The following is a 57,671-nucleotide window of genomic DNA, read 5'->3' as shown; positions in this document are numbered from 1 at the left end:
CCGCGGCGACGCGCTTCAGCTTCCTGCCCAAGCCGCTCGACGGCCTCGGCGCGAAGGTCAGCTATAATTATGCCGATTCCAATTTCGAAACGCATGATATTCGCCTTGGTGACCAATATGATCCGGAAACCGAAGACGTCAGCGAAGGGATCATCCCGCCGGCCGGCCTGTCGGGCTATTCGAAGCATGTGCTGTCCGCGCAGGCCTATTACGACATCGGCCCGGTATCGCTGCAGGCGATCTACAATTACCGCTCGAGCTATTTCCAGGACTTCGTGGGTGGCAACAGCCAGCTCCGCTACGTCGGGCCGAGCGAGACGGTCGACTTCCGCGCGTCGATGAACCTGATGCCCGGCGTGTCGCTGCGCTTCGAGGCGCTCAACCTCTTCAACGAGCCGAAGGCGACCTACATGCCGGTCTATGGCAGCAGCCGCCAGTATCACTATTATGGCGCGAAATATTTCGTCGGCATCCGGGCGCGAATTTGAAACTAAGTTCGGTCATGGGCTTCAAACTTGTCCTACCGGATTGTATGGACTTCCTGACGCTTGTGCGGGGAGAAGATTGACCATGGCCGAACGCCGCCTTTTCGAAGATGTCGCCGACACGATTCGGCGCCTGATTCTCGACGGAACCTTTCCGCCGGGGACGCGGCTGCCCGGCGAGCGCGAGCTTTCCGAGCGCTTCGAGGTGAGCAGGGTGACGATCCGCGAGGCCGAGATCGCGCTGCAGGCGACGGGGTGGATTCACATTCGCACCGGTGCGGGCGCTTATGTCGAGGCGATCCTGCCCGGCGACAACGCGATCCTGCCCAAGGTCAGCGCCTTCGAGCTGACCGAGGCGCGCTCGCTGTTCGAGGCTGAAGCCGCGGCGCTTGCGGCGCCGACGATATCGGCCGAAACGCTAGCGAAACTCGACGAATTGCTCGACGCGATGGCCGACGACAGCAAGAGCGAAGAAGAGATCAGCGCGATCGACCGTGAGTTTCACATGACGATCGCCGCGGCGTCGAGCAATAAGGCAATCATCCATGTGATCGAGAGCCTGTGGCGCATGCGGATGGAATTGCCCGAGGTGCGCAGCAGCCATTCCCTGGTGTGCCGCAAGGATGGCAGCGCGCGCCAGGCCGAGCATGCCGATGTCGTCGCGGCGCTGCGCAATCGCGATGCGACCGGCGCCCGGCTCGCGATGCGGCGTCACTTCAACCGCCTGATCGAATCGATGCTCGACGAGACCGAGGAACGCGCGATCGTCGAGCTGCGCCGCCAATCCGCCGAAAGCCGCGAACGCTACCTGCTGAGCGCAAAACTGGCCTGATGCCGGACCATTCGCCTTCACCGGCCGCGCCGGATCCGGTTGCGGCGCTGCTCGGCGCACGCCTGTCGGGACGGGCGCTGCCCGCCTTTCCTGCGCCGGTGCCGGCCACGCTCGCCGAAGCCTATGCGGTGCAACAGCGCCTGATCGCCGCGCTGGGCGCGCCGGTGCTCGGCTGGAAGGTCGGGCGCATTCCGGTGGCATTGATCGAGACCTTGGGCGCCGAGCGTGTCGCCGGGCCAGTGCTGCGGATCGCCGAACTCGACGGGGACGTTCCGGGCGCGGCGGCGATTTTCGCCGGCGGCGCCGGTGCGATCGAGGCCGAGGTGATGCTGCACCTTCGCGCGGCGCCCGACCGGCTGACCGGCGGCGACGATGGTGCCACATGGGTCGATGAGATCCGCGCCGGGTTCGAAGTCGCAAGCTCGCCCGCACCCGACGTCCACGACCATGCCCCCTATGGCATCATCGCCGATATCGGAATCAACAATGGCCTGTTGCTGGGGCCGAGGCTCGACATCGACGATTTCGCGACGCTGGCGGTCGAGACGCAAATCGACGGCGTGACGGTCGGAACCGGGCGCGCGATCGACGTGCTCGACGGTCCGTGGGGATCGCTCAATTTCCTGGTCGACCTCCATCGGCGCGGCGTCATCGCATTGAAGCCCGGCCAATGGGTTTCGGCCGGTGCGATCACCGGGGTTCATCCGATCGGCATTGGCGGGGCGGCGACGGCCCGTTTCGGCTCGACCGTCCATATTGCCTGTACCGCCATTGCGGAAACCGGATTCAAGCCATGATCGCCCCCCAAGGACCCATCGCCTGCTTCGGCGAAATCGTCATGCGCGTCTCCGTTCCGCACGGCGAATTGCCGCTGCAGTCGGCGCGGTTCGACGCGCATGTCGGCGGCGCCGAGGCGAACGTCGCCGTCGCGCTCGCCGCGCTTGGCCATGACACCGCGATGATCAGCGCCGTCCCCGAAGGTTCGATCGGCGACGGCGTACTTGGGGAACTGCGCCGCCACGGCGTCGATGTTGCGCCCGTGCTCCGCCCCGCTGGTCGCATGGGCCTCTATTATTACCTCCCCGGCGGTCCGATGCGGCCGGCAGAGGTCGTCTATGACCGCGCCGGCTCGGCTTTTGCCGAGACCAGAGCGGGTGACTGGAACTGGGATCATTCGTTCGACGGCGTCGGCTGGCTGCACGTGTCGGGGGTTACGCCCGCGCTCGGGCCGAACAGCGCCGAAGCCGTGCTCGAAGCCGTTACGCGTGCGCGCGCGGCCGGGATCGGCGTGTCGTTCGACGGCAATTGGCGCGGACGCCTTTGGGAGCGCTGGCAGTCCGATCCCGCGGCGGTATTGAAGTCGATCGTTGCGCAGGCGACGCTGCTGTTCGGCAATCATCGCGACGCGGCATTGCTCCTCGGCCGCGAATTTTCGGGTGAAGCCGAAGACCGGCGACGCGAGGCGGCGCTTGCACTGCTCGATCATTTTCCGTCGCTCGAATATGTTGCATCGACTGCGCGCGAGATCGTCGGCCCGGATATGCACCGGATCACGGCGCGTATCGACACACGCGACGAAGGGGGCGCAAGCGATCCCACCGTCGTCGCGCCGGTAATCGACCGGGTCGGAACCGGCGATGCGTTCGCGGCCGGCGTTCTCGACGGATTGTGGCAGGGGAGGGCGCTGGCCGATGCAGCGAAGCGCGGCCTCGGGCTGTCCGTGCTCAAACATGGCATCCACGGCGATTTTGCGCCATTTTCGCGCGCAATGCTCGATCGCGTTTCCGATGTAGCGCAGGACATTGCGCGCTAGAGCCCGCCGGGTGAAATCCGGCTGAATGGCCAATGTCCATTTATCGCTCGGCAAACGGCGGCAGTCCGCTTTCGTCATCGCCATCAAAGTTTCGAGATAAAGGGAGCAACAACCCCCGCTAAGTTTATGGTTTCAGCCAATATGCTGAAAATAAGCCATAAACTGTTTATGATGGTGCGGCCGCGTGGGGCCTCCAAGCGGCTGGACTGCCAGACCGGGAATGCCAGTTGCTGGCGAGCGCTACCCTCAGCCATCAGTAATAGGATGAATTTTGTCACCGGCAGCTTCAGGGCTGGACAGGCTTCGCCAATTCTATGATACGATATTATATATCATGATTCGGGTTGTCGGGCAGACCATGTGTCCGGTGCTCAAGGCAGTTCCTAGAGGGGGTTTAATGTTTCGGACTATTCTTGCCGGCGGTGCCGCGGTTGCGGCTCCGACGGCGGCCGTTGCGCAGGTTGAGGCAGTCGACGAGATCGTCGTTCTCGGAACGCGCGAGCAGGGGTATCGGGCCACGGTCGCACCGCAGACCAACAAGTCGGACACACCGATCAAGGAAACACCCTATTCTGTGCAGGTCGTGACGCGCGAACTCATTCGCGACCGCGGCATTACGACGATCGGCGAGGCGCTGCGCTATGTGCCGGGCTTCAGCCCGCAGGTCGGCTTCGGCGCGACCAACGACCGTTTCTATATTCGCGGCTTCATCACCCCCTATAATCTGAAGAACGGCCTTCGCCGTTCGGCCTATGCGCCCGACGAGCAGTTGCAGAATGTCGAGCAGGTCGAGGTGCTGAAGGGATCCGCCTCGGCGCTTTATGGCCGCTTCGAACCCGGCGGTGTCGTCAACTTCGTGACGAAGAAGCCGCTCGATGAACCCTTCGCCGAGATGAGCGCGCTCTACGGCTCGTTCGATCAGTTGCGGTTGACAGGCGATGTCTCGGTGCCGCTTTCCGGAACTGTCGGCCTCCGCGTCAATGTTTCGCACGACGACCGCGAGGGCTTTCGCGATTTCACTTTTTCGCGCGACACCTTCATCGCACCCGTCGTCCGGTGGAAGCCGTCGGACGCCACGAGCGTGACGCTCGAAGGCGAATATGCCCGCAAGCGTGGCTATTTCGACCGCGGTTTCGCCAATGACCCGCTGTTCCTCGAAGCCCCGCGCGAGCGACAGTTCGGCGAGGCCGACGCGCGCTACACGAACAGGGGCGGGGTCGCGAGCCTGTTCGTCGATCATCGTTTCTCGGATGATCTCTCGGGGCGCGTTGCCTTCGGCTATTCGGACTTCACCAAGGACAGCTATTATTATGCTTTCGGCTTTCCGCCGGTCAGCCGCGCCGATCCTGCCGGTCCCAAGGTCAATCGCCGCACCAGCCAGGCATACGATCGCCAGACCGATCTGACCGCACAGGCCGAGCTCTATGCGCGCTTCACGACCGGCGCGGTCGAGCACAAGGCGCTTGTCGGTGTGGAATATGGCTATGATCACTGGCGGTTCGACGTCCGTAACCCGCCCTTCGGCGTGAATATCCCGATCGACTTCGACAATCCGGTCTATGGGCAGCGCGCCGACCCGACGGTCCTTGTCTCCGATGGCGCATGGAACAGCGACTCCACCGCCGTCTATGCGCAGGACGAGATGGAACTCGGCAACTGGCGCCTCCTCGTCGGCGGTCGCTATGACTGGAACGAGCTCCGGAATCGCGATTATCTGGCCAGCACAGGGGAAGAGGCAACGAAGCGCGGGGCCTTTTCGCCGCGTGCCGGTCTCACCTGGACCCCGGTGTCGGCGCTTTCGCTCTACGGAAGCTGGGCGCGCTCGTTCCGCGCGCAGGTCGACGTCGGCCGCCTTCGCGATGGTTCGCTGCCCAAGCCGCTCATCGGCGAAAGCTGGGAGATCGGCGCCAAGGCCGAGCTTTTCGGCGGCAGATTGACACCGACGCTCGCGCTTTTCGACATCACTCGGCGCAATGCCGCGGTATCGGACCCGGTCGACTTCGATCTCGTGATCCAGATCGGCAAGTCGCGTTCGCGCGGGATAGAGGTCGAGGTCCCGGCCGCGCTGACGCCGCAGTGGCGGCTCATCGCCAACTACACCTATCTCGATGCGAAAATCCTCGAGGACAGCTTTGCGGCGCCGGGCGCGCGCCTCGTCAATGCGCCGCGACACTCGGCAAGCCTCTGGACGACATATGATTTCGCCGGATTGCTCAAGGGCACGAGTGCCGGCTTCGGGGTCCAGCATATCGGAAGCCGCGCGGGCAATACCGACAATTCCATCCTGCTGCCGGCCTACACGCGCGTCGATGCCAATCTCGCTTACGCGTTCGACGCCGGCTTCGGGCCGCTCCGCGCGCAGCTCAATATACTCAACCTCTTCGACAAATTCTATTACGACAGCGGCGGCGCCTTCATCCCGCTCTACCCGGGCGCGCCGCGCACGGTCACGGCGAGCCTTTCTTACCGCTTCGGGGGAAGCCGGTGAGGCTGCTGCTCGCCTTCGGGTCGCTCGCCGCGTTCGCGGCCTGCGCGCCGATCCCGATGCGCGAGCCGCCCGCGCGCAGCACGGTCACGATAGGCGCGCGCCCCGCCGCCAACCTCACCGCGGGCTGCGTCGCCGACTATCGCGAGGACACCGACTATTTTCCCGACAAGGCGGCCTTCCGCCATTCGGCGCAGCTCAAGGTCGAATATCACCGGAACTGGAAGCGCGTGACTTTCACGCCTTCGGTCGACACGCGCGAGGTGCTGCGCCTCGTCCTTGTCCAGTGCGGCACGCCGCCGCCGAAACTTGGTCCGCGCGACACGCTCGTCGAAGTTCCCGTGCGCGACTTCGCGACCGCCAATGTGTCGCTGCTTGGTGCCGCACATCTCCTCGGTATCGACGATCGGCTAAAGGGCGTGCCGACGCGCAACGTCTCGATCCCGGCGATTGCCGGACAGATCGAGCGGGGCGAGACGATTCCCATCCATGCCGCGCAGCACGGCAATGGCGAGCAGGCGGCCGCGCTCGGCGCCGAACTCTTCTTCACTTTCTACTCCGCCTATCCCGACGCCAATATTCATCCGCTCCTGAAACGTCTCGGCGTCGTCTCGGCGCCGCAGTCGGACCATACCGAACCGACCCCGCTCGGGCGCGCCGAGTGGATCAAATATGTCGCGCTGTTCTTCAATCTGGAAGCGCGCGCCAACCAGCTCTTCGACGCGCGCGCGGCACGCTACGCCAAGCTGCGCGCGCTCGCGTCCAATGTCGACGCGCGGCCGCTCGTCCAACTCGGCTATCCCGAGAGCCGTGACGAGTGGAGCCAGGCCGGCGGACGCAACCAGCTCTACCGCATGATCGAGGATGCCGGCGGGCGCCACGCCTGGCATGACAATTCAATAGCGGGGAGCCTCACTTACGCACCGATGGAGACGCTTTTCGACCGGGCTGCGAGCGCGGACGTCTGGCTCGGCAATTTCATGCCGGGGGCGGCCGACATGGCGACGCTGCGCCGCGACCAGCCGCGGCTCGCATGGCTACGTGCGGTAAGAGATGGCCGGGTCTACTGGTTCGACGCCGGCAAGGTCGGGCCGTTCGCGAACAGCTGGTCGGACCAGGGCATGACCGAACCGCAGGATGCGCTCGCCGAGCTGATCGCCATTCTCCATCCCGAACTGCTCCAGCCGCCCGCGCGTCCGCGCTTCATCCGCAAGATCCCGGGAGGCCCGGCATGATCAAGCCCATATCCTTCACCTTCGTCATCGGTGGGGTCATCGCGGCGTTCTTCCTCGCCGAGCTGGCGCTCGGCGTCGTCGATATTCCCCTCAAGGCGATCGCAGCGAGCCTGACCGGCGGTACGATCGCGCAGGAGGGCTGGGGCCATATCGTCCGCGAATACCGGCTTCCGCGTGCGCTTGCCGCGCTGTTCGGCGGCGCCAGCCTCGGCGCGTGCGGCCTGATGCTTCAGACCTTGTTCCGCAACCCGCTCGCCGACCCTTTCGTGCTCGGCATTGCGCACGGCGCCCGCTTCGGGGTCGCGCTGCTCGTCGTCGCGACGGGACTGGCAGGACCCGCCTTCGCCGAAAGTTTCGGGCTCGTCGGCGACGTCGGGCTCGCAGTCGCGGCTTCGGGCGGGACGATTGTCGTCATGGGATTGCTGACGCTGCTCGCGCGGCGGGTCGACAATGTCACCCTGCTGTTGTCGGGCCTCATGCTGGGCTATATCGCGGCGGGGCTTATCAGTCTCTCGCTCCATCTCATCGACGAGACGCAGGCGTCGGCCTTCAAAGGATGGGACGATGCGAGCTTCGCAGGGGTGACCTGGGCGCAGCACATCATCCTGCTTCCAGCCTGCGCGCTCGGCCTGCTCCTTCTGATGGCACTCGCAAAACCGCTCAACATTCTGATGCTGGGCGACACCTATGCGCAGAGCCTCGGCGTGCCACTAAAGGCATTGCGCTACGCCTGCTTCGGCGTGGTCGCGCTTCTTGTCGGCACCGTCACTGCCTTCTGCGGCGCAATCAACTTTCTGGGACTGATCGCCGGTCATGCAGCGCGGGGCCTGCTCCAGACCGAGGATCACCGTATCCTGCTCCCGGCAGCGGCGCTAGCGGGAGGCGCGCTTGCGCTTGCGACCGACCTCATCACCCATCTCCCGTGGGCGCGCCACCTCCTTCACCTCAATGCGGTGAACGGGCTGATCGGCGGCCCGATCGTTCTCTGGGTGCTACTGCGCCGGCATGCCCGGTTCGGAGCCGCGGCATGAGTGGGATCCTTTCGACCGATGATCTTGCGATCGGTTATTCTGGCCGCCTCGTCGCCGAGCATCTCTCGCTCGCTCTTCATCCCGGTGACGTCGTTGCGCTCGTCGGTCCGAACGGGACGGGCAAGACGACACTGCTGCGTACGCTCGCGGGCCTCCTGCCGCCGCTAGCCGGATCGATCGCGCTCGAAGGCGAACCTCTCGCATCCCTGTCGGCGCGCGCGAAGGCACAAAGGCTGGGCGTGGTTCTCACCGAACGGCCGCAGACGGGTTATCTTACAGGATTCGAGCTCGCCGCCGCGGGGCGATATCCGCACACGGGCTGGCAAGGAAGGCTCGCGCCCGCAGATATTGCGATCGTCGACGAAGCACTGGCGCTCGTGGGCGCCGCGGCGTTTCGTGATCGCCCGGTGGCGAGCCTTTCCGACGGCGAAAGGCAACGCGTCATGGTCGCACGGGCGCTCGCCCAGCAGCCACGCCTGCTGCTCCTCGACGAGGTCACCTCCTTTCTCGACGTGCCGCGGCGCGTCGCCTTCTTCGCGCTGCTCGGCGAGCTCGCGGGGCAAAGGGGCTATGCGATCGTCATCTCGACGCACGAACTCGAGCTCGCCTTGCGCTGTGCGAACCGCCTGTGGCTCTACGACGGCACGAGGCTTCTCGATGGCGCGCCGGAGGACCTGATCCTCTCGGGCGATTTCGCCCGGATTTTTGCGGCCGACGGCGTTAGCTTCGACGAGGAGGCGGGCCATTTCGAACTGCGACGTCCGGCGAGTCGGCGCATAGCATTGGAGGGGAAGGGCGTTCGCGCCGCATGGACGCGCCGAGCGCTCGAGCGCGCGGGATTCGCGATCGACCCGGACGCTTCGATCCGCGTGTCGGTGGACGCTACGGGATGGAGGATCGGACCGGAGCGCGCCGACAGCATCGCCGCGATGCTTGGACGGCTTCATAGCTTGTAACGCCAGGCGGCGTCCTTGATGCTGGGGATGTCTGCATCCTGCGATGGCGGGCCGAGAGCCGCCTGTCCGCTATCGGCCATTGCAAACTAAAGGGCCGCTGTGCTCACGAATGCCGACTAGAAAGTCGTTTCACTTCAAGGCCATGGTTAGCAGAAGTGTGAGGCCGGCGGGCCATTATTCGCCGCAGCCTGTTACGAAGGGGGGTAAAAGGTGGTCCAGAACCTTTCAGGAATCACCTAAGTATTTGAACCTAAATAATAAATCAAAAATGATGGTGCGGTCGAGAAGACTCGAACTTCCACGGCCTTTCGGCCACAACGACCTCAACGTTGCGCGTCTACCAGTTCCGCCACGACCGCACATCATGATGGTCCGGACGGGTCCGGCACCAGGTAGGAGCGGGCGCCTAGCAAAGCTTTCCGGGTGATGCAAGCGAGCTTCGCCGCATTTATTTTCGCAGGTGCGAACAAGCGGCTCCTAGTGCCGCCGTTCTTGTCATCGAACCGACTCAAAAGAGTCACTCAACTGTCACGGCTCTGGCGTCAGACCGTCATCGAATCACCCTAGTGGCGGCGTCACCGGGGGCGAGTCAGCACATCTCTTCTCGTTCGCCGGTGATTTTTCATCAGGGGCGCCGTTCGACCAATCGGGGGGCGCGCACCGGGAACGGAGATTTTCATGGCGGCTTTCGCACGCATTCGTTTGGTCATGCTCAGCGGCGTGGCCTGTTCCATCCTTGCGGCGTGCGGTGCCGACGGCGTCGCGTCGCCGGGTGAAGGTGTGATCGTCATTCCGACCCCGACGCCCACGCCGACGCCGACCCCCACACCGACCCCGACCCCGGGGACCGTGACCCCCGCCGCGAACTGCCCGGCCATCGCCGGCCCCGACCAGCTTACGAACCTCGGCACGATTTCGGGTCCCGGCGGCGAATGGCGCAACTGCGGCTTCCCGACGCGCTTCACCGCGACGACCGCGATTCCGAAGGCTCCGGGCGTCATCTATTCGCTTCCCGGTCGCGTCGACGTCGGCACCGATCAGGGTGCGACGAGCACCAATAATGTCGTCACGCTGACGGTCGATCCGGGCGTCACCATCTTTGGTGCAACGGGCGTTTCCTTCCTTGCCGTCAACCGCGGCAACCGCATCGACGCGGTCGGCACGCCGACGCAGCCGATCATCTTCACCGGCCGCGGCAACGTCGTCGGCTCGGCCGGCGACCAGACCTCGCAGCTGTGGGGCGGTGTCGTCCTGCTCGGCCGCGCGCCGATCACCGACTGCCTTGCACCGGGCGCGACGCCGGGCACCGCGGCTTGCGAACGCGACACCGAAGGCACGTCGAACGCGCTCTATGGCGGCGCGCAGCCGGCCGATAACTCGGGCCGCCTGTCCTATGTCCAGATTCGCTATTCGGGCTTCATCCTGTCGGCGGCAAGCGAACTTCAGGGCCTGACCCCGTCGGGCACCGGCTCGGGCACCCAGATCGACCATGTCCAGATCCACAACAGCTCGGACGACGGCATCGAGGTCTTCGGTGGCCGCGTGAACATGAAGCATCTGGTAATCACCGGCGCCGAAGACGACGGTCTCGACACCGACGTCGGCTACAAGGGCAACATCCAGTATGTCATCGGCGTGCAGCGCGAAGGCGGCGCGGTCGGCGACTCGATGATGGAAATCGACTCGAACGGCAACGAGGATGCGGTTCCGCGCCAGAATGTCGCGATCTCGAACTTCACCTATATCCACCGCAACAATGCGGCGGGTAACGGCGTGTCGATCCTGGTGCGCGGCGGCGCGGACTATACCTTCGCCAACGGCCTGATCGTGGCGCCGGGCTTCCGCTGCCTCGGCCTCAACAGCGCGACGACGATCAACCCGGTCAACCCCGCGCTCGACGAAGCCGGCCCGCCGAAGTTCTTCTCGGTCTCGCTGCAGTGCAACGCCACCCCGTTCCGCGGCACGAGCGGCGTCACCGACGCGCAGGTGCAGACGATCTTCGAAGCCGGCACGAACAACCGTTCGAACTATGTGCCGTCGCTGACCAGCCTGTTCATCAACGGGGCCACCGAAACCGGCTTCACGCCGTTCGATGCGAAGACGCTGAACGCCTTCTTCGACACCACCGCCTATGTCGGCGCCGTCCGCGACGCCAACGATACCTGGTATCAGGGCTGGACCTGCAACTCGTCGACCGCGAACTTCGGCACGACGAGCCGCGCCTGCAGCGCCATTCCGACGACCTGATCGCTCGCGATCCAATTGGGGAGCGGGCACGCCTGACGGGCTGGCCCGCTCCCTTCCTGCATATTCTTGGGGACTTTTCATCATGACCAAGCGGCCGATCTTTGCCAGCCTGCTTCTCCTCAGCTCCGCTCTCGTCGCGCCCGCCGCTCTGGCGCAGGATACGGGCGCGCCCGCGCCTGACGCGCCGCCGGTCACGACCGAAGCGCCCGCGACCGACGATGCTGCGGCTCAGGACGACGAACAGGGCGATGTTTCGATCCCCGGCGGCGCCGATCAGGAAATCGTCGTCACCGGCCGCTTTACCCCCAATATCGTTCGCGCGACCCCCGAAGTTGTCTCGGTCCTCTCGTCGGCCGACATTGCGCGTACCGGCGAAGGCGACATCTCGGGCTCGCTGCAGCGCGTCACCGGCCTGTCGGTCGTCGGCGGCGGCTTCGTCTATGTGCGCGGTCTCGGCGACCGTTACTCGCTCGCGCTGCTCAACGGCTCGCCGCTGCCGAGCCCCGAGCCGCTGAAGCGCGTCGTTCCGCTCGACATCTTCCCGTCGAACGTCATCGATTCGACGCTCGTCCAGAAAAGCTATTCGGCGAACTTCCCCGGGGAGTTCGGCGGCGGCGTGATCAACCTCACGACCAAGGCGATCCCGCGCGAACCTTTCATCACCTTCAGTGGCGGCATCGGCTGGGACAGCGAGACGACGAACCAGCTTGGCTATACCTATTATGGCAGCGACACCGACGGCACCGGCTTCGATGACGGCAGCCGCGATGTCCCGTCGCTCCTGAAAGCCGCCTTCGCGAGCGGCAAGCCGATCCTCGAAGGCGCCGATTTCTCCCAGGAAGATCTGGAATTTATCCAGATGGAGCTGGTCAACAGCGATACGACGTTGCTGCAACAGAATGACCATATCCCGATCAACTGGTCCGCGGGCATCACCGGCGGCACGACGATCCCCCTCGCGAACGGCGAACTCGGCATCATCGCGACCGCAGGGATCAGCAACAAGTGGCGCACGCGCGACACGTTGCAGCAGACGTCGCTCAACCAGGATCTGTCGGGCGATCCGCAGACGAGCTACAACCGCGTCATCACCGACAACCGCATCGTCGTGAACGCGCTGCTCGGCTTCGGCCTCGAAATCGGCGAGCACAAGCTGCGTTGGACCAACCTATTTATCCGCGACACGTTGAAACAGGCGCGCCTCGGCCTGGGCACCGACGCGAACCAGGTCGGCCGCGACATTATGAAGCAGGACACCGCCTGGTACGAGCGCCAGCTGATCAACACGCAATTCGTCGGCGAATTCCATTTCGACCAGCTGAAGGTCGACCTGCGCGGCGCCTATGCCAATTCGCAGCGCGAGGCCCCCTATGAGCGCGGCTTCACCTATGTCCGCACCAACCTGCCGACGACGCAGGACCCGACGGGCGACAAGTTCGTCAACGACCTTGGCGGCAACCGCGGTGACGCGACGATCGCCTTTTCCGACCTGAACGAAGACCTGTGGTCGGGCGGCGTCGACCTGTCGTACGAGCTCGCCCCGCAGATTACCGCGACCGTGGGGTACGCCTATTCGGACACGAGCCGTACCGCCGTGCGCCGCGCCTTCCAGTTCCGCGCCTCGGGCCTGCCGGTGCCGGTGACTCAGCTGCGTCCCGACTATCTGCTCTCCGATGCGTCGATCCAGCTCTATGACATCACGCTGGTCGAAACCTCGGCGCAGGACGGCACCGCGGCGTTCGACGCCGGGCTCACCACCCACGCCGGATATGCCCAGCTTCAGGCCGAGATCGTGTCGGGCATGAACGTCAACGTCGGTGTGCGCTATGAGGATGGCAAGCAGACCGTCGTGCCGATTGACCTGTTCGGCACGGGCGGAAGTGCGATTGCCGCAACCAATATCAAGAACGACTATTGGCTGCCGGCCGTGACGCTGACCTGGGAAGTCGCTCCCGATATGCAGCTGCGCCTCAACGCCGCGAACACGATCGCCCGCCCCCAGTTCCGCGAACTGATTGCGCAGATCTATCAGGATCCTGAATCGAACCGCCAGTTCCGTGGCAACCCGTCGCTAGCCGATAGCGAGCTGTGGAACAGCGAGCTGCGTTACGAATGGTATTTCGCCAAGGACCAACGTTTCACCGCGGCAGGTTTCTTCAAGAAGATCGAGAACCCGATCGAGGCTTACACCTCGCTCAGCACCGATTCGATCGCCAACACCAGCTTCGCCAACGCGCCCAAGGCGTTGCTCTACGGTGGCGAGGTCGAGGTGCAGAAATATTTCGCGCTCGACAAATTGTCGGACTCGGCCTTCTGGGCAAGCCGCCGCTTGGTGCTGATTGGCAACTACACCTACACCAAGTCGGAAATTCAGGTCGGCGCTGGCGACACCACGGTGATCAACGGCGTCGTGCAGGACGCGAGCAACTTCTTCTTCGACGGCGCGCCGCTCACCGGCCAGTCGGACCATCTGGTCAACGTCCAGATCGGGCTCGAAGATCAGGACAATCTGTCGCAGCAGACGCTGCTCCTGACCTATGCCAGCCCGCGCGTCACCAGCCGCGGTCCGTCGGGTCAGCCCGATATCCGCGAAAAGCCGGGCATCTCGCTCGACTTCGTCGCTCGTCAGGGCATCTCGCTGCTGGACAAGGAAATCGAGCTGAAGTTCGAGGCGCGCAACCTGACCGGGCGTAACTATGAGGAAGTGCAACAAGCGGGCGACAACCGCATCTTCCTCAACCGTTACAAGCTGGGCCGTACCTTCTCGCTCAGCGCGTCGCTCAAGTTCTAAGGTCAAATCCTCCCTGTCGCATAGCGACGGGGAGGGCCGCCCGCGAAGCGGTATCGGATGGAAGGGTTGCTGGTCGATCCCGACCCTTCCGTCAGCCCCTCCGGGGCGCTCATTTCCTGCCCCCGCGGCAAAGGCAAGATACCTTCGAGCCGTCTCAGCGGACTCGCCCGAATGTCAAAAAACTGTAATCTCCCGGTCAACTGATTGTCACCGTTCGCCCCTAGGCGATTCGCGAGACAGGTTTTTTCAGTCTGGGGGGACAGAGACATTTCATGGCAACGCTGATGTCCGGATCGGCCGTTCGGCTGCCGCGCGCGCTGCCCGCCTGGTTGCGCGCCGGGAGGCGCTCGCCGCGCGAGATCTGGCCGATGTTGCTGGCCGGCCTGCTCGGCGCGCTGCTGGTCTGGCAATGCGTCCGCCTGCTCTGGACATTGCTCACGCCGCTGTCACCGCTCGGCGCGTGGCAGCCGCAGGCCGCGGTGATCGCATCGCCCGCGGAGAGGCGCGCGCTCTTCTCCAGCCTCGATCCCTTTTTCCGCGGCAATGCGCAGGGTCCGGCCTCGGCCACCGTCACTTCGGCGGGCCTGACGCTCTTCGGCATCAATCTCAACGAAGCGACCGGCGGTGGCTCGGCGATCATCGCGGGTGAGGATGGCATCCAGACCAGCTATGCAGTCGGCGACGAGATCGCGCCGGGGTTGAAGCTGGCCGGCATCGCCTTCGACCATGTCCTTCTCGACCGCGGCGGCGCGCGCGAAAGCCTGTTCCTCGACCAGAGCGGCGAAGCGCCGGCCGCAAATCCCGCGACGCCGCTGCCCACGCCGACACCCGAGATCGGGGCTGCTCCCGGCGGCGCGTCGGCGAGCGGCGAAATGACCCCCGCGGCGATCAAGGCTGGTGTCGGCTTCGCCCCGCGCACCGAAGACGGCCGCGTCACGGGCCTCGTCGTCCAGCCGCAGGGCGACGGCGCGGCGTTCCGCGCCGCGGGCCTGCGCCCCGGCGACGTCATCCGCTCGGTCGGCGGCCGCCCGATCGGATCGGCGAGCGACGCCGCCGCGCTCGCCAACCAGCTTACCCCGGGGGCGCGGATCGCGCTTGAAGTCGAGCGCGGCGCCAGCGTCGTCCCCGTCGCCATTTTCCTTTCGAAGCAATAGGTTTTATGCGTCTCAAACTGTCCCTGATGCTCGCCGCCGCGCTGATTTCCGCCACGCCCGGCCCCGCATTCGCCCAATATACGCTGAACGTCCGCGACGCCGACATCCGCGCCTTTATCCAGGATGCGGCGCGGGTCACGGGCCGGACCTTCGTCATCGACGGCCGCGTCAACGGCAAGGTGTCGGTCGTCACAGACCGGCCGCTGTCGCGCAGCGAATATTTCGAGATATTCCTCGCGACCTTGCGCTCGAACGGCCTCGTCGCGGTCCCCGGACCGAGCGGCAGCTACCGCGTTCAGCCGATCGACGGCGCCGCGGCGCAGCCCGGCCGGATCGGCAGCCGCGGCGCGGCGCAGAACCAGTTCGTCACCGAAATCATCCGCCTGCGTTACATCGATGCGGTCTCGGCGGTCGAAACATTGCGCCCGCTCGTCAGCGCGCAGGGCTCGCTGACCGCGAACCGCAATGCCAACAGCCTCGTCGTCGCCGATTTTGCCGACAATATCCGCCGCATCCGCGCGCTCGCCTCGAGCATCGACCGCGACAGCTCGACCAGCCAGATCGTGACGCTGAAAAACGCCGGCGCGCGCGAAATCGCCGCCGCGCTGCAGGCGCTCGTCCCGGCGGCGGGCGAGGGCGCGCAAAAGCCCGTCGCGATCGTGCCGATCGACAGCAGCAATGCGATTGCCCTGAGGGGTGATCAGGCGCTCGTCGCGCGCTTCGTATCGATGGCGCACGACCTCGATGCGAAGGCGGCGGGCGGCACCGAACTCCGCGTTTATTGGCTCGAACATGCCAATGCTGAAACCTTGCTGCCGACGCTGCAACAACTGATCGGCGGCGGCAGCGACCCGGTGCAAAAGGCCGGTCTGCCGCCCGCCTCGTCTTCGTCAATGTCTTCGTCGGGCGGCAATGGCGCGCCGGCGGCGGCCGCCGCCCCGGCTGCCGCGACCTCGGTCGGTGGCGGTGGAAGCGGCAGCATCTCGACCCGCGGCCCCGCGATCATCACGCGTTACGAAGGCGCGAACGCGATCATCGTCGCCGCCAATAGCGAAGTGCAGCGCATGCTCGGCGAACTGATCCGCCAGCTCGACAGCCGACGGCAACAGGTGCTGGTCGAGGCGATCGTTGTCGAGATCGGCGACGATGCGGCGAAACGCCTCGGCGTCCAGTTCCTGCTCGGCGGCAAGAATATCCCGTTCGTCGCGACGAGCTACAGCAATGCGCAGCCGAACATCCTGACGCTGGGCGGCGCCTATGCCGCGACCAAGCTGACGCAGGACAAGACGACGGTCGACGGCGAAACCGTCGTCACCCAGACCACCAGCTCGCTTGGCAACAGCTTGCAGGAAGCGGCGGCGGCGTCGCTGCTCGCGGCGACCGGCGGTTTCGCCGGGTTCGCGGGCGACATCGGCAAGAACACGATCTTTGGCGCGATCATCAACGCGGTGAAGTCGGACACGACGTCGAACCTGCTCGCAACCCCGCACATCGTGACGCTCGACAATCAGGCGGCGAAATTCCTCGTCGGGCAGGATGTTCCGATCACCACCGGCGAACAGCTGGGCGACAATTTCGAGAACGCGTTCCGCACCGTCCAGCGCGAAGAGGTCGGGATCAAGCTGGAAGTGACGCCGCAGGTCAATGGCGCGGGCGAAGTGAAGATGTTCCTGCGCCAGGAAGTGTCGAGCGTTGCCGGCCCGGTCTCGTCGCGCAACAGCGACCTCATCCTCAACAAGCGCTCGTTCGAAACCGTGCTGACCGTCGACGATGGCGAGATCCTCGCGATCGGCGGACTGCTCAACGACGACGAGCGCAAGACGATCGAGCGCATCCCGCTGCTCAGCGACATTCCGCTGCTCGGCGAATTGTTCAAATCGCGCAGTCGCACGCGGTCGAAGACCAATTTGATGGTCTTCATCCGTCCGACGATCCTGCGCAATCGCGAGGACAATGCCGCGCTCACCGCGCGCCGCTACGGCTATATCCGCGACTTCCAGCTCCAGCGTAATCCGGGCGAGGAACCCGCGATCGATACGCTGGTGCGCGACTATCTGGGTGCGGTGCCGCCGGCGCCGACCCCGCCGACCGCCGCCGACATCACGGTCGGCCCGGTCAACCTGCCCGAACTCCGCGGACCCGACGGCAGCGTGACAGCGACCGACGTCCCGCCCTCGATTTCGCAAGCGCCCGCACCGCCAACCGGAGACTATCCGTGACCGACATCGAACCGGCGGCGCCTCCCCCGGCGCCGGTTGATATACCCTACGGCTTTGCCCGCACGCACGGAGTCGTCATCGCGCAGGACGAGGGCGGCGCGTGGCTCGCGACCTTGCGCGAAGGCGCCGACCCAGCGGTGCTGATCGAGGTGAAACGCTATCTCGCGCAGCCGCTGCGCGTCGCGACCGCGAGCGTCGCCGATTTCGACCGGCTGCTCTCCGACCATTATGCCGTCGACAGTTCGGCCGCCGCGATGGCGGGCTCGCTCGACGGCAGCGACATCGATTTCAGCCTGCCGAGCGCCGAGGATCTGCTCGACAGCGCCGACGATGCGCCCGCGATCCGCCTGATCAACGCGATCATCGCCGAAGCGGTGCGGCAGGGGGTCAGCGACATCCATATCGAACCCTATGAAAGCGGGCTCGTCGTGCGCATGCGCACCGACGGCGTGCTGCGCGAGCACCTCCGCATGCCGCCGCACGTCGCGCCCGTCGTCGTCAGCCGTATCAAGGTGATGGCGCGCCTCGACATCGCCGAACGCCGCGTGCCGCAGGACGGCCGCATCGGACTGACGCTCGCGGGAAAAGCGGTCGACGTGCGCGTTTCGACGCTCCCCAGCCGCGCGGGCGAGCGCGTCGTGATGCGTATCCTCGACAAGGATGCGGCGGGGATCGATTTCGACATCCTCGGCCTGACCGGCGCCGCCGACCAGATTTTGCGCGAGGCGCTCGCCGAACCCAATGGCATCATCCTCGTCACCGGCCCGACCGGTTCGGGCAAGACGACGACGCTTTACGCCGCGCTCAAGCAATTGAACGATGGCCAGCGCAATATCCTGACCGTCGAGGACCCCGTCGAATATGCCGTCGACGGCGTCGGCCAGACGCAGGTGAATTCCAAGGTCGGGCTCGATTTCGCCGCGGGCCTCCGCGCGATCCTGCGCCAGGACCCCGACGTCGTGATGGTCGGCGAAATCCGCGACCGCGAAACCGCCGATATCGCGGTGCAGGCGTCGCTGACGGGCCATCTCGTGCTCTCGACCGTCCACACGAACGATGCGGTTGGCGCGATCACACGCCTCAAGGATCTGAAGGTTGAGCCCTTCCTGCTCGCCTCGACCTTGCGCGCCGTCATCGCGCAGCGGCTCGTTCGCAAGCTTTGCGATCATTGCCGCGAACCCGTGCAGGCCGACAACAGCGTTGCCGCGATGCTCGGGCTCGACATCGGCACCGTGATCTGGCGCCCGAAGGGCTGCGACCAGTGCGGCCATAGCGGCTACAAGGGCCGCATCGGCGTATTCGAGGCGATCAAGGTCGACGAGACCGTCCGCCGTTACATCTACAACGGCGGCGACGAGGCGATGATCACGCGTCATGCCTTCCTGAAATCGCCGACGCTGGCGTCGGCGGCGCGGACGATGGTCGCGAAGGGGCTGACGACCGCCGAGGAAGCGATCCGCATCGCGCGGCGCGAGGATGTCGATGCCTGATTATCGCTATGTGGCGATCGATCCGCAGGGCCGCGAGCGCAAGGGGCGGCTGACCGCCGCCAACGACGATGCCGCGCGCGCCGACCTGATGCGCCGCAAGTTCCATATTGTCGCGGTCGAGGCGGCGGGCGCGAAGCCCGCGGGCCGTTCGCTGCTCGCTTTCCGCAAGAATAAACTTTCAGCCAAGGAACTCGCGCTCTTCACGCGCCAGCTCGCAACGCTCGCCGAAGTCGCGCCGCTCGAAGAGGCGCTGCGTACCTTGACGCGGCAGAGCGAGGCCGAAAGCGCGCGCACCGTCATCGGCGACGTCCACGCGGGTTTGCTCGAGGGCCGCCGCCTCGCCGACGCGATGGGGCGCCAGCCGCGGAGCTTTCCGCCGCTTTACCGCGCGATGGTCGCGGCGGGCGAAACGACGGGCAGCCTCACCACCATCCTCGCGCGGCTCGCCGACCTGCTCGAACGGCAGGCCGAGGTGCGCGGCAAGCTGATTGCCGCGCTCGCCTATCCGATCGTGCTCGCGGTTGTCGCGATCGGCGTCGTCGCTGCGCTGATGATCTTCGTCGTTCCGCGCGTCGTCGAGCAATTCACCGACGTCGGCCAGCAGCTTCCTTTCCTGACCCGCGCAGTGATCGCGATTTCCAGCTTTGCCGCAAGCTGGTGGTGGTTGATCGCGCTGCTGATCGCCGGCGCGAGCTTCGCCTGGGTGACCGCGATGCGCCGCCCGGCATTCAAGGCGCGCGTCGATGCACGGCTGCTCCGTCTGCCGCTCTTCGGCCGCCTGCTCCGCGATCTTTACGCCGCACGCTTTGCGCGCACGCTGTCGACGATGGTGTCGAGCCGCCTGCCGCTCGTTGACGGCCTGCGCCTTACCCTTCCGACGATCCGCAACGCCGCGCTCGCCGGCGCGACCGCGACGATCGTCGATCAGGTGCGCGCGGGTGGCAGCCTGTCGGCGGCGCTCCGCGATGCCGGCGTCTTCCCGCCCCTGCTCGTCTACATGACCGCCAGCGGCGAAAGCGCGGGGCGGCTCGAACAGATGCTCGAACGCGCTGCCGATTATCTCGAACGCGAATTCGACCGGTTTACGGCCGCGTCGATGGCGCTTCTCGAACCTGTCATAATTGTCGTTATGGGGTCGTGCGTGGCCCTGATCATCCTCGCCATTCTGCTTCCGATCCTTCAGTTGCAGAACCTAGCCGGACTATGAAAATGTCGCTGATGAAGCTAATCTTTCGCCTGATGCTCGATACCTCCTATTCTGATCGGGGCCGGCCGATGGCCGGGCGCCGCAAGACGGACGAGCGCGGCTTTACGCTGACCGAATTGATGGTCGTCATCTTCATCATCGGGCTGCTCGCCACCGTGGTGATGATCAACGTCCTGCCCAGCCAGGACCGCGCGATGGTGACCAAGGCCAGGGCCGACATCGCGACACTCGAAAATGCGCTCGAACAATATCGGCTCGACAATCTGACCTATCCCGCATCGACCGACGGGCTGAACGCGCTGACCGTTGCGCCGCCGGCGCTCGCGCAGCCCGAACGCTATCGCCGCGGCGGCTATATCAAGAAGCTGCCCGCCGATCCGTGGGGCCGCCCTTATAATTATCAGGCGCCGGGGCCGAACGGAAAGGCGTTCGACGTCTGGTCGCTCGGTGCCGACGGCGCCCCCGGCGGGACCGACGACAATGCGGATATTCGCAGCGACGGCTGACGCGCGGACGCGCCGGGCGCCGAACGGCTTCACGCTCGTCGAACTGATGATCGTGCTCGCGATCATGGCGCTCGCCGCGACCGCGGTCGTGCTTACCATTCCCGGCGAAGAACGCACCGTGCGTAGCGAGGCCGACCGGCTCGCGGCGCGGCTCGCCGCCGCGCGCGATGTCGCGGTGATCGAAGGGCGCAGCGTCGCGGTCAATTTCGCGCCGTCGGGCTATGGGTTCGAACGACGGATTTCGGGCGAATGGCAACCGCTTCCGGGCCGGGCGTTCGAGCAACGGAACTGGCCCGGCGACGTGCGCTTCGCGGCGGGCGACGGGCAGGGGGCGGCACGCATCCTGTTCGACCGCGTCGGCATCAGCCCGACGCCGCAGGCGGTCGTATTGACCGGCGGCGAAGCGCGCGAGATCGTGCGCGTCTCGGCGACCGGGGAGGTCAGCCGTGGACCGTGATTGCGCCAAAGGCCGCGAAAGCGGATTTACGCTGCTCGAAATGCTGGTGGCCTTGAGCGTCATCAGCATCGCCGCGCTCGCGCTCATCCGCCTCGACGCCTATGCGGTGCGCACCGCGGGGGATCTCGATGAAAGCACGATGGCGGGCATCGTCGCGCAGAACCGCGCAGTCGAACTGTGGACCGATCCGGCGCCGCCGACGATCGGCAACAGCGCGGTCGGCGTCGCGAACGCCGGGCGCAACTGGCGCGTCGAGCAGCGCGTCGCGAAGACCGCCGACGACGCCCTGCTGCGCATCGACCTTCTCGTCCGCCCCGAAAGCGGGCGCGGGCAGGCGGCGCTGACGATCATCCGGCCGTCGCGATGAAAGACCAGCGCGGCTTCACCCTTGTCGAGATGCTCGTCGCACTCTCCATCTTCGCGGCAATCGCGGCGATGGGGGTGGGCCTGCTGCGCAGCAGTATCGATACGCAGGATGCCGTGCAGGAACGGCTGAAAGCGATGGGCGGGATCAACCGGCTGCGCGCGGTGATGGCGAACGATCTCGCGCAAGCGGTGCAGCGTTCGACGCGCGGGCCCGCGGGGGAAGCGGTTCCGGCCTTCATCGGATCGTCGACCGGCTTTGCGTTCGTCCATGGCGGCGCGGGCTCGGCGGGTGGCAGCCCGCGGCCCGCGATCGAGCGCGTTGCCTATGCACGCGTCGGCAATGAGTGGCGGCGCGCGGCGCAGCCGATGCTCGACGGCACCGCGCTCGGCGAGGGCGACCGGCTGATCGCTGACGTCGCCAGCGTCGCGGTGCGATATCGTGACGAGCGGGGCAATTGGAGCGAGGTCTGGAGTTCTGAGCCGGGTGACCGCCTGCCGCGCGCCGTCGAGGTGCAGGTGACCCGCACGGGACGTGAGGCGCTGACGATGCTGTTCCTGACCGCGCCGACCCTACCGCCACCGCCCGCGCAAGGCGTACCCGCACCATGAGGCGCGGCGCGAAAGACGAGCGCGGTGCGGCGCTGCTCACCGTCTTGCTGCTCGTCGCGGTGATGGCGGTGATCGCCGCGACGGCGCTCGACCGGCTGACGCTCGCGACGCGCATCGCGGGCAGCGCGGCGACGGTCGATCAGGGCCGCGCTTACGCCTTTGCCGCCGAACAGATCGCGCTGCGCCGCGTCGCCGATCTTGTCGGGCGCGACCCTGCAAAGCTGACGCTTGCCGGAAACTGGCTCGGGCGCGATTTCACCCTGCCGCTGCCCGGCGGCCAGGGGCGCGCGAAGCTGACCGATGCCAACAATTGCTTCAATCTCAACAGCCTGGTTGCCGAGACGGTGCCGGGGCGGTTCAGCCAGCGATCGGGGTCGATGCGCCAGTTCGGCGAATTGATGACCTTGCTGGGAATCGATCCGGGCGAGGCGCAGGCGATCGCGGGCGCGGCCGCCGACTGGATCGACAGCGACAGCAATGAAGGCCCGCTCGGTGCCGAGGACAATGACTATCGCGGGATGCAGGGCGCTTATCTGCCCGCGAACCGCAAGATGGCGGATGTCAGCGAACTGCGCGCAGTGCGCGGCGTGACGCCGAAAATCTATGCGCGGCTCAAACCCTGGATCTGCGTGCTGCCGTTGACCGATCCGGTGAAGCTCAACGTCAACACGCTGGCGCCCGAACAGGCGCCGCTCGTGGCGATGTTGGTGCCCGGCGAAATCGGCGTTGCCAAAGCGCGGGCGGCGCTGGCGGCGCGCCCCGCTGGAGGCTATGGCAGCAGCGTACGATTCTGGGAGGCGGGTCCGTTCGAAGGACGGAAACCGCCGAACGATGTTGCCGAACAGGCGGGCGTGAACAGCCGTTGGCTCACGCTGACGACGAATGTGACGATGGGGGACGGTTTCTTGACCGCAGTTTCGCTGATCGATGCCAATGGTGGGGCGCCCTCCGCGGGCCTGACGCCGCCGACGATCGTGCGCCGCGATTGGGGCGAGAGCGACTAATATGACGCGCACGCTGGTTCTCTGGCTGCCCCCCGTGGCTGCGCTTGGCGAAGGCGATGCGCCTCAGCCCGCGTGGCTGCGCGTCGATGATGGCGTGATCGTCGATAGCGGGCAGGACGACGGCTGGGTCGGCGCGTGGGAAAAGCCGCGCGACGATAGCGCCGACGACCGTCTGGTCGCGTTGGCGCCGGCCGCCGATGTGCCGCTCCGCTGGCTTCATTATCCCGACGCCGCGCCCGCACAGGCCGCCGCCGCGGCGCGGATCGACGCGCTGAAGAATAGTCTGGGCGACGCTGCGGCGCTCCACGTCGTTGCGGGCCAACCGGCGGGCGACGGGCAGGCGGTCGCGGTCGCGGTGACCACCCACGCCGCGATGACCGCCTGGACCGACTGGCTGAAGGCGCGCGATCTGACGCCGGCCGCGATTATCCCGGCCGCCGTGGCGGTGCCGCCGCCCGAACCCGATACGCTGTGGACGGCGGAGGTTGGCGGCGAGCGGATCGTCCGTACCGCCGACCGCGCCTATGTCTCCGATCCCGAACTCGATCCGTTGATCGCGGGCGGGCATACCGCTTTGCCGCTCGACACCGACCGGATGCGCGAGGCGCTGCTGCTGACGCTCGCCGCGCCGCCGCTCGACCTGCTCAGCGGCGGATGGAAGCCCAAGCGCAGCTGGTCGGTCGACCCGGCGATGCTGCGGCTGGTGAAGCGCCTCGCCCTCGCACTCGTCGCCGTGAGCCTGCTTGTCCCGATCATCTATGCGGTGCGCCTGTCGTCCGACACCAGCCGCGCCGACGATGCGGTCGTCGCGATGGCGAAGAAGGCCGGGGTGGCCGCGCCCGACGCGACCGCGGCCGAAGCCGAACTCGACCGCCGCCTCGCTGCTGCCGGCGGCGGGCCGCTCGCTTTCTCGGTTCCGGCATCGGCGCTCTATGACGCGATGGGCGATGCGCCGGGCGTAACGCTCCGGACGTTGTCGCATCGCACCGATGGGACGCTGACGACGACGCTCGCGGCGCCGCGCGTCGAAGATATCAACAAGGTGCTGCTCGCGCTGCAGGCGCGCGGCTATCGCATCACCGCGCAGCCGATGGCGGGCAGCGACGGGCAGCAAATGGCCAATATTACGATCCGGGCGGTGCCATGACCGAGCGACTGCAAAACTGGTGGATGGGCCTGTCGCTCCGCGAACGCTGGCTTGTCGGTATCGCCGGCGTGCTGGCGCTCGGCGTCATCCTGTGGGGACTCGGCCGTCCGGCGGTCGCGCTGTTCGTCGATCTCGAAAGCCAGCACCGCGCCGCGATTGAGCGCGAGGGGCGCGTGGCGGCCAAGGTGCAATTGCTCGCGCAGCGTCCGGCGAAATCGGTCGCGGCGACGGTCGATGCGGTCGCGATCGATCAATATCTTGCGCAGTCGGCGGGCGAGATCGGGCTGACGCTCGACCGCAACGAAGCACGCGGGCAGGGGCAGGCGACGATTGCGATCGCCACCGCGCGCGCGACGGTGCTCACCGACTGGCTCGCCTCGCTCGAGGGGCAGGGTTTTGTCGTCGACCAGTTGACGATCACCCCCGCCGCCGACGGCACCGTTGGCCTGACCGCCGAGCTTCGGAAGGGCGGACAATGAGTATGCGCAGGCGTTGGGCGTTTGCGGCGCTGCTGCTCGCGTTGATCCTGATCATCGCGACCCTCCCGATGCGGCTCGCGCTCGGCTGGTCGGGTGCGACCGACGCGGGCATCACCGCGCGCGAAATTCGCGGATCGGTCTGGTCGGGCGAGCTGGTCGATGCACGCCTTGGCGTCCTGCCGCTCGGCACGGTGCGCGCCAGCCTGTCGCCGCTCGCGCTGCTCGGCGCACGTACCGAACTCGCCTTCTCGCGCGCCGACGAACGGCTTGGCGCGCTTGCGGGCCGGCTGCATGGCAGCAACCCGCAGGGCGTCTCCGACGTCAGCGGCACCACGTCTATGTCGGGCGGGCTTGGCATGATCCCCGTCGATACGATCCGCTTCGAAGGCGCCACGATACGCTTCGACGATGCGGGCAAATGCGCCGCCGCAAGCGGGCGCATCCAGCTCGCGGTCTCCGCGCCCATCGCGGGCCTCGACCTTTCGCGCGGCCTGTCGGGTCCGCTGGCGTGCGCGAACGGACGTGCGCAGGCGGCGCTCGCCAGCCAGTCGGGCATGGAGCGGCTGACCCTGTCGTTCGACGGCAGCGGCGCGTACCGCGCGCAGTTCGCGATCAATGTCGACCGCGATCCCGCGATGGCGGGCGCGCTCGCCGCGCTGGGGTTCAAGGCCGGACCCACCGGTTTCGTGCTGGCGACCTCGGGCCGCTTCTGACGTGACGATCCTCGATGCCTTGCCCTTCGGCACGGGCGTCGCCTTTGCCGGGCTGATCGGATTGGTCCTGGGCAGCTTCATCGCGACGCTGGTGCTGCGCTGGCCCGCGGGGCGCTCGGTGCTGGGGCGCTCGCAATGCGACGTCTGTGCGCGGCCGCTTGGCGCTTTGGAGCTCGTCCCCTTGTTATCGACCCTTGCGTCGCGCGGGCGCTGCCGGACGTGTGATTCGGCGATCGATCCTTTTCACTGGCGCGTCGAACTGGGCGCGGCACTGATCGGTGCTGGTGCGCTGGCGCTTATGCCCGGAACAGCAGGCTGGCTGTGGGCTTTGTTCGGCTGGCTGCTGTTGCCGCTCGCGCTGCTCGATGCGCGTCATTTCTGGTTGCCCGACCGCCTCAACCTGCTGCTGGGGGTCGCGGGCCTGCTCGTTGCGGGGCCGATGCTCGGCACATCGCTGATCGACCGCTGGATCGGCGCGTTGGCCGGAGGTCTGATACTGGCGCTGATTGCCTGGACCTATCGGCGCGCGCGGGGTGCCGAGGGCATGGGCGGCGGCGACCCCAAGCTGGTCGCGGCAATCGGTGCCTGGCTCGGCTGGCAGGCGCTGCCGCTGATGTTGCTTCTCGCCAGTGTCGGCGGCATCGTCTGGGCGCTCATCGCCCAACGAAAAAGGGACCAGCCGCTCGCCGAGCGACGGATCCCCTTCGGTGTCTTTGCCTGCACCGCCGCATTCGCGACGGTGCCTTTATGGCCGCTTCTTAGCGCCCGACAATGACCGTGACCGCGCGGCGGTTCTTGGCATAGGCTTCCTCGGTCGAACCCATCTCGGCCGGGCGTTCCTTGCCATAGCTGATGACCTGGATGCGCGACGGATCGACGCCGAGCGACGCGAGGTAATTTTTCGCGGCGTTCGCACGGCGTTCGCCGAGCGCGATATTGTAATCGCGCGTGCCGCGTTCGTCGGCATGGCCTTCCAGCGTGACGCGAACCGCGGGGTTGCGCTGCAACCACTGCGACTGGGTCTGCAACGTCGCCTGATCCTGTGCGTCGACATTATACTGGTCGTAATCGAAGAAAACGCGGTCGCCCATGGCGCCAACGCTGGCGAGGAAATCTTCCTGCGATCCGGGAACCACGCCGGTGCCGGTGCCTGCGCCCGTATCGGTGCCGGTGCCTTCGGGGGCGGGGGGGAGCGTGTCAGGGGCCTTTTTCGCGCAGGCGCCAACAGCAAGCATGGTGATCGCCGCGATCATCGCGGTGCTTTTGCGTATCGTCATGTCTCTGTCCTCTTGTTGTTGAAAATATTCGTGCGGCCGAATTGGCCCTTTCAGGACGCGATAGTTGAACCCGATCGCGCCTTTTTGGTTCCGGTTTTCCTCAGGGAAGTACCGGACCCCAGCTGGGATCCGACCCGTCTTGCGGGGTCGGCAGGCGGCGCAGGTTCACGCCGGTCAGGTCGACCTGCCACAGGCTCGACTTGCCTTCGCGACCCGGGGTGGTGCGGAAGAACTGGATGACGCGGCCGTTCGGCGACCAGGTCGGGGCCTCGTCCTGCCAACTGTTCGTCAGCATCCGCGCGCCGCCGCCCGATGGCGTCATGACGCCGATACGGAACTCGCCGCCGCCCATGCGGGTGAAGGCGATCAGGTCGCCACGCGGTGACCATTCGGGGGTCGCGGCACGGCCGCCGCCAAAGCTGATCCGCTGCTGGTTCGACCCGTCGATGTTCATCGTATAGATTTGCTGACCGCCCGACCGGTCGCTTTCGAACACGATCTTCTTGCCATCGGGCGAGAAGCTGCCCCCGACATCGATGCCGGGGGTGCTCGTCAGCCGCACCGGGGTGCCCCCGTTTGCCGAGATGCGATAGATGTCGGTGTTGCCGTTGACGGCCATCGAATAGAGAATCTGGGTGCCGTCAGGCGACCAGCGCGGCGCAAAGGTCGCGTTCGCGCTCTCGGTCACCAGCTTCTGCGAACCCGCCGCGACGTCGTAGATGAAGACGCGGACGCGGTTGTTCAAATAGCTGACGTAGACGATCTTCTTGTAATCGGGTGAGAAACGCGGACTGATCGCGAGTGCCTGACCGTTGGTGATGAAACGGTGGTTGCCGCCATCGCTGTCCATGATCGCGAGGCGCTTGATGCGGTTCCCCTTGGGGCCGGTCTCGGCGATATAGGCGACGCGGCTGTCGAAGAAGGGCGCCTCGCCCGACAGGCGCGAATAGATGGCGTCGGCGCATTTGTGCGCGGCGCGGCGCCAGTCGCCGGGCTGGATTTCGAAGCCCTTGCGGACAAGCTCGCTGCCGAGCGCGGTGTCATAGAGATAGCAGCCGACGACCAGGCCGCCAGTCCCGCTCGCGTCGACGAAGCCGTGGACGACATTTTCGGCGTTGCGCGCCTGCCATTCGGCGAAGCGCGGCGCCTGCACCTCGGCGCGGCTGATCGCGGGGATGCCGCTGGGGCCCATCGGATCGTAGAGGCCGCTGCGTTCAAGGTCGGCGGCGATCACTTCGGCGATCTGGCGGCCGAGGCTGTCGGTGCGCAGCCCCGCGACATTTTGCACCGAGGAGGTGGCGAGCGCGGGGATTGCGATGACCGTGCGCTCGTTCGACAATGTCCCCGTTATGGATTCGCGCGGACCCTCGGGCTGCGGCAGCTGGATGGTGGGTTGCGGCTGAGCGGTGCTCTGGTCCTGGGCGATCGCGGGGAGAGACGCTGTCGCCAGAACCCCTGCCATCAAATATCTCACTAGGGTCATGCTCATCTCGCTTTGTCAAAATCCAAGGTATAGTTTTGCCAGTAGCTGTAATTTTCTTCCGGCAAGTCGAAAGGCGCGGCCAGCTCGACCGCACGTTTGGCACATTCCTGGTGCCGCTGGACCTGGAACTTGTTGCTGTCGTTCTGGCCGGTCGTCGAGACGCCGGTGAAGCCCGCGAGCGCGCCCGACTGGGTCAGGCGGAATTTCACGACGGTCTTGAGCTGGTCGACATCGACCCCCGAGATGCGGCAGCCGTTCCAGCGCGGCGCGACCGCCGACTTGATGCTGACGTCGATCGAGCGCCGGACTTCGGCGGCGGTCGCGGCAGCGGGCGCCCCTTTGCTCGACGACGATTTAGGCTGCGATTTCGAAAGCCCCTCGGCGATGCCGTCGAGGCGGCCAGTCGGGCGGGCCGGGCGATTCTTTGCCGGCGGTGCTTTGGGAGCCGCCTTGGGCTGCGCCTTTTGCGCCGCGGGACGCTGTTTTGGCGGAGCCGCCTTGGGTTTCGCGACCTGCTTGGGTGTCGGGGCGGGCGTCGGCCGCACGACCGGTTCGGGCAGCGGCGGCGCGGGCACCGGTTCGGGCGCCGCGATGTCGACCATATCCTCTTCGCCGAGCCGCGCGGCGGGCGGGGTTTCGCTGATCACCGGCGCGGTCGATTGCACCGCGCTTTCGGCGATCAGGTCGACTTCCATCGGGGGGTTGTCGAACCGGCGTTCGCCCGCGGTCCACTGGACCGAGAGCAGGCCGATGATGACGACATGCGCCGCCACCGCGATGGCGATGCCGCGTCCTTCATTCCCCCTCACTGCCCGTTGTTCGGCCATCGTCTTAACCTAGGGCCGTGTTTCTGAACCGTCGGTGACCGCGGCGGGCTCGCCCTCGGCGGCGCCCTCCGATCCCGTCGTCACCAGCGATATCCGCGTCAGGCCCGCGCGGTTGAGCTCGCCCATCACGCGCATCACGCGGCCGTAATCGAGCCCCTTGTCGGCGCGCAGCATGATCTGGCGCGGCTTGTCCTTGCCTTCATTCTCGCGCGCGATCGCGTCGAGCCGCGCGGGAAGCTCGGCTTCGGGCACGACCTCTTCGCCGATATAGAGCGTGTCGTCGGCATTGATCGACAGCTGCACCGGCTCCTGATCCTCGGTCTCGACCGGCTTGGCGCGGCTTTCGGGCAGGTCGATCGGCACGGCGGAGGCGAGTAGGGGGGCGGTGATCATGAAGATGATCAACAGCACGAGCATCACGTCGACGAGCGGGGTGACGTTGATCTCGGCCATCGGCGCGCGGCGATGGCCACGGCCGCGCCGTCCGCCGATGCCGCCGGAGGGACCGCTCATCGCCATCAGGCTTCGACCTCGAGCTCGCGGCTGAAGGTCGCGTGCAGCCCGTCGGCGAAGCGGCCGAGCCGCGATTCGAGCCGGTTCAGGCGCTGCGAAAAGGCATTGTACGCGATCACCGCGGGGATCGCGGCGAACAGGCCGATCGCGGTCGCGAACAGCGCTTCGGCGATGCCCGGGGCGACGACCGCAAGGCTGCTGTTATTCTCCGCCGCGATCGCGGTGAAGCTGCGCATGATGCCCCAGACGGTGCCGAACAGCCCGACGAAGGGCGCCACCGAGCCGATCGTTGCCAGCGTGCCGATCTTTTCGGCGAGCCGGTCGACTTCGCCCGCAACCGCGCTATTCATCGCGATGCCGAGCCGCTCGCGCGTCCCGTCGCGGTCGACAGTCTTGGTCTTGGTCGAACGGCGCCATTCGCTGATCCCCGCGCCCAGCACTTTGGCGCTCGGCAGTTCTTCGCTGCCATTCTTGTCGAAGAATTTGTCGATGCTGTCGGCGCGCCAGAAATCGCGCTCGAAGCGTTCGGATGCGCTCATCAATTTGCTGACGCTGCGGCCGTGGGTGAAGATCACCGCCCAGACATAGATCGACGCGAGCAGAAGGCCGATCATCACCGCCTTCACGATGATATCGGCCTGCAGGAACAACGCGACGGGGGACAAGGTCGCCGCGTCGGCGGCCAGCGAGATATTGTCTAGCAAGGGAAAGTCTCTCCATTAATGATGGCGGTAAATCGATCGGCCCAACCCGCGGGCTGGCGGCGCGGCCGGCCCTCGGGCGACAGGAATGCGGCGGTGACTTGCCCGTCGGTCAATGTCTCGCCGCTTAACGTGTCAGTTCCGCGAAGGATGCGCTGTGAAATAATCACGCTCGCGCCGCGTACCGCCTCGACCGTGCTGACGACGAGCAGATCGTCGTCGAGCCGGGCAGGGCGGCGGTATTTGATCGCGAGGTCGGTCACCGCCCAGCTACCTTCGCCCGCTTCCATGGCGGCGCGCTGGTCGATGCCCGCGATGCGCAGCATGTCCGAGCGTGCGCGCTCCATATAGCGCAGGTAATTGGCGTGATAGACGATGCCCGACAGGTCGGTGTCTTCGAAGTACACGCGTGCCCGGAAGTGATGCTCAGCCCCGACGAAAGCGCCGGGGATGAAGGGGGGCGGGGCGTTTACCATTGTCCCAACCGATAGCGGGCCTTCGACTCGTCGCAAACCCCTAACCAACGGTTCGTCGCAGATCGGGGCCGGTTGGTGGAATGAAAGTGGCGGAAATCCGCCTATTTTCCTTGATCGAAAAGTCCGTCCTGCGATCCCGCGGGCGGGTTGAGCCCGAGATGCTTCCACGCGCTGGCGTTGAGCATGCGTCCGCGCGCCGTGCGCGCGATCAGCCCGACCTGCAGCAGATAGGGTTCGATCACGTCCTCGATCGTGTCGCGCGGTTCGGACAGCCCCGCCGCCATGGTCTCGACCCCGACGGGGCCGCCGCGATAAATATCGGCGATCATCGTCAAATACCGCCGGTCCATCGCGTCGAGCCCGAGCGCGTCGACCTCGAGCCGGTTGAGCGCGGCGTCGGCCGCCTTGGCGTCGACAATCTTATGCCCCGCAACGGTCGCGAAATCGCGCACCCGGCGCAGCAGCCGCCCAGCGATGCGCGGCGTTCCGCGCGACCGCTTGGCGATCTCGAGCGCGCCGTCGGACGCGATCGGCAGCGCCAGCAGCCGCGCAGCGCGCGTGATCACCTGCTCCAGCTCGCCATGCGTGTAGAAATTGAGCCGCACCGGAATGCCGAAGCGGTCGCGTAGCGGCGTCGTGAGCAACCCCTGCCGCGTCGTCGCGCCGACCAGCGTGAACTTGGGCAGGTCGATCCGCACCGAGCGCGCCGAGGGGCCTTCGCCGATCATGATGTCGAGCGCGCGGTCCTCCATCGCGGGATAGAGGATTTCCTCGACCGCGGGTGACAGGCGGTGGATCTCGTCGATGAACAGCACATCGCCGTCCTCGAGATTGGTGAGCAGCGCGGCAAGGTCGCCCGCCTTGGCGATCACCGGGCCGCTGGTCGACCGGAAACCGACGCCCAGCTCGCGCGCGACGATCTGCGCCAGCGTTGTCTTGCCGAGCCCCGGCGGGCCATAGAAAAGCACATGGTCGAGCGCGTCGGAGCGTGCTTTCGCCGCTTCGATGAAGATACGCAAATTCTCGCGCGCCGCCGCCTGCCCGACGAATTCGGCGAGCGTCTTCGGCCGCAGCGCGGCGTCGGCATCTTCGGGGATGCGGATGGGAGTGGTGAGGTCGGTCACGGTGTCGCGATACCCATAAATCTCGTCATGCTGAACTTGTTTCAGCATCCATGGCCGGAGCGATCGGCCCGGCGCCAATATCGAAGGCAATATCTCGCCAGTCCGGATTGTCGGCCTCGATAAGGTTGACCTTCCATTGGCGGTGCCAGCGCTTCAGTTGCTTTTCGCGTCCGATGGCGATTTCCATGGTTCCGAACAATTCGAAATGCACAAGGCGATACGTGCGATAGCGTCCTGCGAACCCACCTGTTGTGCCATTGCGATGCTGCCACATGCGCTGGGTCAGGTTCGAGGTCACGCCAATGTAGATCGTGCCATTCTTGTGGTTGGCAAGAATATAGGTGCAGGGTTGAAAGACGTCGCGCATCGACGCTCGTTCAGGGCCATGGACCCTGAAACAAGTTCAGGGTGACGAGAGAGAAGGGGAGGCCCTTAATCATAACGCTCTATTGCATCGCCAATGATCGAAACCCAAGGCTCCTTGCGCTCCTCATAAACCGAATAATCGGGCACGAAGCCATGGCCGGGCTCGAAATTGCCGAGCGGTATCGCGTAGGCGTCGTGATAGGGCCGCGCCCGGTACCAGACGCCCGAACCGCAGGTGCCGCAAAAGAAGAAGTCGGCGGTGTTGCCGCTGTCGCCGGTATATTGCCACATCTTCGCCTCGCCCTCGATGCGGACCTGCTCGGCGGGGAAGCGCACCTGCGTGGCAAAGGCGCTCCCGCTCCGCGCCTTGCACTCGCGGCAGTGGCAGACCGACACGCGGATCGGCTCGCCGGTGCAGGCGATGCGAACCTGGCCGCAGCGGCAGGATGCATTCCGAACGCGGTCGTTCACTTCGCTACCTTTTTGAGCGCCACGCGAACCAACGCATCAAGGCTCGCACCCGCACCCAACTCTTCATTGGCCGTCGCAACCGCGGCGCTTGCTTCACCGGGTTTGAAGCCGAGGCCGGTGAGGGCGGTGACGGCGTCAGCAAGCGGGCCGGGGGCCACGGACAGCGACGACGGTCCGCTCCCCGCGATCCCACCAAGCGCACCCGCCTTGTCCTTCAATTCATGCGTGATCCGCTGCGCGAGCTTCGGCCCGACGCCGTTCGCGCGCGCAATCATCGCGCTGTCGGCGCTCGCGAGCGCGCGCTGGAGGTCGCTGATCTCGAGCGCCGACAGGATCGCGAGTGCGACCTTGGCGCCGACGCCCTGGACGCTGGTGAGCAGGCGGAACCAGTCGCGTTCCTCGGCCTTGGCAAAGCCGAGCAGGCGGAGGAAATCTTCGCCGACGAGCATTTCGGTGTGGATGGTGACGTCGCCGCCAACCGGGCCCAAAGCGTCGAGCGTGCGCGCCGATGCTTCGACGAGATAACCGACGCCGCCGACGTCGATCACCGCATGGCCTGCGCCGCTCGAATCCAGCCGCCCTGTCAGTTTCGCGATCATGCTCCGTGCCTAACGCGGGGAGAACGAAAAGGGAATCAATTTCCCTCATCGTCGGGAATACCCCCTCTTCGTCATGCCGGACTTGATCCGGCATCCATGACCCCGTGGACCCCGGATCAAGTCCGGGTGACGAAGTGTTAGTGTCGCGGCCTATGGTTCGCATGGCAGATCGCGACCGCCAGCGCATCCGCCGCATCGGCGCCCGCGACCTTCGCGCCGGGGAGCAGCACGCGCAGCATCGCCTGTACCTGTTCCTTCGCCGCGCCGCCGGTGCCGACGATCGCCTTCTTGACGAGGCGCGGGGCATATTCGGTGACCGCCAGCCCGCCGCGCGCGCAGCCGAGTAGCACGACGCCGCGCGCATGCGCGAGCTTGAGCGTCGATTGCGGATTGTCGTTGACGAAGACTTCCTCGACCGCGGCGCACCCTGGCGCATGATCGGCGATCACCGCAGCAAGCACGGTGTCGAGATGCGCGAGCCGGTCGGGGAGGGGCGCCTTCGCGTCGGTCTTCACCTGTCCGTTGGCGACATGGCTGATCCGGCTGCCCTCGACGCGGATGACGCCCCAGCCGGTGCAGCTGAGCGAGGGGTCGAGACCGAGGATGATCATGATATTTCCTCTCCCCTTGGGGGAGAGGGATGCGCAGACTTGCGGGCTTTGCCCGCTAGTCGCAGCTGGGCGAGGGTAGGGCCACGCCGCATTCCCTCACCAAGTCCGGCTAGCCAGACAAGCTGGCAAGCCTTCCTATCCTCTCCCCCAAGGGGAGAGGATTCTATCAACCCAGTTTCTCCATCACCGCGTCGGGGATCTCGTAATTGCCCCAGACGGTCTGGACGTCGTCGTCGTCGTCGAGCGTGTCGATCAGCTTGAACAAGGTCTGCGCCGTCGCTTCGTCGGCGACTTCGCTCTTGATCGTCGGGCGCCAGGCGAGCTTCACGCCTTCGGCTTCGCCAAGTTTGACTTCGAGCGCCTTCGCGACTTCGTGGAGGCTGTCGACGCTGGTCCAGATGTCGTGGCCGTCCTCGGACGATTCGACATCGTCGGCGCCGGCGTCGAGCGCGGCTTCGAACACCGTGTCGGCGTCGCCCGCCTTGGCGGCATAGCTGATCATGCCGAGCCGGTCGAAACCGTGGCTGACGCTGCCGCTAGTGCCGAGGTTGCCGCCGTTTTTCGAGAAGGCGGTGCGGACGTTGGTCGCGGTGCGGTTGCGGTTGTCGGTCAGTGCCTCGACGATCAGCGACACGCCGCCGGGGCCATAGCCCTCGTAGCGGATTTCCTCGTAATTATCGCCTTCGCCGCCCGCGGCCTTGTCGATCGAGCGCTGGATATTGTCCTTGGGCACCGACTGCGCCTTGGCGGCGTTGATCGCGGCGCGCAGGCGGGCATTCGCGTCGGGATCGGGCAGACCCATCTTCGCCGCGACAGTGATTTCGCGCGAAAGCTTCGAAAACAGCGAGCTGCGTTTTTTGTCCTGCGCACCCTTGCGGTGCATGATGTTTTTAAATTTGCTATGGCCGGCCATGGCTCTCTTCTTTTCGGCTGGAAGGAACTGGAAGCGCGCGCTTACATCAGGACCGAATGTCAAAGCAACCGCTGCCACCACCCGACATCGCGCCAGCCGCCCATTTTCCAGCCGACCTCGCGGTAGATGCCGACCGGCGTGAAGCCCATCGCCTCATGCAAGCCGATGCTGGCGTCATTCGGCAAGGCAATCCCGGCAAAGATGGCGTGGATATTGCGATCCGCCAAAATCGGAAACAGCGCCTCATAAAGCTGCCGTCCAATTCCGGCACGCGCAAAAGCCGTATCAAGATAGACCGCGACATCGGCCGAGGTCGCATAGGCTTCGCGCGTACGGTGAGGGGAGCCATAGGCATATCCCGCAATTTTGCCTTCGACCTCTGCAACCAGCCAGCCATGGCTCGCGCCATAATTCTCTATCCGCTGCGCCATTTCCACCGCATCGGGCGGATCGCATTCGAAACTGACCCAATTGTCCGTGACATAGGGCGCGTAAATCTCGGCACAGCGCGCGGCGTCGGCTGACGTGGCTGGGCGGATGTCGACGCTCACCCCAGAGTGACCGCCGTCCCCGAGGCGCTGACCATCAGCATCGAACCATTCTGCCCGAGCACTTCATAGTCGAGGTCGACGCCGATCACCGCATTGCCGCCGAGGCGCGCGGCCTCGGCTTCCATTTCGCCGATCGCCTCTTTGCGCGCGCGGGCGAGGACGTCCTCATATTTGCCCGAGCGGCCGCCGACGATGTCGGTGATGCTGGCGAACAGGTCGCGGAACAAATTGGCGCCGACGATCACCTCGCCGGTGACGATGCCCAGATACTCGCGGACCGGACGGCCCTCGACATTATTGGTGGTGGTGCTGAACATCGTCACTCTCCTGGCTGGGGGCGTCAGTCGATTCCGAGCGCCGACTTATAGACGTCGAGGATCGCTTCCATTTCCTTGCGGTCGTGGACCGGCAATTTGCGCAGGCGAACGATCTGGCGCATGATTTTCGGATCGTAACCCTGCGATTTCGATTCATTATAGGTGTCGCGGATGTCGTCGGCGATGCCCTTTTTCTCTTCTTCCAGACGCTCGATGCGCTCGATGAAAAGGCGCAGTTGTTCGTCGGATACGGTGGCTTCGCTCATTTTTGGCTCCGGTGATTGGGATGATGCGGCGCGAGAATCGCGCCTGGCGCGTCCCTAATCGGCTCCGGGATTTTTGGCCATGCTTTCTTCCATCCGCGCGAGCTGTTCGGGCGTCGCGGCGGTATGATGCCGCGCTTTCCACTCCGCGGTCGGCATGCCGTGGACGATCGCGCGGCCCGCCTCCTTGTCCATGTCGCCCGCCTCGGCAATCCAGTCGCCGAGGCAGTTGCGGCAAAATCCGGCGAGGCCCATCAAATCGATGTTCGCGGCGTCGCTGCGATGCTGGAGCAGGCGGACGAGGCGGCGGAAGGCCGCGGCGGCGACCGCATCGTCAAGGCTGTCAAGCGCCTCATTACCGGTCGTCTGATCGTCGCTGCAGGACATGGTTCCTCCGTTGAATGATTGAATAGCTATACGGCGGTTGCCTTCCTATCATCAAGGCGGCATTGCCGTCGTCAGCAAGCCGGCATTGCCCTAGCGTCCCCCCTGTTATCGGAGCTTTTGTGGTCCAGAATTTTACCCCCCGCCAGCGCAAGGTGCGCATCCTGGCGACCCTTGGCCCCGCAAGCGCCAACCCCGAGATGATCGCCGCGCTGCATCGCGCCGGCGCCGACGCGTTTCGCGTCAATATGAGCCACGGCGATCATGCGGGGCATGCCAAGGTGATCGCGGCGATCCGCGCGCTCGAAAAGGACACCGGACGTCCGACGACGATCCTTGTCGACCTGCAAGGCCCCAAGCTGCGCGTCGGCACCTTCAAAGACGGCCCGGCCGAGCTGGTGAACGGCAAGAGCTTCACGCTCGATACCGACAAGACACCGGGCGATGCGACGCGCGTTTACCTGCCGCACCCCGAATTGTTCGCGGCGCTCGAAACCGGCACGCGCCTGCTGATCGACGACGGCAAGCTGGTGCTGCGCGTGAAGAGTGTCGCGCCGGACAAGATCGAAACGGTTGTCGAGGTCGGCGGCAAGATCTCGGATCGCAAGGGCGTCAATGTCCCCGATGTCGTCGTCCCGCTCGCGGCGCTGACCGAAAAGGATCGCAAGGATTTGACCTTCGCGCTCGAGCAGCATGTCGACTGGATCGCGCTGTCGTTCGTGCAGCGCCCCGAGGACGTCGCCGAGGCGCGCACGCTGATCGGCGGCAAGGCGGCCTTGCTCGTGAAGTTCGAAAAGCCCTCGGGTGTGCAGCGGATCGAGGAAATCCTCGAACTCGCTGATGCGGCGATGGTCGCGCGCGGCGACTTGGGGGTCGAATTGCCGCCCGAGGCGGTGCCGCCGCTTCAGAAAAAGATCGTCGCGACCGCGCGCCGCATGGGCAAGCCGGTGGTCGTGGCGACGCAGATGCTCGAATCGATGATCGTCTCGCCGTCACCGACGCGCGCCGAAGTGTCCGACGTCGCAACCGCGGTCTATGACGGTGCCGACGCGATCATGCTGTCGGCCGAAACCGCGGCGGGCGCCTTCCCGGTCGAGGCGGTGACGATGATGGATTCGATCGCGCGCTCGGTCGAGAGCGATCCCGACTATTTCCGCCGTCTGCATTTTACCGAGACTGCGCCCGACGCGACGACCGCTGACGCGCTGGCCGAGGCGGCGGGCAGCATCATTACGACGATCGCCGCCGATGCGATCATCTGCTTCACCGCATCGGGTTCGACCGCACGCCGCGTCGCGCGCGAGCGGCCGGGTGCGCCTTTGCTCGTCCTGACCCCGAAAAAGGAAGCCGCGCGGCGTATGGGTTTGCTCTGGGGTGCGCATGCGGTGCCGACCAAGGACATCGGCAGCTTCGAAGAGATGATCGCCAAGGGCAAGCGGATGGCGCTGCGCCACGGCATCTGCAAGGCGGGCGCGAAGCTGGTGATGATGGCGGGGGTTCCGTTCGGCACCCCCGGGTCGACCAATGTGCTCCATGTGGCGACGCTGACCGGCGACGAGCTGCGCGGCTACAGCTAAGGATTAAATCCTCCCTGCCGCGAAGCGGTGGGGAGGGGGACCGTTCGCGAAGCGAATGGTGGAGGGGCCGCAACAGTTGCGCCACAAGCCCCTCCGTCAGCGGCGAAGCCGCTGCCACCTCCCCATGGCTTCGCCACGGGGAGGATCGATTCACCCCAGATCGATTCAAATCGGCACAATCCTTACCGGCTGATTCACAAAATTTTCGGGTTGATTCAGATCGGGACGTTTAAAAATGGTAAATGGACTTTGCACCATTGACGCTGCGCGGCATAGTTGGTGCAAGTAGCGCGTCGGACCCGCGTCGGGGGGGCTCCGCATTCGCCAGTCCGGAGGTTTTCCCGCGTGTCCGCACCGTTCCGTTTTCCGCGCTTTTTTGTCACCAGCCCGGCGCCCTGTCCCTATCTGGCGGGCAAGACCGAGCGCAAGGTGTTCACCGAGCTTAGCGGCAATTCGGCGAACGAGCTGAACGACGCGCTCGGGCGCATCGGCTTCCGCCGCAGCCAGTCGGTCGCCTATCGCCCGAGCTGCGCCGATTGCTCGGCCTGCGTGTCGGTGCGCGTCTGCGCCGGGGAATTCACACCCAGCAGTTCGCAGAAGCGCAACCTGCGCCGCAACGGCGACCTTGTCGCGACCGCGTGCAAGCCGTGGGCGACCGAAGAGCAATATGCGCTGCTGCGCTCCTATCTGGGGTCGCGCCATCCCGATGGCGGCATGGCCGATATGGACGAGCAGGATTTCGCCGACATGGTCGAGCAGACCCCCGTCGATAGCTATATGATCGAATATCGCGAGCCGGCCGCGGATGGCGGCAAGGGCCGCCTTGTCGGCTGTTGCCTGACCGACCGGCAGGGCGACGGGCTGTCGATGATCTATAGCTTCTTTGACGCGGCGCATCCGATGCGCGAGGGGCTCGGCACCTATATCATCGCCGACCATGTCCAGCGCGCGGCGCGGGCGGGGCTGCCGTACGTCTATCTCGGCTACTGGATCGAAGGGTCGGCGCGCATGGCGTACAAGGCGCGCTTCCGTCCGCTCGAAAAGCTCGGCCCCGATGGCTGGTCGCGCTTCGAGCCCACCCAGTCCGAGCGTATCGCCGCGATGTTCGAGCTCGCCTGAACCCGCCCGCAGGGCGCTGTTGAGAATGGCTCGCAACGGCCAGAATCTCGCGTCGGCCGGTTGACCTTTCCTCGCTTTCAAGGGCATAGCTTTGCGTCCAGGACATAAGTCCGGGTCGCATCCGTTATGAATTCGCCGGGGGGCTGGCGACAGGGGGAAGAGGATGCCCGTGCGCGACTTCGTCAGCATCACGGCCAGCGACGGCAAGGGCGGCTTCCGCCGCGCAATGGTGCGTGCATGAGCGATCCGGTCAAGGTTGCGATCATCGGGTCGGGTCCCGCGGGACTCAGCGCCGCATCGCGCGCCGCGCAGCTCGGGCTCAGTCATATCCTGCTCGAAAAGACCGACCATCTGTCGGACACGATCTTCAAATATCAAAAGGGCAAGCGCGTGCTCGCGACGCCCGAACGGCTCGACCTCCGCTCCGACTGCCGCTTTGCCGAGGGCGCGCGCGAATATATCCTCGGCAATTGGGACGAGGACGCCGCGACCAACAAGGTGAATGTCGCCTATCACGCGGAGGTCGCCGAAGTGAGCGGCGAAAAGGGCGCGTTCGCGATCAAGACCGCCAAGGGCGACGTCTACACGGCAGAAAATATCGTGCTTGCGATCGGGACGCAGGGCAATCCGAACCGGATGCGCTGCGAGGGCGCCGACCTGCCGCACATCATCTATCAGGTCGACGATCCCGAGGATTTCAAGGACAAGCATATCACCGTCGTCGGGTCGGGCGACGCAGGGATCGAAAATGCGCTCGGCGTCGCCGAGGAAGCGCTCGAAAATACCGTCACGATCCTCAACCGCTCGAAGGATTTCGCGCGCGCCAAGGCGAAGAATGTCGCCGACATGACCGAGGCCGGTGAGAACGGCTTTATGAGCATCCGCACCGAGACGCAGCCGAAGAAGGTCGAGCCGGGCTGGCTGACGCTCGAAACCCCGACCGGCGAAGAGCGGATCGAATGCGATGTGATCGTCGCGCGCCTAGGGTCGGTCGCGCCGCGCGGGTTTGTCGAATCGATGGGGATCGAGTTCACCGGCCCCGACCGCGAGGCTTTTCCGAAACTGTCGCCGACGTTCGAGACGACGGTCCCCGGCCTCTATGTCATCGGCGCGCTCGCGGGCTATCCGCTGATCAAGCATTGCATGAACCAGGGCTATGACGTCGTCGAATTCCTGAACGGCAACAAGGCGCTGACCCCCGCCGACGAAAAGGACCTCGCGGCGATCTTCGAGGCGCTGCCGCAGCAGAAATCGGTCAGCGAATGGCTCGAGTTCCTGCGCACGCGCATCCGCATCTTCGCCGACGTGTCGCCGCTCCAGATGCGCGAGTTCATGCTCGATTCGAAGGTCGCGTTCTACAACAAGGGCGACGTCGTGTTCGAAAAGGGCGAGCCGGGGTCGTCGCTCTTCGCGATCGCCGACGGTCATGCGCTCGTCGAGGTCGGCCCCGATTTCACCGTGCCGATCGAAGAGGGCTCGATCTTTGGCGAAGTCGGCCTGATTTCGGGCCGCAAGCGCGGCGCGACGATCCGCGCGGGCGAGGACAGCATCTTTGTCGAAGTGTCGCGCACCGCCGCACTCAAGCTGATGGCCGCGGTTCCGGGCGCGAAGCGCGTGATCAACCGCATCTCGCTCGAACGCCAGTTGCTGCAGATCTTCAAGGGCGGGCTGACCGTCGAGGATCTCGAACCGATCGTCGAGGATCCCGCAATCGAACGCGTTCCCGCGGGCAAAATCGTGCTCGCTGAGGGCGACGAGGGCGACGACGTCTATGTCATTCGGTCGGGATCGATGGTCGTCGAGAAGGATATTGGCGGCAAACCGATCTTCCTCCGCTATCTGCCCGCGGGCAGCTTCTTCGGGGAAATGGCAGTGCTCAGCGGAGAGCGGCGCAACGCGACGGTCAAGGCGGCCGTTGCGAGCGAAGTGATCAGGCTGAAGGGCGAGCAGTTCAAAGCGATGCTCGCGAAGCGGCCGCAGGTACGCGAAGCGACCGAAGCCGCGGTCGCCGAGCGCGCGGCGATGAACAGTTTCATCGAATCGCGGAAAGCGAGCTATTCGAGCGCGGTCGATCTTTATTCGGACACCGCAAGCTTCATCATGAAGGAAGGGCTGGGCGAGGCGACCGACGCGCTGCTGATCGACGAAAATCTGTGCGTCGGCTGCGACAATTGCGAGAAGGCGTGCGCCGACAGCCACGAGGGCCTGTCGCGGCTCGACCGCGAAGCGGGCAAGACCTTCGCGCATTTGCACGTGCCGACGAGCTGCCGCCACTGCGAGCATCCACACTGCATGGCCGATTGCCCGCCGAACGTCATTCACCGCGGCCCCGACGGCGAGGTCTTCATGGAGCCGGGCTGCATCGGTTGCGGCAACTGCATGCGCAACTGCCCCTATGGCGTGATCCGCATGGAAGCCGCGCCGCCCGAGAAGCCGAGCCTGCTGCGCTGGCTGCTCACCGGTTTCGGTCCCGGCCCTGGTGAACCGTCGCCCAAATGGACGAAGAAGCAATTGGGCGACGAGAAGCCCAAGAAGATCGCGGTCAAATGCGACATGTGCAAAGGCATTTCGGGCGGCCCCGCATGCGTGCGCGCCTGCCCGACCGGTGCTGCGATCCGCGTTTCGCCCGAGGAGTTCCTTTCGATCGCGCGGCTCGAAGAGGATGCGGGTTGATGGCGAGCCTCTTTCAGCGTCGCCGGTCGAAGGCGACCCAGACCGAACGCGTGCGCGAACGCAAGCATGAGGGCTTCCTGCGTTATGCCGGTTTTCGCTGGGCCAAGATTTCGGGCGGACTCTGCCTGCTCATCATCATCTCCTACGCCTTGGTCGACGTCACGCCGCGGCACAATGGCGGCAGCTGGTATGGCTATACGCTTGGCACGATCGGCGCCGGGCTGATCCTTTGGCTCACCGCCTTGGGCTATCGCAAGCGCAAGATGACGAGCGACTATTGGTCGCTGAAGGCGTGGACCTCGGCGCACGTCTATCTGGGGCTCAGCCTGATCGTTATCGGCACCTGGCACACCGGGTTCCAGCTTGGGTGGAATGTCCACACGCTGGCGTGGGCGCTGATGATGCTGGTGATCCTGTCGGGGCTCTATGGTGTCATCGTCTATGCGACCTTGCCCGCGGCGCTGTCGAACAACCGCGACGAAATGACGCAGATGCAGATGCTCGAGGCGATCCGCGCCTTCGACCGGCAATTGCACAGCGCGGCGCAGCCGCTGACGCCCGCGGACACCGCGCCGGTGCTTGCGGCGCTCGACGAAAATCCTTTCGCGGGCGGTATCGGTGCGCGGTTGTCGGGTCGCTACCCGAATTGCGCGACCGCGGCCGCACTGCGCACGCTGTCGGGCTCGAACGGCAGTGATCGCGAGGCGCGCGAGAAGGTCGTCGGGCTGCTCAAGCAGAAGGAAGCCGCACTGACGCGGCTGCGCCGGCATCTCAAAATTCGGGCGCTGCTCGAAATCTGGCTTTACGTGCATGTGCCGCTGACCTTTGCGCTGATCGCAGCGCTGTCGGCGCACATCATCAGCGTCTTCTTCTACTGGTAAGGCGGGGAGGGGGACCATGAGCTTCATCCTGCGCCGTATTTCGACGACGAAGACCGGCAAACAGATCATTCGCGATACGCCGCTGCCGGGCGACACGATCACCCTCGGCCGCGAGGGCAGCAATATCATCCACGTCGCCGATCTGGCGGTGAATCCGCATCATGCGACGATCAGCAGCGCCGACGGGCGCACGGTGCGCGTCGCGGCAAGCGAAGGGCTGGGCTTCGATCTCAACGGCCGGTCTGAAACCATCGCCGACATCGACAGCGGTGCGGGCGGCGAGCTGCGCTTCGGCGGCCACCGGCTGACGATCGCGCGCGAGGGCGAGAATATCATCTTGCTCGTCGAGCGCATCGACGAGCTGTCGCAGTCGTCGAAGGATGTCGACGAGGCCAAGGCCTTCTCGCTGCAGGGCGTGATGCTCGGCAAGCGGATGGGGGCGTGGCTGTTCGGGCTGCTGATGCTGCTCGCCTTCCTGATCGGGCCGATCTGGGCGTGGTACAGCTACAAGAATGTTAACGAGCGCCCCGACGGTTACCATGCCGACAACGCGTGGCTGTCGGGGCCGCTGTCGAGCGCGCACGCGAGCCTGAAGAACGACTGCCAGTCGTGTCATGTCGAACCCTTTGTGGCGGTGACCGACAAGGCGTGCGTCGGCTGTCACACCGGCGAGCACAAGGCGATGAGCATGGCGCATGCGGGTGCGCCGGCAGCGATGCTCCTCGCCGCGCGTCACCCGCCGGGGATCGGCGAAAAGGTGCTGGCGGGCTTTGCCAAGACCTTCAACAAGCCGCAGGGCCGCTGCGTCGAATGCCATACCGAGCATGAGGGCGCGGGGCCGATGCCCGCGACGCCGCAGAAATTCTGCGCCGATTGCCACGACGGCATGTCGGCGCGATTGAAGATTGCCGGGCATCCGACATCGATCGCCGATGCCGCCGATTTCGGCACTAGCCATCCCGAATTCCGCCCGCTCGTGCGCTCGGCACCCGGGGCAAAACTGGTGCGCACGACGCTGAGCAAGGGGACGCTCGATTACAACGGCCTCAAATTCCCGCACGACATGCATTTGCAGGCGACCGGCGGGGTCGCGCGCATGGCGGCGAGCTTCCGCGGCCGCTACGATTTCGGCAAGAAGCTGGTGTGCGCGAACTGCCACCGCGTCGAGGCCGACGGGGTGCGCGTCAAGCCGGTCGAAATGGAACGCGACTGTGCGATGTGCCACAGCCTCGCCTTCGAGACCGTCGGCGGGGTGACGCGGACTTTGCGCCATGGCGAGCCCGACCAGGTCGTCGCCGATCTCACCGCTTATTATCGCTCGACCCCGCCTGGGCGACCGCTCCAGCTTGGCGGCATGCAGCGGCGGCGTCCGGGCGCCTATGCCGAGGGGCAGGTCTACAACATCTATTTCAACGAAGTCGCGACACGGCCCAGCCGTGCGCAGGATGCGGTGCGCGCGGTCTTCTCAAAGGGCGGCGCGTGCTACGACTGCCACACGATCTTTGCGCCGCAGACCGGCAACAGCTGGCGGGTTGCGGCGGTCAGCCAGACGCCGCGCTACCTGCAAAAAGGCTGGTTCGACCATGACGCGCACAAGGAAACCGAATGCGCCGATTGCCACACCGCCGCGCCGGGATCGAAAACCTCGACCGACCTGCTCGTGCCGGGGCTGCGTCAGTGCCGCGATTGCCATGTCGGCGAGGGCGGGGCGCGCGCCGTAAAGGTCGAAACCGCGACCGAATCGCCCTGCGCGATGTGCCACGAATATCATTCGGACGGCGGGAAACCGTGGTTGCCGCCGCGCAGAGCCAAGAAAAACACCGCCGCAATCGCAAATAAACCTCTTGCTGCTACCTATAGTGTGAGCATGATCACAGGAACCGGGGGGCGGGGCCTTTACGATGTGACGTGGCGCACACCTCCCTTGCACGGGGCAAGGCGGGGCGGGTGAGGTTTTATGGGTCGGGACCAGCCGACCGGAACGGGGGACGGATATGCTGATCGCGCAGATCACAGATATCCATATCGGGTTCGATCCGGACAATCCGGCCGAATATAACCGCAAGCGCCTCGATGAGGTGCTCGACGTGTTGATCGAGGGGCCGAACCGGCCTGATCTGCTGCTCGCGACCGGCGATCTTTCCGATCGCGGCGACGACGACAGCTATCGCCGCCTCGCCACCGCCTTTTCGCGCTGTCCCTTTCCGGTGTGGCCGAGCGTCGGCAATCATGATTTGCGTGACAATTTTCACGCCCGCTTTCCGGGTCTCGACGACGGCAACGGTTTCGTTCAGTACACGATCGAGCTCCCCGAACTACGGCTGGTGACGATCGATACGCTGGAGGAAGGGCGCCACGGCGGCGCATTTTGCGACCGGCGCGCCGCCTGGCTCGACGCCGAACTGGCGAAGGATAGTGCGAAGCCCACCTATATCGTCATGCACCATCCGCCGATCGAAAGCGGGATCGAGTGGATGAACACCGACCCCGACGAGCCGTGGGTCGCGGTCTTCACCGACGTGGTACGCCGCCACCCGCAGGTTCGCGGGCTGATCTGCGGCCATCTCCACCGGAGCGTCACCGTCGCATGGGAAGGCCGCACGATCGCGATCTGTTCGTCAACGGCACCGCAGGTCTCACTCGACCTCAGGCCCATCGACGAGAACAAGCCCGACGACCGGCCGATGATCGTCGCCGAAGATCCCGCCTATGCGCTCCACCGCTGGAACGGGCGCGAACTCGTCAGCTTCTACGACCATGCCGGCGCGCACACCATGCTCGCCAAATATGACGAACGGCTGCAACCGCTGGTGCGCGAGTTGAAGGCCGAGCGGCCGCGTTAATAACCGAGCGTTAGGTCGACCCGCGGTTCGACGGCTTCACCTTTCTTCCAGCGGTCCAGATTCTCGAGGAAGCGCTGCGCCGAGCGGATGAACATCTTGTCCTGCGCGCGGCCCGACAGGTGCATCGTGATATGCGCATTGTCGAGGCTCCACAGCGGATGGTCCGAGGGGAGCGGTTCGGGCGTCGTGACGTCAAGGAAGGCCGCGGCGATCTGCTGCGCATCGAGCGCCGCAACCAGCGCGTCCTGATCGACGACGCTGCCGCGCGCGATGTTGATGAGCGTCGCGGTCGGTTTCATCGCGGCGAGTTCGGCGGCGCCGATCATTCCGTCGGTTTCGGGAGTCGCGGGCACCGCGAGGATCACCCAGTCGAACGCACCGAGCTGCGCGCGCCACTGGTCGGGCGTTAGCGTATTCGGCCCCGGTGAACGGCGGACGACGGTGACATCGACCGCGAAGGCTTTCAGCCGCTCCTCGATCAGCTTGCCGATCGCGCCATAGCCGAGCAGCAGCGCTTTCGACCCGAACAGCTCGACCTTGCCCGGCGACTCCATCAGCCATTCGCGGCGTTCCTGCGCGCGCACGACGTCGCGGTAGCCCTTGGCAACGGTCAGCATGCCCATCACGACATATTCGGCGATGGTGATCGCGTTGATCCCGGCGCCGTTGGTGAGCACCGTGCCGCGCTCGCGCAGCAGATCCAGCGGCATGCCGTCGACCCCGGCATAGATCGAATTGAGCCATTTGAGGCCCGTCGCGGCGGTGATGACCGCGGCCATATCCTTCTTGTCGTACATGTCGAACCAGCCGATCTCGGCCTGCGGCGCGAGTTCGAGCGCCTCTTCCTTCGATGCGAAGAATTTGGGTTCGATCCAGTCGGGCAGCCGGTTTTCGACAAGCGGACGGATCAGGCCCGAAAGGACGGTCACGGTCTTGGTCATGATTTTCCTACTGCTGAAATGCGTGCCAGCCCGCCCAGGCCAGCGGGACGAGGCCGATGAGATCGACCAGCGCGATGGTGCCGAGCGCCGCGGGGCGCCCGTAGGACTGATAGAGAAACAGGAAGCTGAGCATCGAGATTGCGGCGAGCAAGGTCGCGAGCTTTCGCCCGCCGGGATCGAACGCCGCCCACACGCAGGCAACGAGCACCGCAAAGAACAGCGCGGCGCGGTGATGCATCAGCAGGAAGAGCGGGCTGTCCGGCGGGATGCGATAGAGCCGCGTGATCAACGCCGGCCGGAACAGCGCCAGCGCCGGGATCAGGTGGACAAGGCCGACGAGCAGCCAGCAGATCAGTTGCGACATGCAACGAGGCTAGCAGCCCGCGGGCCTGCGACAAGCCTCTAATTGGCGCTGGGTTGCCAGTCCCATCCGAGCGGGTCGCCGTCCATCACCTCGACCCCCGCGGCGACGAGTTCGTCGCGCAGCGCATCGGATGCGGCAAAATCCTTGGCGGCGCGGGCGTCCTTGCGGCGCGCGAGCGTCGCTTCGATTTCGTCTTCGCCGATCATCGCGGTCTTTGGGCGGACGCGCAGGTCGGCGCGCGCGGTCGTCAGCAGGTTAAGGCCGAGGACGGCATCCATCGCGGCGAGTGCCGCATGCTTCTGGCCGGCGTCGATCTTTTTCATCGCTGCCGTTTCTTCGAGCAGCGTGAGCGCGACCGGCGTGTTGAGGTCGTCCGACATCGCCGCGTCGAACTTTGCCAGCAGATCCACGAGGCGGCGGTCGGTCGACTCGGCCGGCTCGGCATCGCGCGCCGGGGCGGCCGCCATCACCAGTCGTTTGAGCCGTGTTAGCGCCGCGCCAAGACCATCCCAGCTGAACTCCAGCTCGCTGCGATAATGCGCCTGCAGGCACATGAGGCGATAGGCGAGGGGGTGATAACCCTTGTCGATCAGCAGTTGCAGACGCAAAAATTCGCCGCTCGATTTCGACATCTTGCCGCTGCGGTCGACGAGAAAATTATTATGCATCCATATCCGCGCGCCGCTGTCTGGCGAGCAGCTGTGCGCCTGGTTCTGCGCAATCTCGTTCGGATGGTGGATCTCGCGATGGTCGATCCCGCCGGTGTGAATATCGAACGGAAAGCCGAGCAGCGCTTCCGACATCACCGAGCATTCGAGGTGCCAGCCCGGCGCGCCGCGGCCCCACGGTGAATCCCATTCCATCTGGCGCGTCTCGCCCGCGGGCGTCTTGCGCCAGATCGCGAAGTCGGCGAGCGCACGTTTGCCATCGACGGGATCGATGCGGCTCTCGCCCTCATCGGTGCCGTGACGCGCGAGGCGGCCATAGTCGGAGACGGTGGCGGTATCGAAATAGAGGCCGCCATCGAGTTCGTAGCAATGCTTGTCGGCGATGCTTTTGCCCCATTGGATCATCGCTTCGACATATTCGGTGGCGCGCGGGTGCTGCTTGTCCCGGATATTTAGACGCGCAAGATCGGTCTCAAAATCCGCCTGATAGAAAGCCGCGATGTCCCAGGCGCTTTTCCCTTGCGCGGCGGCCGCCTTCTCCATCTTGTCGTCGCCGGCGTCGGCGTCGGATGTCAGATGCCCGACATCGGTGATGTTGATGACGTGGGTGAGCTTATAACCCTTGTACGACAGCGTTCGCCCTAGCGTGTCGCCAAAGACATACGCCCGCATATTGCCGATATGCTGATAATTATAGACCGTCGGTCCACAGCTATAGACGCGCGCCTCGCCGGGGTGGACGGGCTCGAACGGTTCGAGGCTGCGCGTCAGGCTGTTGAACAGCTTGAGCGGGGAGGCAGGGGCGTCGGTCATAACCGCGCCCATGCCTTGCTCCGCCCGCCGGCGTCAACCGAAAGCCTTATTGCTGCGGCGGCGTCCACAGATCGTCGTTGCCCGCGCCGGTCACCGGATCGTCGAGCAGCGGCTCGCCGGTCATCGGATCGATATCGCGCATCGTGATCAGCGCTTGCGGGAAATTATTGCCTTCGCCCACGCCGTCGTCATCGTCGACCTCCTCGTCGATAATATCCTGCACCGGGAAATTATTCTCGAAATCGAAGGTCACGGTGGTGCAGGCGGTCGGGCTGGCGATAAGGCAGCCGTTGAAGGTCGATCGGCGATCATAGCTGCCGACTACCGGCGCCGCGCCGCCTATCGTCAGCAGCGGGACCGTGTCGATGCCGGTGATCTGGCCGCCCGCGCCAAGCTGCACCCCGTTGATGACGATGCGCGACGTCCCTTGCGTCCGCACATCGAGTCCGCCGGCGCCGAAGGTCAGCCCGCGGCGCTGCGCGAAGTCGGTGCCCGCCCCGCTGTTCTGGACATAGAAGCCGCCGACGACCTCGGCGCGGATGCCGCGCGCGAACAGCGCGCCCTCGTCGAGCGTGACGCCGTCATTCTGGCCGAGACGCGTATTGATCGCGTCGGTCGTCGTCGCCGCGCCGACTGCGGTAATGGCGGCCTCGGTCGCGACGATGATGTCGTCCGATGCCATGTTGAGCTGCCCGCCCGGCGCATTATTTGCCCCTAGCAACCGGACGCTGCCCCGGCCGAGGATGACTTCGAGCGCATCGCCCGCGGCGAGGTTGAGCGCGTTGGCGTCGGTGAGGCCCGTCAGCTGGACATTGCCGATCACGCGCATCTTGCCCGGGGTGCGGATCGTCAGCGCGCCATTGGCGCCGAGGTTGGCGTTCGATGCGCCACCGGTCATCGTGAAGGTGTCGACGACGACGTCGGGCGGCGTTGCCGACCCGACCGAAACGGGCCCCGCGCTCTGCACCTCGGGCGCGAAGATTTCGATCTGTGTGCCATAGAGGCGCGTCAGCTCGTCGGCGTCGATATGATAGCCGTTGGGGCCGTTGGGTCCGGCAGTGCCACCGACGAAGGTCTGGTTGGCGGTGTTGTTGTTGGCGACCGACAGCTGCCGGGTCACGCCCGCGGTGCCGACGCGGCCCGTCGGCGCAATGCTGATTCCCGCCGAGGCGAGCGAGATCGACTGGCCGGTGACGAGGCCGTTGATCCCGAGCGATGCGCGCGCCGCGGCGGTGAGGTTGCCGGCAACGGTAACGGTGTCGAGATTGAGGAAACCGACCGAATTTTCGATGATCGCGTTGGCGGCGGTGAGGTTGCCGATGGTCATCGCCTCGCCCTGCGTGCGCAGGTCGGCGGTGCCGGCGACAGTGCCGGTGGCGACCGAGAAGTCGCCGCCGCCCCGGACATAGGCGTCGCCGACGTCGGTGGTCAGCGTGGCAAAATGCAGATCGCCGCCGCCTTCGATGCGGATCGCATTGGCGCTGGCGTTGATCGTACCCCCCGCGATGAGGCTGCCGAGCTGGATATTGCCGTCGCTGCTGTCGAGGCTGGTCGTGCCGAGGACATTGGCCTGGTTCGCGGCGACCCCGGTCGCGCCGGTGAGCGTCACATCCTGTCCCTCGATCGACGTGATGCCGATCGCGGTCCCCGCGGTCAGCGTCGCATTGCCCAGCGCGCGGACGCCGCCGCCCGTGATCCCGGCGGACGAATTGACGACGACATCGCCGTCGGCGCTCAGCGTCGGAAGCGCGGAGCCGCCGGGGCTGGTGAGCGCCGCAAGCGTCATGTCCTGCGCGGTGATCGTCGCATTGCGTCCCGCCGCCACGGTGCCGGTCAGATTGGCGATACCCGCCGCATCGACCACAACGTCGCTGAAGGCATCGAGGCCCGCGAGCGTCGTTGCGCCGCCCTGCGTGCGGATGCTGCTGTCGCCGCCGGTGGTGCCGAGGCCGAGCGTCGTCGCGCCGTTGACCGCGATATTGTTCGCGGCGTTGAGCAGGATGTCGTCGCCGGCGGACAGCGTCGCCGCGCCGATCGCGCCGGCGGTCGACGCCATCACGATGTCGGCGCCGTTGATGCCTTGCGACCCTTCGCCCGTGCCGATGGTGAAGGTCGGGCTGCCCGAGGCTGTCGAGAAATCGAGGATATGCGTGTCGGCGCCGGCGCCGGTGGTGCGGACGTTAAGCGCGTCGATATTGCCCGCGGCGCGGACGGTGATGTCGTCGCCGCCCGTGACATCGGTCAGGCTGGCGGCCGTTCCCGCGATGACGAGAACGTCCTCGCCCGCCGTGCCGCCATCGATCGACGCCGCGGCCCCGGCGTTGACACCGAACATGCGCGCCGCCGAGCTGTCGGTGAGCGTCGCATTGCCCGCGGCGATGACGAACAGATTGCCCTCCGCCGCGATACCGTTGCGGTCGACATAACCGCCGTTCGCCTGCGCCGAAGCGTTGATATTGGCATCTGAATTCAGGAAGATATTGCCGCCCGCCACATAGGTGCCGGAAAGGTCGGCGGCCGAGAAGATCGAGATGTTCCCATCGACGTCGGCATTGGTCACCGCAACCGCGCCGCCGGTGCCGAAGGCGAAGAAGGACGCCGCGCCCGTGACATTGCCGGTGAGCGCGATGCTGTTGGCGAAGAGGTTGATGTCTTCGCCCGCGGCGATCGACCCGCCGCGAATGCCTTCGGCGCCCGCCGCCGTACCGTCCGCCGAAAGCCCGACCGACAGGCCGGCGGTGATCGAGTTAAAGGCGATCGACTGGCCCTGGACCTGGACGAAACCGCCCGCGGTCGAGTTGCCGAGGTCGACGGCGCCGGGCGAGGTGATCGAGATGTCGCCGCCGGTGATGATCGAGTTGAGCCCGGTACGGAAGCTGGCGGCGCTCGCGGTGAAATCATTGACCGCTTCGGCATGCTCGATGCTCGCGGCACCGCTGCTGCTGATCGTGATGTCGGCGGCATCGAGCCGATCGACACCGATCGTCGCGGCGGCGCCTTCGCCGGTCAGCGAGAGCGTGGCCCCTGCGGCGAGCAAGCTGCCCGGCGCGCCGCTGATGCTGGTTCCCGCGACGATGAACAGATCGTCGGTGGCCTCGATCGTCGGTGCCGCATTGGCCCCGCGCAAATCATGGCGGATATCGATCTGGTCGCCCGCCTGCAGCTGCGCCGTTTCGCCGACGGTCACGCGTCCGGCGCCCGCTGCATAAAGGCCGATCGAGCCGTCGGTGCCGAGCGTCAGGCTTCCGGCTTCGATTGTCCCGCCGGCCGCGCCAAGGAAGATGCCCGCGGGGGCTGTGCCGGTGTCGTTGTTGGTCGGATTGGCAAGGCCGCGCACCTCGACGTCGAGGCTGGTGAAGTTGACTCGGCTGTCGCTACGAATTTCGACGCGGCCTGCAGTATCGCCGCTGGCAAAGATATTGGTGTTGCCAAGGTCGATCAGGCCGGGGCCGGCGTTGGTCGTCAGCGCATCGATATTGACGCGCCCGCCGGCGGTGCCCGCAAAACCGCCGTTTGTGCCGGGCAGACTGCCGCCGCCGCCGGCAAGGCCGCCGTTGCCGCCGGTTCCCGACTGACCGCTGACATCGATTTCCAGAGACTCGCCGGCGGTCGTGATCGTGCCGCCGTCGGCAATCAGCCGTACCGATCCGCCGACCCCGCCGCCGCCGAGCCCGCCATCGCCGCCAATATTGCCGGCGCCGAAATCGGCGGTGCTGCCGTTGCCGCCGTTGCCGCCGATCCCGGTGCTGCCGAGTTCCACGACGTCGCCGGCGGCCAGGCCGAGCGTCATCGTCGCGCCATCGCGCGAAATGACCTCGATCGCGCCGCCCTGCGCGCTGCCGCCATCGCCGCCCGAGGGCGCGACCGCCGCCGACGAACTGAAGCCGAGGCGGCCGTCGCCGCCATTGCCGCCGGCCGCGCCGGTGACAAAATTGGCCTGCGTCACCCTGACGCGCGCATTGGGGCCGTCGGCGAGGACGCTCGACGTCCCGCCAAAGGCATTGCCGCCGTCGCCGCCGCGTCCGTCGTCGGCATCGCCGCCGTCGCCGCCTTCCGCCGTCGAATCGAGACTGATCGCAAGCGTGCCGGCGTCGAAATCGTCGACGATCGCCTGCGCGATGCCGCCATAGCCATCGCCACCCGCGCCGCCGACATTGTACGCGCCGCCAAGGCCGCCGGTGCCCTGCGCAACGGCACCGACATCGGTGATCGTGCCCGACGTCGCCGCCAGTCCGATCGTCGCGCGCCCGCCCCGGCCGATGCCGCCCCGGCCGCCGACGCCGACGCCGGTCGCGCTGCCCGAACTGCTCGAGAAGAAGGAGGAGCCGCCTTGGCCGCCGATACCCGATGCATCGGCGGTCACGCTGCTCGCCGTGACCGAGCCGCCGGTCAGGTTGACGCTGGCGGTGCCGCCGGACCCGTTTCCGCCATTGCCGGGCGTTCCGGGTGGGGACCCGAAACCCGCGTTAAAGCCGCCGCCGGTGCCGCCGGTGCCATTGGCATAGGCCTCGATCACGCTCGCATCGACGACGGCGGTGCCGCCGATGTTGATGACCGCATTACCGCCGACACCCGCACCGCCGGTGCCGCCCGCGATGATGTTGGCCGGATCGTCATCATTCCCGTCCGTCCCCGGACGGCCTTCGCCGTTCGCCGATGCGATGATGTCGGCGGCGGTGATCGTCCCGCCCGACAGGTCGATCGTCGCGACACCGCCGGTGCCCGTGCCCGACACGCCCTGCGCGATCCCGCCCAAGCCATCGGCGCTGATGCTCATGTCGCTGATCGAGATGTCGCCGCCGGTCTGGGTGAAGGTCGCGGTGCCGCCGGTGCCGTTGGCGCCGCCGCCGCTGGCGCCGCGGCCGGAACCGTTCGCCGACAGCTCGATGAGGCCGCCCGACACGGTGCCGCCCCGGACATCGAGCGTGACCGTGCCGCCGCGGCCGTTTCCGCTGCTATCGATCGGCCCGCCCGGAACCTCGATCTCCACCGCTGTGCGGCCGTCGGCCGCGCCAGAAAGCTGGCCATAGTCGATTGCGCTGCCGGAACTGGCGGCGGTCTGGATCAGGATGGTTCCGCCGGTGCCCGTCGGGGCGGCTCCTGCCGTTGTCGCACCGCCCGATGTGCCGCCCGCGATCAGGTCGGCGCCGACGCCAAGGTCGAGGCGGCCGCCATCGGCGATGAGCTGGATCGTCCCGCCCGTCGCCGCGGTGCCGGCGGCGCTGCTGCCGGAAGTCGCGCTGGCGTTGAGCTCGTTCGTCGAGTCGAGAGTCGCCCGGATTTCCCCGCCATTGCGGGCAAACAGGTCGATCGTCCCGCCCTGCGCGGAGCCGCCCGTGCCAACGACATGGGCCGTGCTGCTGCTGGCATCGACCCGATAGATCTCGGCCACGATCGTTCCGCCGTCGGCGAGGAAGTCGACATTGCCGCCAACGCCGTTTCCGGCGCTTTGCGTGACGGCGTTGGACATGTTTCCGCCCATCGCCTGGACGATGAGGCTATTGCCCGTGGTGATCGTGCCCCCTGCGGTCGCGTTGACGGCGACATTTCCGCCGGTGCCCGTTCCGAAATTCTCGCCGGCCGGGTTGGATGGAAAGGGATTCATGCCAACCGCGAAAAGATTGATGAGGCCGCTGCTGCTGATGGTCGATCCGTTGGTCGCCGCCAACGTCACATTATTCCCGCGCGCGTTGCCCGATTGCCCCGTGGTGCCGCTGGGGCTGAGCGCGATTCCGGCCTCGGCCGATGCGACGAGGGCGATCGACGCAAATTGCGCGGTGGCGCCGCCGTCGGCCGTCAGGCTCGCCGTGCCGCCCAGCGCATCGCCGCCGGCCGAATTTTCTCCGCCCGCATCGCCGCCCCGTCCGCTGGCATCGAGCGAGAGTGTGCCGAGCGATTTGATTCCGCCATTGTCGCTGTTTATGACGAGAGCGGCGCTACCGCCCGTTCCGTCGCCGCCGTTTAAGGTATCATCCGGGCCGGAGAAACTTCCGCCGGTGCCCAGCGCCTCGATCGATGTGTCCGAAGATTCGAACGCGGTGTTCGATCCGAGGATTTCGATGCGCGCGGTGCCGCCCGTTCCGTTGCCCGCCTGAGCCGGGCCGAATCCCCCGCTGCCATTTGCGTCGATCGACACATTGTTGGTCGCGCGGAAGCTTGCGCCATCGGAAACCGTCAGCGTCGCGGTGCCGCCTTGCGCATCGTCGCCGGTCGGGATGGAAATATTGGTGGGGCCGAACGCCGACGCGCTGATGAGGACGGTGCCAGTGTCCAGCAATGTGCCGGAATTGCTGACAGAAATGCTGGCAGTGCCGCCCCGTGCGTTTCCTGCCAGGCCATTTGTTCCGATGTCGGCAGAAGCGATTGCGGATAGGGAGAGGACCGGGGTTGTTACGGTGCCCCCGGTAATCGTCAGGCTGGCGGTCCCGCCCTGACTGTCGCCGGTTGCCGTGGCGGGCAGGCTCAGCGACGTGATCTGCAACAGATTGCCCGTCGACAGCGTCCCGCCGGTCACATTCACTGCAACATTGCCTGCGGCGCCGGCGGCGCCATCCGATCGGACCGTCAGATTACCCGTCGCGCCGCCCTGCTGACCCGCGCCGATGGTCAGCGACGCACCGGCGTCGCCGCTGAAAACCCCGTTGCCTTCGACGAAGATTTGTCCCGCTGACGACAGAGGGGGCGGCGATCCCGGGATCTGTTGCAGCGCCTCGCCGACAAAGGTGCCGCTTGCACGCGCGACGGTGCTGCTACGGAACAGCGTATCGTTGACGATGATATTTGCCGTTGTGGCGTTCACGGGGTTCAAATTCTGTTCGCCGCTCGTGATATTATAGCCGGCGGACAGGCGTACCGCGCCATCTTCTTCTGTTGCCGAGACGGCGTCGTCATAACCGATCGCCCCCGACACCAGCATCGTCACCGCGTCATTCTTGGGAATGGCGACCATATAGATGCGGCTTTGGTCGGTATCGCCGTCCTGATGCGCGGGGCCGGTGGTCGTGCCGGTGTGGGTGATCGCGTTGCCGCCCTCGACCCCCCGGGTGACGTTGATGTCGAAGAGGCCGCCGTTGATGCGGATATCGGCCTGTTCGGCGGCGACATAAGCGGCCGACCCGTCGACGCGGACGGTCCCAGCCTGGACGACGCGCGGCGCGACGAGCGCGATATAGCTGCTGCCGGGATTGCCGACATTGTTCGCGTTGATCGCGCCGTTGACGGTGATCGCCGACGTACTGCCCGCCGTCCCGTTGAACCGGATCGTTCCGCCGGGACCGAACAGGCCGCCGGTCGTGATGATGTCGTTGGTGGTGAGGACAAGGCTGCCGACGTTGATCACGCCCGACGCGCCGATCAGGATGCCGCCGGCGTTATAGAACCAGATATTACCGCCGCGCGGGCCGCTGGTCGATCCGACATAGCTGTTCACAATGCCGTTCAGCGCGATCTGGTCGGTAATCGAGGTGCCCGCCCCGTCGACGAACCGGTTGAGAACGACATAGCCTGTGGTGTCGCCGACATAGTCCAGCGTGTTGCCTGTGGGCAGGAAGTCGATCACGCCCGCGACTGGCGTGTTGGAGGGTGTCCAGTCGACAATGCTTTGCGGCCCGTTGACGTTGACCGTCGATGGATTCACGCCCGTCCCCACGGTCGTACCCGAAGGGAGGGTCGTGATCGTGCCCGACCCCGCGACCTGTGCGAGCGTGGGGCCGCCATAGGCGAGCGGCATCATCCCGGCGGCGATCGCGCAGCTTGTCAGCAGTCGCTGCTTGCCGGGGCCGCTGGGCGAGAGGGAGGCGATGGCACGCATATCCGTTGTCCTCGATGCAAAATTCATGGTCAGCGCGCCCTCACGCCGAATAAGGTTGTCAGCGATATCAGCAGCCGCGGATCGGGCCGCTCGGCGAGGAAGCCGCCGCGGTTGAGCGGTACGGCGAGTGTCATGTCGAGCCGCGCGAGATCGCCGTAAGCGACGCGTATGCCGCCCCCCGCCGAATAGAGTTTCTGCGGATCGAGCCCGTCGAAGGCGCTATCCTTGTTCCACACCCACGCGGCGTCGAAAAAGACGAACGGCTGGAAAGCGAAGCTCTCGGTATTGGCGGGAACGAACGAGCCGTAGCGTGCTTCCAAAGCCACCGCGACGCCGCTGTCGCCGATCACCGTGCCGGGATCGAAACCCCGCCCGACGGTGAAATTGCCGCCCGAAAATTCCTCATAGGCGAGCAAGGGATCGTTCGCCCACTGCGCGCGCGGCGCCGCCGACAGCGTGAACAGCTTTGCCGGCCGCCATTCGGCGAGCGCATTGGCGCGGACGAGGAAGGCGTCGGGCTGTCCCTCGACACGCGTCAGCGGGATCGCGCCGGGCAGGAAACACGCCGTGCCGCCGGGGCCGCAATCGTCGCTGGCGCCGAGGAAGGAGGCGCCCTTGCGCGCTTCGAACGAAGTGGAGAGCGACCAGCGCGGTTCGCTGGGGCTGTAACCGCCGCGTCCCGCGATCGAGCCGGGATCGATCCAGCTCGCGTCCGCACGCACATTGAAGACGCGCAGCCGGTCGCGGTTGATCGGAAGGCTGGCCAGGCCGATGTCCTGGTCGATGAAATCGAGTCCGCCGCCGAGGGTCACGCGCCGCGCCTGCGTCAGCACGAGCGGATAGGCGGTGAACAGGCTGACGATCTGGGTGTTCGACTTGACCGGAAAGCCGGTGATGTCGGGGCGCGTCCAGGCGTAGGTATAGCTGGCGCCGAAGCGCAGCCCTTCGCCGCCGACGCGGAACTCGTGCGACGCCTGCACGACCTTTTGCTCGTCCAAATCGGGGGTCGCATAGAAGCTGACCGTCGTGAGGTCGCCCATGCCGGTGAGGCCGGCGAAGCGCGCACGCGCGATGCCGCCCCAGCGGCCGACGTCGCGCGAGCCGAAATTCTGCGCGTTGAAGTCGAAGGTGAAGGGGGTGCGCGCGACGGTGACTTCGCCGACGACCTCTCCTGGAACCGCGCCGGGGCGCAGCGTCAGGCGCGCATCCATCCCCGGAATGTCGCGTGCGAGCAGCAGGTAACGCTCGGCATCGACGATGTTGAACACCGGCTGGTCGTCGAGCCGCGACAGATAGCGTTGCAGCAGACGTTCGTTCGCGCCCGCGTCGCCGCGCACCTCGATCCGCGACATGCGCGCCGACAATATGTCGAGCCGGACGACGCCATCGCCGATCGTCTGCGGTGGCACGCGGACCGCCGCCAGATAGCCCTTTGACCGCAAGATCGTCGCGGCGCGGTCGCGAATGTCGCACACCGCCGAGATCGGCAATTCCTGTCCGACGCGGTCGGACCAGCTCGGCGCCAGCACCGCATTGTCGATGCCTTCGACGCTCGAAAATTCGACCCCGCGCAAGGTGAAGCGGACGTTGGCGAATTCGGGGTTGGCGAGCGGGCAGGGCGCGCGCTCGATGCCGTCGTCGACCGCGACGACCTGTTCGTTGGGCTGGACCGCGGGCACCGGCGGCGGGCGCTGGATTTCCTCGCGTGTCGGGATTTGCGGGGTCGCCTGCGCCCACGCCGCGGCGGGCAGGACCGCGGCGATTACCGCCGCCGAACCGGCCAGCGCGCTGCGGATCGCGGCGCGCCCCGGCCGTTCGATCGCATGTATTCCGAAGTCCCCCGACACGGTCATCACCACCCCTTGCGTATGGGCGCGCCG

Annotated in this window: 50 protein-coding genes and 1 tRNA gene (1 of these 51 only partly in view); 29 read left to right on the top strand and 22 right to left on the bottom strand. The window is 66.0% G+C overall.

Annotated features, from left to right (window positions below; all coding sequences use genetic code 11):
• From ATE70_RS04775 to ATE70_RS04740, 8 genes are all read left to right on the top strand, one after another.
• On the top strand, positions 1-488 hold the final stretch of the coding sequence (locus ATE70_RS04775; protein WP_231732740.1) for a TonB-dependent receptor. 2,377 nt of this gene lie to the left of the window's left edge; the window shows 488 of its 2,865 coding nt (coding positions 2,378-2,865); the start codon falls outside the window, past its left edge; it ends in the stop codon at positions 486-488.
• Positions 489-570: 82 nt separating this feature from the next.
• Positions 571-1,317: a FadR/GntR family transcriptional regulator gene (locus ATE70_RS04770; protein ID WP_058536788.1), complete on the top strand. Its 747-nt coding sequence runs from the start codon at positions 571-573 to the stop codon at positions 1,315-1,317.
• Entirely contained in the window at positions 1,317-2,114 is a 798-nt protein-coding gene (locus ATE70_RS04765) for a hypothetical protein (protein WP_058536787.1), read from the top strand. The genes ATE70_RS04770 and ATE70_RS04765 overlap by 1 nt, the downstream gene beginning before the upstream one ends.
• On the top strand, positions 2,111-3,130 hold the full coding sequence (locus tag ATE70_RS04760) for a sugar kinase (RefSeq protein WP_058536786.1): 1,020 nt from the start codon (positions 2,111-2,113) through the stop codon (positions 3,128-3,130). The genes ATE70_RS04765 and ATE70_RS04760 overlap by 4 nt, the downstream gene beginning before the upstream one ends.
• A 397-nt stretch (positions 3,131-3,527) precedes the next feature.
• Positions 3,528-5,618, top strand: a complete 2,091-nt coding sequence (locus tag ATE70_RS04755; protein WP_197411387.1) for a TonB-dependent siderophore receptor — start codon at positions 3,528-3,530, stop codon at positions 5,616-5,618.
• Positions 5,615-6,850, top strand: a complete 1,236-nt coding sequence (locus ATE70_RS04750) for an ABC transporter substrate-binding protein (protein WP_058536785.1) — start codon at positions 5,615-5,617, stop codon at positions 6,848-6,850. Before ATE70_RS04755 ends, ATE70_RS04750 begins: the two co-directional genes overlap by 4 nt.
• On the top strand, positions 6,847-7,881 hold the full coding sequence (locus ATE70_RS04745; protein ID WP_058536784.1) for a FecCD family ABC transporter permease: 1,035 nt from the start codon (positions 6,847-6,849) through the stop codon (positions 7,879-7,881). Before ATE70_RS04750 ends, ATE70_RS04745 begins: the two co-directional genes overlap by 4 nt.
• A complete protein-coding gene (locus tag ATE70_RS04740; RefSeq protein WP_058536783.1) occupies positions 7,878-8,837 on the top strand; it encodes an ABC transporter ATP-binding protein in 960 nt (319 codons plus the stop codon). Before ATE70_RS04745 ends, ATE70_RS04740 begins: the two co-directional genes overlap by 4 nt.
• 272 nt (positions 8,838-9,109) lie before the next feature.
• Here ATE70_RS04740 and ATE70_RS04735 read toward each other — a convergent pair.
• Positions 9,110-9,196: transfer RNA gene (locus ATE70_RS04735), tRNA-Leu, on the bottom strand.
• A 319-nt stretch (positions 9,197-9,515) separates the two neighbouring features.
• Here ATE70_RS04735 and ATE70_RS04730 point away from each other — a divergent pair.
• From ATE70_RS04730 to ATE70_RS04660, 15 genes are all read left to right on the top strand, one after another.
• On the top strand, positions 9,516-11,084 hold the full coding sequence (locus ATE70_RS04730; protein ID WP_058536782.1) for a hypothetical protein: 1,569 nt from the start codon (positions 9,516-9,518) through the stop codon (positions 11,082-11,084).
• Positions 11,085-11,166: 82 nt separating this feature from the next.
• Positions 11,167-13,875: a TonB-dependent receptor domain-containing protein gene (locus tag ATE70_RS04725; RefSeq protein ID WP_058536781.1), complete on the top strand. Its 2,709-nt coding sequence runs from the start codon at positions 11,167-11,169 to the stop codon at positions 13,873-13,875.
• Positions 13,876-14,159: 284 nt separating this feature from the next.
• On the top strand, positions 14,160-15,029 hold the full coding sequence (locus ATE70_RS04720) for a type II secretion system protein N (RefSeq protein ID WP_231740054.1): 870 nt from the start codon (positions 14,160-14,162) through the stop codon (positions 15,027-15,029).
• A 5-nt stretch (positions 15,030-15,034) separates the two neighbouring features.
• A complete protein-coding gene (gene gspD, locus ATE70_RS04715) occupies positions 15,035-17,248 on the top strand; it encodes a type II secretion system secretin GspD (protein ID WP_058536779.1) in 2,214 nt (737 codons plus the stop codon).
• Positions 17,245-18,738 (top strand): type II secretion system ATPase GspE, encoded by a 1,494-nt coding sequence (gene gspE / locus ATE70_RS04710; RefSeq protein WP_058536778.1) that lies wholly within the window; start codon positions 17,245-17,247, stop codon positions 18,736-18,738. Before gspD ends, gspE begins: the two co-directional genes overlap by 4 nt.
• Positions 18,731-19,945 carry a type II secretion system inner membrane protein GspF gene (gene gspF, locus ATE70_RS04705; protein WP_058537000.1) on the top strand — a complete coding sequence of 405 codons (1,215 nt, stop codon included), beginning with the start codon at positions 18,731-18,733 and terminating at the stop codon, positions 19,943-19,945. Before gspE ends, gspF begins: the two co-directional genes overlap by 8 nt.
• A 2-nt stretch (positions 19,946-19,947) precedes the next feature.
• Positions 19,948-20,451: a type II secretion system major pseudopilin GspG gene (gene gspG, locus ATE70_RS04700; protein WP_082639654.1), complete on the top strand. Its 504-nt coding sequence runs from the start codon at positions 19,948-19,950 to the stop codon at positions 20,449-20,451.
• Positions 20,426-20,908, top strand: coding sequence for a GspH/FimT family pseudopilin (locus ATE70_RS04695; protein WP_058536777.1), 483 nt, complete (start codon positions 20,426-20,428; stop codon positions 20,906-20,908). Before gspG ends, ATE70_RS04695 begins: the two co-directional genes overlap by 26 nt.
• Positions 20,898-21,275, top strand: a complete 378-nt coding sequence (gspI, locus tag ATE70_RS04690; RefSeq protein WP_269433262.1) for a type II secretion system minor pseudopilin GspI — start codon at positions 20,898-20,900, stop codon at positions 21,273-21,275. Before ATE70_RS04695 ends, gspI begins: the two co-directional genes overlap by 11 nt.
• Positions 21,272-21,883: a type II secretion system minor pseudopilin GspJ gene (gene gspJ, locus ATE70_RS04685; RefSeq protein ID WP_058536776.1), complete on the top strand. Its 612-nt coding sequence runs from the start codon at positions 21,272-21,274 to the stop codon at positions 21,881-21,883. The genes gspI and gspJ overlap by 4 nt, the downstream gene beginning before the upstream one ends.
• Entirely contained in the window at positions 21,880-22,887 is a 1,008-nt protein-coding gene (gene gspK / locus ATE70_RS04680; RefSeq protein WP_058536775.1) for a type II secretion system minor pseudopilin GspK, read from the top strand. Before gspJ ends, gspK begins: the two co-directional genes overlap by 4 nt.
• A gap of 1 nt (position 22,888) precedes the next feature.
• Positions 22,889-24,034, top strand: a complete 1,146-nt coding sequence (gene gspL, locus ATE70_RS04675; RefSeq protein WP_058536774.1) for a type II secretion system protein GspL — start codon at positions 22,889-22,891, stop codon at positions 24,032-24,034.
• Entirely contained in the window at positions 24,031-24,513 is a 483-nt protein-coding gene (gspM, locus tag ATE70_RS04670; protein ID WP_058536773.1) for a type II secretion system protein GspM, read from the top strand. Before gspL ends, gspM begins: the two co-directional genes overlap by 4 nt.
• Positions 24,510-25,226 carry a type II secretion system protein N gene (gene gspN, locus ATE70_RS04665; RefSeq protein WP_058536772.1) on the top strand — a complete coding sequence of 239 codons (717 nt, stop codon included), beginning with the start codon at positions 24,510-24,512 and terminating at the stop codon, positions 25,224-25,226. Before gspM ends, gspN begins: the two co-directional genes overlap by 4 nt.
• Position 25,227: 1 nt before the next feature.
• Positions 25,228-26,001: a prepilin peptidase gene (locus ATE70_RS04660; RefSeq protein ID WP_058536771.1), complete on the top strand. Its 774-nt coding sequence runs from the start codon at positions 25,228-25,230 to the stop codon at positions 25,999-26,001.
• On the opposite strand, the gene pal is transcribed toward ATE70_RS04660, so the two are convergent.
• From pal to ATE70_RS04580, 16 genes are all read right to left on the bottom strand, one after another.
• Positions 25,985-26,503: a peptidoglycan-associated lipoprotein Pal gene (gene pal / locus ATE70_RS04655; protein WP_197411386.1), complete on the bottom strand. Its 519-nt coding sequence runs from the start codon at positions 26,501-26,503 to the stop codon at positions 25,985-25,987. The two genes, ATE70_RS04660 and pal, sit on opposite strands and share 17 nt — an antisense overlap.
• A gap of 100 nt (positions 26,504-26,603) precedes the next feature.
• Positions 26,604-27,992: a Tol-Pal system beta propeller repeat protein TolB gene (gene tolB / locus ATE70_RS04650; protein WP_058536770.1), complete on the bottom strand. Its 1,389-nt coding sequence runs from the start codon at positions 27,990-27,992 to the stop codon at positions 26,604-26,606.
• Positions 27,989-28,795 (bottom strand): hypothetical protein, encoded by an 807-nt coding sequence (locus ATE70_RS04645; RefSeq protein WP_231740053.1) that lies wholly within the window; start codon positions 28,793-28,795, stop codon positions 27,989-27,991. Before ATE70_RS04645 ends, tolB begins: the two co-directional genes overlap by 4 nt.
• 27 nt (positions 28,796-28,822) lie before the next feature.
• A complete protein-coding gene (gene tolR, locus ATE70_RS04640; RefSeq protein ID WP_058536768.1) occupies positions 28,823-29,332 on the bottom strand; it encodes a protein TolR in 510 nt (169 codons plus the stop codon).
• Positions 29,332-30,030 (bottom strand): protein TolQ, encoded by a 699-nt coding sequence (gene tolQ, locus ATE70_RS04635; protein ID WP_058536767.1) that lies wholly within the window; start codon positions 30,028-30,030, stop codon positions 29,332-29,334. The genes tolR and tolQ overlap by 1 nt, the downstream gene beginning before the upstream one ends.
• Positions 30,024-30,503 (bottom strand): YbgC/FadM family acyl-CoA thioesterase, encoded by a 480-nt coding sequence (locus tag ATE70_RS04630; RefSeq protein ID WP_058536766.1) that lies wholly within the window; start codon positions 30,501-30,503, stop codon positions 30,024-30,026. Before ATE70_RS04630 ends, tolQ begins: the two co-directional genes overlap by 7 nt.
• A 101-nt stretch (positions 30,504-30,604) precedes the next feature.
• Positions 30,605-31,675 (bottom strand): Holliday junction branch migration DNA helicase RuvB, encoded by a 1,071-nt coding sequence (ruvB, locus tag ATE70_RS04625; protein WP_058536765.1) that lies wholly within the window; start codon positions 31,673-31,675, stop codon positions 30,605-30,607.
• Positions 31,653-31,994 (bottom strand): GIY-YIG nuclease family protein, encoded by a 342-nt coding sequence (locus ATE70_RS04620; protein ID WP_058536996.1) that lies wholly within the window; start codon positions 31,992-31,994, stop codon positions 31,653-31,655. Before ATE70_RS04620 ends, ruvB begins: the two co-directional genes overlap by 23 nt.
• A gap of 65 nt (positions 31,995-32,059) precedes the next feature.
• Positions 32,060-32,464 carry a GFA family protein gene (locus ATE70_RS04615; RefSeq protein ID WP_058536764.1) on the bottom strand — a complete coding sequence of 135 codons (405 nt, stop codon included), beginning with the start codon at positions 32,462-32,464 and terminating at the stop codon, positions 32,060-32,062.
• Complete coding sequence (gene ruvA, locus ATE70_RS04610; RefSeq protein WP_058536763.1) at positions 32,461-33,063, bottom strand: Holliday junction branch migration protein RuvA; 603 nt, start codon at positions 33,061-33,063, stop codon at positions 32,461-32,463. The genes ATE70_RS04615 and ruvA overlap by 4 nt, the downstream gene beginning before the upstream one ends.
• 137 nt (positions 33,064-33,200) lie before the next feature.
• Complete coding sequence (gene ruvC / locus ATE70_RS04605) at positions 33,201-33,674, bottom strand: crossover junction endodeoxyribonuclease RuvC (protein WP_058536762.1); 474 nt, start codon at positions 33,672-33,674, stop codon at positions 33,201-33,203.
• 166 nt (positions 33,675-33,840) lie between these two features.
• Complete coding sequence (locus ATE70_RS04600) at positions 33,841-34,587, bottom strand: YebC/PmpR family DNA-binding transcriptional regulator (RefSeq protein ID WP_058536761.1); 747 nt, start codon at positions 34,585-34,587, stop codon at positions 33,841-33,843.
• A gap of 59 nt (positions 34,588-34,646) precedes the next feature.
• Positions 34,647-35,138 (bottom strand): arsinothricin resistance N-acetyltransferase ArsN1 family B, encoded by a 492-nt coding sequence (locus ATE70_RS04595; RefSeq protein ID WP_058536760.1) that lies wholly within the window; start codon positions 35,136-35,138, stop codon positions 34,647-34,649.
• The gene (locus ATE70_RS04590; RefSeq protein WP_058536759.1) at positions 35,135-35,455 is read right to left on the bottom strand and encodes a YbjQ family protein; all 321 of its coding nucleotides are present in this window, start codon (positions 35,453-35,455) and stop codon (positions 35,135-35,137) included. Before ATE70_RS04590 ends, ATE70_RS04595 begins: the two co-directional genes overlap by 4 nt.
• A gap of 23 nt (positions 35,456-35,478) precedes the next feature.
• Positions 35,479-35,721: a DUF2312 domain-containing protein gene (locus ATE70_RS04585; RefSeq protein WP_037514655.1), complete on the bottom strand. Its 243-nt coding sequence runs from the start codon at positions 35,719-35,721 to the stop codon at positions 35,479-35,481.
• Between the two features lie 54 nt (positions 35,722-35,775).
• Positions 35,776-36,105: a DUF1244 domain-containing protein gene (locus ATE70_RS04580; RefSeq protein ID WP_056371879.1), complete on the bottom strand. Its 330-nt coding sequence runs from the start codon at positions 36,103-36,105 to the stop codon at positions 35,776-35,778.
• A 119-nt stretch (positions 36,106-36,224) separates the two neighbouring features.
• On the opposite strand from ATE70_RS04580, the gene pyk reads away from it, so the two are divergent.
• The 6 genes from pyk to ATE70_RS04550 all read left to right on the top strand — a co-directional run bounded on the left by pyk (position 36,225) and on the right by ATE70_RS04550 (position 45,195).
• Positions 36,225-37,679, top strand: coding sequence for a pyruvate kinase (pyk, locus tag ATE70_RS04575; protein ID WP_058536758.1), 1,455 nt, complete (start codon positions 36,225-36,227; stop codon positions 37,677-37,679).
• A gap of 345 nt (positions 37,680-38,024) precedes the next feature.
• The gene (locus ATE70_RS04570) at positions 38,025-38,798 is read left to right on the top strand and encodes an arginyltransferase (protein ID WP_058536757.1); all 774 of its coding nucleotides are present in this window, start codon (positions 38,025-38,027) and stop codon (positions 38,796-38,798) included.
• 237 nt (positions 38,799-39,035) lie between these two features.
• Complete coding sequence (locus ATE70_RS04565; RefSeq protein WP_058536756.1) at positions 39,036-41,471, top strand: NAD(P)-binding domain-containing protein; 2,436 nt, start codon at positions 39,036-39,038, stop codon at positions 41,469-41,471.
• Positions 41,471-42,352, top strand: coding sequence for a hypothetical protein (locus ATE70_RS04560; RefSeq protein ID WP_058536755.1), 882 nt, complete (start codon positions 41,471-41,473; stop codon positions 42,350-42,352). Before ATE70_RS04565 ends, ATE70_RS04560 begins: the two co-directional genes overlap by 1 nt.
• Positions 42,353-42,368: 16 nt before the next feature.
• A complete protein-coding gene (locus ATE70_RS04555; RefSeq protein WP_058536754.1) occupies positions 42,369-44,303 on the top strand; it encodes a cytochrome c3 family protein in 1,935 nt (644 codons plus the stop codon).
• Between the two features lie 43 nt (positions 44,304-44,346).
• Positions 44,347-45,195, top strand: coding sequence for a metallophosphoesterase (locus tag ATE70_RS04550; RefSeq protein ID WP_058536753.1), 849 nt, complete (start codon positions 44,347-44,349; stop codon positions 45,193-45,195).
• Here the strand turns inward: ATE70_RS04550 and ATE70_RS04545 are convergent.
• Genes ATE70_RS04545 through ATE70_RS04525 form a run of 5 tightly spaced genes read right to left on the bottom strand, consistent with a single transcriptional unit; the run spans position 45,192 to position 57,644 of the window.
• Positions 45,192-46,136 (bottom strand): D-2-hydroxyacid dehydrogenase, encoded by a 945-nt coding sequence (locus ATE70_RS04545; protein WP_058536752.1) that lies wholly within the window; start codon positions 46,134-46,136, stop codon positions 45,192-45,194. The two genes, ATE70_RS04550 and ATE70_RS04545, sit on opposite strands and share 4 nt — an antisense overlap.
• 7 nt (positions 46,137-46,143) lie before the next feature.
• On the bottom strand, positions 46,144-46,500 hold the full coding sequence (locus tag ATE70_RS04540) for a hypothetical protein (protein ID WP_058536751.1): 357 nt from the start codon (positions 46,498-46,500) through the stop codon (positions 46,144-46,146).
• Between the two features lie 38 nt (positions 46,501-46,538).
• Complete coding sequence (cysS, locus tag ATE70_RS04535) at positions 46,539-47,981, bottom strand: cysteine--tRNA ligase (RefSeq protein ID WP_058536995.1); 1,443 nt, start codon at positions 47,979-47,981, stop codon at positions 46,539-46,541.
• A gap of 46 nt (positions 47,982-48,027) precedes the next feature.
• Entirely contained in the window at positions 48,028-55,791 is a 7,764-nt protein-coding gene (locus ATE70_RS04530; RefSeq protein ID WP_058536750.1) for a hypothetical protein, read from the bottom strand.
• Between the two features lie 29 nt (positions 55,792-55,820).
• Complete coding sequence (locus tag ATE70_RS04525; protein WP_058536749.1) at positions 55,821-57,644, bottom strand: ShlB/FhaC/HecB family hemolysin secretion/activation protein; 1,824 nt, start codon at positions 57,642-57,644, stop codon at positions 55,821-55,823.
• Positions 57,645-57,671 lie beyond the last annotated feature (27 nt).

The organism is Sphingopyxis sp. H053 (assembly GCF_001468225.1).
GTDB lineage: Bacteria > Pseudomonadota > Alphaproteobacteria > Sphingomonadales > Sphingomonadaceae > Sphingopyxis.
The sequence above is the reverse complement of the archived record's forward strand: the minus strand, read 5'-3'. Positions and strand labels throughout refer to the sequence as shown.

Excerpts from the sequence above, each read along its gene's own strand:
- ATE70_RS04770 (WP_058536788.1), top strand. The coding sequence starts at position 571 with ATGGCCGAACGCCGCCTTTTCGAAGATGTCGCCGACACGATTCGGCGC.
- ATE70_RS04765 (WP_058536787.1), top strand. The coding sequence starts at position 1,317 with ATGCCGGACCATTCGCCTTCACCGGCCGCGCCGGATCCGGTTGCGGCG.
- ATE70_RS04760 (WP_058536786.1), top strand. The coding sequence starts at position 2,111 with ATGATCGCCCCCCAAGGACCCATCGCCTGCTTCGGCGAAATCGTCATG.
- ATE70_RS04755 (WP_197411387.1), top strand. The coding sequence starts at position 3,528 with ATGTTTCGGACTATTCTTGCCGGCGGTGCCGCGGTTGCGGCTCCGACG.
- ATE70_RS04745 (WP_058536784.1), top strand. The coding sequence starts at position 6,847 with ATGATCAAGCCCATATCCTTCACCTTCGTCATCGGTGGGGTCATCGCG.
- ATE70_RS04740 (WP_058536783.1), top strand. The coding sequence starts at position 7,878 with ATGAGTGGGATCCTTTCGACCGATGATCTTGCGATCGGTTATTCTGGC.
- ATE70_RS04730 (WP_058536782.1), top strand. The coding sequence starts at position 9,516 with ATGGCGGCTTTCGCACGCATTCGTTTGGTCATGCTCAGCGGCGTGGCC.
- ATE70_RS04725 (WP_058536781.1), top strand. The coding sequence starts at position 11,167 with ATGACCAAGCGGCCGATCTTTGCCAGCCTGCTTCTCCTCAGCTCCGCT.
- ATE70_RS04720 (WP_231740054.1), top strand. The coding sequence starts at position 14,160 with ATGTCCGGATCGGCCGTTCGGCTGCCGCGCGCGCTGCCCGCCTGGTTG.
- gspD (WP_058536779.1), top strand. The coding sequence starts at position 15,035 with ATGCGTCTCAAACTGTCCCTGATGCTCGCCGCCGCGCTGATTTCCGCC.
- gspF (WP_058537000.1), top strand. The coding sequence starts at position 18,731 with ATGCCTGATTATCGCTATGTGGCGATCGATCCGCAGGGCCGCGAGCGC.
- gspG (WP_082639654.1), top strand. The coding sequence starts at position 19,948 with ATGTCGCTGATGAAGCTAATCTTTCGCCTGATGCTCGATACCTCCTAT.
- ATE70_RS04695 (WP_058536777.1), top strand. The coding sequence starts at position 20,426 with ATGCGGATATTCGCAGCGACGGCTGACGCGCGGACGCGCCGGGCGCCG.
- gspJ (WP_058536776.1), top strand. The coding sequence starts at position 21,272 with ATGAAAGACCAGCGCGGCTTCACCCTTGTCGAGATGCTCGTCGCACTC.
- gspK (WP_058536775.1), top strand. The coding sequence starts at position 21,880 with ATGAGGCGCGGCGCGAAAGACGAGCGCGGTGCGGCGCTGCTCACCGTC.
- gspL (WP_058536774.1), top strand. The coding sequence starts at position 22,889 with ATGACGCGCACGCTGGTTCTCTGGCTGCCCCCCGTGGCTGCGCTTGGC.
- gspM (WP_058536773.1), top strand. The coding sequence starts at position 24,031 with ATGACCGAGCGACTGCAAAACTGGTGGATGGGCCTGTCGCTCCGCGAA.
- gspN (WP_058536772.1), top strand. The coding sequence starts at position 24,510 with ATGAGTATGCGCAGGCGTTGGGCGTTTGCGGCGCTGCTGCTCGCGTTG.
- pal (WP_197411386.1), bottom strand. The coding sequence starts at position 26,503 with ATGACGATACGCAAAAGCACCGCGATGATCGCGGCGATCACCATGCTT.
- tolB (WP_058536770.1), bottom strand. The coding sequence starts at position 27,992 with ATGAGCATGACCCTAGTGAGATATTTGATGGCAGGGGTTCTGGCGACA.
- tolR (WP_058536768.1), bottom strand. The coding sequence starts at position 29,332 with ATGGCGATGAGCGGTCCCTCCGGCGGCATCGGCGGACGGCGCGGCCGT.
- ATE70_RS04630 (WP_058536766.1), bottom strand. The coding sequence starts at position 30,503 with ATGGTAAACGCCCCGCCCCCCTTCATCCCCGGCGCTTTCGTCGGGGCT.
- ruvB (WP_058536765.1), bottom strand. The coding sequence starts at position 31,675 with ATGCTGAAACAAGTTCAGCATGACGAGATTTATGGGTATCGCGACACC.
- ATE70_RS04620 (WP_058536996.1), bottom strand. The coding sequence starts at position 31,994 with ATGCGCGACGTCTTTCAACCCTGCACCTATATTCTTGCCAACCACAAG.
- ruvA (WP_058536763.1), bottom strand. The coding sequence starts at position 33,063 with ATGATCGCGAAACTGACAGGGCGGCTGGATTCGAGCGGCGCAGGCCAT.
- ruvC (WP_058536762.1), bottom strand. The coding sequence starts at position 33,674 with ATGATCATCCTCGGTCTCGACCCCTCGCTCAGCTGCACCGGCTGGGGC.
- ATE70_RS04600 (WP_058536761.1), bottom strand. The coding sequence starts at position 34,587 with ATGGCCGGCCATAGCAAATTTAAAAACATCATGCACCGCAAGGGTGCG.
- ATE70_RS04590 (WP_058536759.1), bottom strand. The coding sequence starts at position 35,455 with ATGTTCAGCACCACCACCAATAATGTCGAGGGCCGTCCGGTCCGCGAG.
- ATE70_RS04585 (WP_037514655.1), bottom strand. The coding sequence starts at position 35,721 with ATGAGCGAAGCCACCGTATCCGACGAACAACTGCGCCTTTTCATCGAG.
- ATE70_RS04580 (WP_056371879.1), bottom strand. The coding sequence starts at position 36,105 with ATGTCCTGCAGCGACGATCAGACGACCGGTAATGAGGCGCTTGACAGC.
- ATE70_RS04565 (WP_058536756.1), top strand. The coding sequence starts at position 39,036 with ATGAGCGATCCGGTCAAGGTTGCGATCATCGGGTCGGGTCCCGCGGGA.
- ATE70_RS04560 (WP_058536755.1), top strand. The coding sequence starts at position 41,471 with ATGGCGAGCCTCTTTCAGCGTCGCCGGTCGAAGGCGACCCAGACCGAA.
- ATE70_RS04555 (WP_058536754.1), top strand. The coding sequence starts at position 42,369 with ATGAGCTTCATCCTGCGCCGTATTTCGACGACGAAGACCGGCAAACAG.
- ATE70_RS04550 (WP_058536753.1), top strand. The coding sequence starts at position 44,347 with ATGCTGATCGCGCAGATCACAGATATCCATATCGGGTTCGATCCGGAC.
- ATE70_RS04545 (WP_058536752.1), bottom strand. The coding sequence starts at position 46,136 with ATGACCAAGACCGTGACCGTCCTTTCGGGCCTGATCCGTCCGCTTGTC.
- ATE70_RS04540 (WP_058536751.1), bottom strand. The coding sequence starts at position 46,500 with ATGTCGCAACTGATCTGCTGGCTGCTCGTCGGCCTTGTCCACCTGATC.
- cysS (WP_058536995.1), bottom strand. The coding sequence starts at position 47,981 with ATGACCGACGCCCCTGCCTCCCCGCTCAAGCTGTTCAACAGCCTGACG.
- ATE70_RS04530 (WP_058536750.1), bottom strand. The coding sequence starts at position 55,791 with ATGCGTGCCATCGCCTCCCTCTCGCCCAGCGGCCCCGGCAAGCAGCGA.
- ATE70_RS04525 (WP_058536749.1), bottom strand. The coding sequence starts at position 57,644 with ATGACCGTGTCGGGGGACTTCGGAATACATGCGATCGAACGGCCGGGG.